The sequence below is a fragment of the Streptomyces sp. NPDC060031 genome, from assembly GCF_042736805.1.
Taxonomy (GTDB): Bacteria; Actinomycetota; Actinomycetes; order Streptomycetales; family Streptomycetaceae; genus Streptomyces.
This window is the reverse complement of record NZ_JBHWVM010000018.1, coordinates 1-55,683: the sequence shown is the minus strand read 5'-3', so window position 1 is coordinate 55,683 and position 55,683 is coordinate 1. Positions and strand designations below refer to the sequence as shown.

Genomic DNA, 55,683 nt, shown 5'->3' with positions numbered 1-55,683 from the left:
CGGCGAGGACGGCTTCTACGTCCTGACCGTGCTGCGTACGGACGAGGGCCGGGCGGTGCCCGTGGTGCGCGGCTGGCTCCCCGGCGAGGCGGGGGCCGTCGCGGTCCCGGCCCCGCCCGGGGGCCGGGTCACCGTGACCGGTGCGCTCCAGGCCCCGGAGCACCAGCGGACCAGGGGGGTCCGGGCGGGCGGTCTTCCGCCGGGGCGGCTCGGCGTCATCAGCGCGGCCGCGCTGGTCAACGTACTCCCGTACGAGCTGTACGACGCCTGGCTCACCGTGCCCGACCCGCCGGCGCCGCTGCGTGCGGTGCCCCCGGTCGTTCCGGCGGGCGCCGGGCTGGACTACAAGGCCTTCCAGAACCTCGGCTACACCGGGGAGTGGTTCGTCTTCGCGGGGTTCGTCGTCTTCATGTGGTCCAAGCTCCGCCGCCGGGAGCGGGAGGGCCCCGCGGCCGTGGCGTCGGTGGTGACCGCGGCCGCGCCCGTCGCGGTGTCCGGCCGCGCCGAGGACGCCCGTAAGGACCGGACGCTGCGGATCGCGGGCGCCGTGCTCGCCGCCGTGTCCGTCGCCTTCCTCGTATGGAGCGGCACCGTGTACGTCACCGGCCGGGACTACAGCGGCGAACTGGTCGGGTTCGAAGTGCTGTCGGCGGACTCGGTGGAGGCGCGGGTCGCGGTGCGCAAGGACGCGGGCACGGTCGTGGTGTGCACCCTGCGGTCGCTGTCGGAGGCGGGCCGCGAAGTGGGCCGCAAGGACGTCGGTTTCCCGGAGCGGGCGGACTCGGTGGACCGGCTCGTCCGGCTGCGTACGACGGGGCGCGCCACCGCGGTGGAGCTGGTCGGCTGCCAGGACGCGGCGGCCGGCTGAGGCCCCGCGGGGTCAGGGGAGGATCAGGCAGCAGGTGGTGGCGACCGGCAGCATCACGCAGGCGACGGCGCCCATCCAGAACAGGCCCTTCAGGGCCGGGTGGCCCGCGCCGCGCCGGTCGAGGATGCGTGCGATGCGGATGGCCACGGAGGGTCCCCCGGCCGCGAAGGCGGACCGGTCCGTCACCCGCGCGGCCGCCATCGAGTAGAGCGCGGTGGCCAGCACGTCACGCGCGCAGTGGCGCAACGCGCGGTCGTCAGCGGCCATTTCGAGCATGAGCGGCACCTGCGAGCCGGCCAGCCGGGCCAGCGGCAGGCCGCGGAAGATCCGGCCGAAGGCCTCGACGGCGCCGATCACCACGTGGTGGCGGCCTGCGATGTGCGCCCGCTCGTGCCGCAGGGCGGCGGCCAGTTGCGCCGCGCTGAGGATGTCCATGGCGCCGGTGGTCACGACGATCTGCGCCGACCGTCCGGGCAGGCAGTACACGGCCGGCTCGCCGTGCGGGACCACGGTGGCCCGCAGCCCGGTGTCGGTCCTGCCGATGAGCCGGAGCCCGTGCGCGTGCCGGGCGCGCCGCCGCCGGGCGCTCAGGAGTTCACGGCAGAAGGCGGCGACGGGCAGCGCGAGTACGGCGGCGGCCGCCGCCAGCGCCCACCGGTCCACGGCGGCGGCCGCCATCGAGCAGTCCTGCCCGTCACGGGGCAGGCAGGCCGCCGCGTGGTGGGCCATCCCGTGGGCGTGCTCGTACGGCAGGACCAGCAGCATCACGCCGAACGCGACCGCGGCGGTGAAGGCGGCCGCGAGCACGCCCCAGGCGGCGACGGCCAGTCGGGGCGCCTGCCCGACCCACCGCGCCCGGGCCAGCAGGCCCGGACACAGCAGGCCGGTACACACCGCCGTGATCAGCGGCGGGAGGACGTGATGGTTCACCCTCGGACGCCGTCCCCCGGAGCAGCGCCCTCGTCCGTCGCGGCCTGACGCCCGAGGGAACGCAGCGCCGCGTCCAGCGACCCCACGTCCTCCGGCGACATGTGCTCGACGAAGCGCATCAGCGCCGCCGGACGGTCCGACGCGCAGCCCAGGGCATCGCGCATCAGGCCGGCCGTGTAGTCCGCGCGGCTGCGCACCGGTTCGTACGTCCACGCCCGGCCGCTCTTGCCGCGCCTGAGCCAGCCCTTGCGGTAGAGCACGTCGGCCACGGTCAGTACCGTGGTGTAGGCCAGCGGCCTGGTCCTGTTGATGTCGTCGACGATCTCCCGGACCGTGACCGCCCGCTCCCACCGCCACAGCCGGTCCATGATCTCGGCCTCCAGCTCGCCCAGCCGTCTCATGAGCGCCTCCCCCCTCGTCTGACCCGCGAAGTGGTCGTCTGCTCCCCCGTCCGCCACATCGTAGACAGTCGGCTCGTCGAGCAGCAGCTTCGCGGAGGGTCCTCGATGCCGAGTGCGCGGGCACGCCGGCTGGCGAAGTCGGCCTGCTTCGCCGAGGGGGTGACGCCCCCGGCCTTGCATCCGGACCGCTGGTGGGCCATGACCATCGAGCCGCCGCGGCCGCAGCCGGCGTCCACGAGGGTGTCGGCGCGCCCGATGGGGCCGAGGTGGTCCAGCCGTCTGGGCCCAGACCGCCTCGGCGAGGTACCCCATGGCGTAGCGGTAGGCGCGCCGGGGCGCGTCCGGGGCGTCGGGGTGGCAGGCGACCATGCAGCGCCCGACGTGGAAGCCGTCGAACTGGTCCTCCCCGTCCTCGGCGTACAACTCCCCGATGCAGTGATCTTGCCCGGCAGGGGGTTCGCCCGGACGACCGGCGAAATCCGGCCTGTTCGAAAGCCCGCCGAGCGCGCGGCCCGCGAGGCCGCCCCGTCTCGCCTCACGCCGTGTGCGGCAAGGGAGTGCGCAGAGCGGAGCGCCCGTTCTCCCAGGCCTCGCGAATGTGGTCGGCCAGCCGGTCCTCCAGCAGGACCGTCGCGGCGCAGCCGAAGGCGATGTCCGGCTCGAGCCCCGGCTCGTCGGCGAGGAGGCCCCCGATCACTTCACGCCGTACGACCTGTTCGTGCACCGCGTCGGCCTCGACGTGTTCCGTATAGAAGCGCTCGGCCGCGGGGCCCGCTCCGCACCGCCGCATGGCCGCGGCCATGCGGCGCGAACCGGGCGAGGAGGTCACCTCCAGGCAGGCGAAGTGGCCGACGAGCGCGCCCCTCAGGGCCCGGTGCAGGCCGAGCAGGGACATGAGGTTGACGGTGGCGAGCAGGGGGGCGGGCGCGTGGTCGAGGTAGCGGCCGTAGCCGTGGTCCAGGCCGAGGTCGTCCATGAGGTCGGCGAAGAGCTGGGCGTGGATGTCCGCGGCGTGCCCGGCCCCGAACTCGTCCGACTCGATCGCGACCATGCCGGCCTTCGCCCGTCCGGTCAGCCTGGGGATGACCCAGGCGTGCGGGTCGGCCTCCTTGAGGTGGTAGAGGGAGCGCAAGGCCGCGTACTCGCGCAACTGCCAGAGTTCACCGGCGGTTTCCAGGTGGTGGCTGACGCTCCCCGTGAGGTCGGCCGGTTCGAGGAGCAGGGGGGCGAACGCCTCCTCGACCGACCGGGGGGCGGCGGACAGGTCGGTGCGCAGGGCGTGGAGGAATCTCGTCTCCATCGCCTGGCGCAGGCCCAACAGTTCGGGGTCCCATTCGCGTTCGTCGTCGACGTCCTCGAAGCCCCTGTAGTGGAGCTCGTACAGGAGGTAGAGGGCAAGCTGGAGGTCCTCGCCCCAGGGGTCCGCCGAGAGGACGGCGCCCGGCGTGTGCGCGGGCGGGCGCCCGGTGCGCAGCGCGTCCACGACGGCGCCGGACAGCGCGCCCCGACGCCGGGCGAGGCGGGGGCCGGTGCTCGTCGTACTCCCTGTGAGCGAGGTCATCGGGTGCTCCTGTCCTGCCGGTCGGCGGGCGGGGCGGGGCGTTCGTGGCGGCGGTGGCTCGTATCGCACCAGGGGTGGATCCGACTGCGCCGGCAGGTGCACACGGCCACCATGAAGCGGTCGGACCGGGCGACGCTCCCGTCCTCCATGAGGATCTCCACCGGGCCCTCGACGAGGAGCGGACCCTGCGGGTCCAGGGTCATCCGGCACGCCGGCCTGCGTGGCCCGTCGGCGGCCCCGTCCCGGCCCGGGACCTGGTTCTCAGGCGTACTGGGCACGGATGATCACCAGCTCTTCCCACTCCCCGTGTGCGTCGGCCAGACCCTGGCCGACCAGCCAGGCTCGCCGGGACCGCAGCACCGGCCCCCACGGCACCCGGGCACGTTCCGTCACCCGGGCCGTCATGCCGGCCCGCCCCAGGAGCTCGAGGGTGGCCGTGGCTCCGCACATCGCGGAGTGCACCATGAGCAACGTCCCGCCCGGCCGCAACAGCGCCGGTGCGCTCGTACAGATCCTGTCGATGATCGCGCGTCCGTCCGGCCCGGCGTCCCAGGCGCGGGCGGCGCCGCGGGACGGCAGCCGGGCCTGCGGGGACGGCACGTACGGCGGATTGGCGAGTACGAGGTCGAAGCGGCGGCCCCGGGCGCGGGTGGCGAAGTCGCCGTGCAGCACCCGCAGGGGCAGCCGCCGCCGGAGCGCGTTGAGCCGGGCAGCTGCCACCGCGGGCCAGGAAACGTCGACCGCGGTGACCCGCGCCCCGGCGTGCGCCGCGCGCAGTGCGAGGTCACCGGTGCCGGTGCCGATCTCCATGACCTCCGTCGTCGGACCCAGCTCCTCGTGGGAGAGGGCTTCGGCGAGCAGCCGTGTGTCGGCCTGCGGCCGGTACACGCCCGGCAGGGTGACGAGCCCTCCGGGTGCGACACCTCCGGTGATTGCTGTACTTGGCACAGACACACCTCCGGTCGAATGCGATCCGCGCGGGGCGGACGGCAGTGGTTGATCGACAAACGGCGGCTTCCCGAAAGTCCTGGGCCTACCCCCCGGCCACGGAATCTTCAGAGGATCACACGAGGTCAGGACGGTCGACTCCGACTCCGACTCCGAATTCGACTCCGACTCCGACTCCGACGCATATTTCCCGGAGCCCTGGGCAGCCGCCGCCCATCGGAAGGCGCACTGAATGACGACCCGGAGGAGCACTCATGAGCAAGGCCAAGGCGAAGGCCAAGCAGGTCAAGGGAAAGGTCAAGGAGACCGCCGGAGACGCGATGGGCAACAAGCGCATGGAAGCCGAAGGAGCGGCCGAACGCATGACCGGCAAGGCACAGGAATCGACGGAGAAGGCGGCGGACCACCTCAAGAGGTCCAAGCGCTGAACACCCGCAGCACATCCACACCCCGGGGCGATCGCGTACAGCGACCGCCCCGGGGTCCGTGCGTCTCCCGTGATCAGCGACAGCTGGTCACCGGGCGGTGCGCCCGCATCGTCGGGAAGCCGGGTGCTCAGGTCCCCGTCGCCCACGGCTGTGGGGCCTGCCGGCAGCTCTTACCGCATCCGGTCGGAATCGTTCGTGTGGGACCTCACCGAGATCCACCGTGCCGCGGGGTGGGGCCGGCTCGCGCTGCGACGTGTACCGCTCCTCGGCGCCCCACGGGCGGGGCGGAGAGGAGACCTCCAGCCACACGCACTTCCCGCCCTCCACCGCTGTCCAGCCCCAGTCCCGGGCCAGCCGGTCCACGATGCGCAGGCCGTGCCCGCCGGGCCGGGACGGCTCGGCCCGGACGCGCATGGACGGCGTGACGGGACTGTTGTCGGTGACCTCGATCCGCAGCCGGTCACGGGTGCGCAGCAGCAGGAGCGATCTGGGCCCACCGCCGTGGAGGCATGCGTTCGCGACCACCTCGGACACCAGGAGCAGTACGTCGTCGGCGCCGGCCTCCGCGTCGACGTCCTTCGGCACCCCGTACCACTCGCTCAGCGCCTGGCGGGTGAAATCCCGGCAGCGGGCGACGGCACCGATGGCGCCGCCCAGCGCCAATCGTCGGGCTGGTACTGGGGATTCGGGCTCCTGCATGATGGTCCTCCGCTACCCGCCATCCAAACGGCGAGCCTCACATGTGATCGTTCGTGTAGTACTGCTCGGTGAGGCGGACGAACGCCACGTCCTCGTCGGTCTGTCCGCTCTCGTAGTCCGGTGAGTCCTTGATCTCCTCCTTCGTGGCGGAGACGAACACGGTCTCGTTCTCGGTGTCCACCCGCGCCACCAGGCTGGTCGGAACCAGCACGTGCCGACCGAAGATCCACGGGCCGGTGTCCACCACGATGAACGGCTTGCCGACGTACTCCGAGTGCTTGTCGACCGAGCCGATGTGTCCGTCGGACGCTTCGACCCGATACCCGATCAGATCGGCTGGTGAGGTCGCCATGAGGAACTCCTCCCGGTTTCTGTGACCTCCTGCGCCTACCCCGGCCCGGGCGGCTCAAGCCGGTGGTCGGTTCAGGTGGTAGAGGGCGAAGGCGCTTCCGATCACCGGCATGGCGACGTTTCGCACCCTCACCCCGCCCTCCGTCATTCCGTGCTCGGTGCCCAGGTGGGCGTGGCCGTGGATCGCGAGATCCGCTCCCGCCCCGTCGACGGCCTCGGCGAGCAGGTAGCTGCCGAGGAACGGGTAGATCTCCGGTGGTTCGCCCGCCAGGGTGTCGGGGACCGGCGCGTAGTGGGTCAGGGCGATCCGTACCGCGCAGTCCCTGTCCGAGAGTTCCCGCAGCGAGCGGAGGAGCCCGTCCGCACATCTGCGGGTGTACTGGATGAACGCCTTCATCTCGGGTTCGCCGAATTCGCTGGCGCAGCGGCCGGCGAATCCGCCGCCGAAACCCTTGGTCCCGGCCACGCCCACCGTCGTGCCGTCCACGTCGAACTGGACGCAGTCCCCCTCCAGCACTTTGACGTCCGCCTCGGACAGCACCCGGGTGACGGCTTCCTGGCGGTCGCTCTGGTAATCGTGGTTGCCGAGGACGGCGATCACCGGTACCGGCAGCCCCGCGACTTCGCCGGCCACCACCCGGGCCTCCTCCTCCGTCCCGTGACGGGTCAGGTCGCCGGCCAAGAGCAGCAGGTCGGCGCAGGTTCCGAGGGTTTCGAACGCGGGCCGCAGCAGCCCCTCGGCGCCCGGTGCGAGGTGGATGTCACCCACGGCGGCGACGCGGATCACGACAGCTCCTCGGGGCGCTGGTCGGGTGGCTGCACACCGCCGACCTGGAGATCCTGCCGCCAGGGCAGGTCGGCCAGCTCCTGCGCGGCGGTGCGCAGGATCGCGTCCCGGCAGGCCGGGGTGGTGACGGTGCCCCACAGCACGATGCAGCTGCCGTGCATTTCGATCCGTACGCCGAGCTCGGAGATCTCCTCACGCGCCAGACGGTCGCGCAGGTGTTCGATGCGGTAGCGGAGGGGGCCGGCGTGATCGAGGTGCGTCATGGTGTCGACTCCCTGGGCTTGATGACGTCGAGCCGCTCGAGCAGGTAGAGGAAGGCGTCCGCCAGCGGAGTCGCCCCGTGGGCCCGGTGGAGCTGCGGCCAGTCGATGCGCTCGCGCAGCACGCGGGCCATGGGGAGCAGGTCGCCGAAGTCGCAGTAGTGCTCGGTGAGCGCCGCGAGGCGGCTGTCCATGAGGTCGGTGGGCGCCAGGACCGGCATCCACACGGAGTCCACCGACCGCTGTTCAGCACGGTCCAACAGCTCCGTGCTCACCGGGCGCCGGGCGAGCTCGAAGATCAAGTCGATCTCCTCGCCGCCGGCCCGGCCCTTGAGCAGCCAGTCCTCCGAGGCCTCGTGCATTTCGATGCCGCCGCCCTCCAGCGCGTGCACCGCCGTCTCGGCGTCGGCTCTGCGGAGGCAGAAGTCCGTGTCGTGCTGGAAGTGGGCCGGCACTCCGTGCGCGAACGCCGCCACGCTCCCGGCGAGCGCGAAGGGCTTCCCGGTGCCTTTGAGGAGTGCCGCCACCTGTTTGGTGATCTCCAGGATGGCCTGTGTGTGGTCGTGTGGCAGGGAAGCGCCGGCTCCCGCCCGGGACGTGGGGCGATCCCTCACAGCGCGCCTCCTCGTCGGCCCGTTTCAAGGTCGAAAGGCGCCTGCCCGGCCAAGGAAGTACCAAACGGTGCCATCCGCGCGCAAAAGGGTGAATTCCGCGCCCGGCACCCGGCACCACCGGCCGGGTCGACGTGTCCACTGTGACGGGTGGGGTAGGTGGGTCATGCCGCGCACAAGTGGGTATAACACCGTCGAACACCACGACGGTCCCGCCGCGCCGCAAGGGGCGCCGGACCCCTCCGTCGGAGGATCCCCATGCCCACCAGTCACCCGGCAGCAGAAGCCCTCGTCCACGCCATGCCCGCCGATCCGCTCTCGGTCGGCACGGCCGAGGCACGGACCTTGTCCACCGCGCTGTTCAGACGGCTGAACTCGCTCGCCGAGGGCACCCCCGAGTACTCGTACGTGCGCAATACGCTCGTCGAGCTCAACCTCAGCCTCGTGAAGTACGCCGCACACCGGTTCCGCAACCGCAGCGACCCTCTGGAGGACATCGTCCAGGTGGGCACGGTCGGCCTGATCAAGGCCATCAACCGGTACGACGTCGAGCGCGGCGTCGAGTTCACGACCTTCGCCCTGCCCACCATCTCGGGCGAGATCAAGCGGTATTTCCGGGACAGCACCTGGTCGGTGAAGGTACCCCGAAGACTCCAGGAGCTCCGGCTCGACATCGCCAAGGCCCACGACGCCATGGAACAGCAGCTCGGCCGCCGCCCCACCGAACACGAACTCGCCGGGCGGCTGGGCATCAGCGACGGCGCGCTCACGGACGGCCTCATGGCCGCCAACGGATATACCGCGGGCTCCATCGAAACACCGGCCGACGAGGAATCCGCAGGACACTCCCTCAGCCAGACGCTGGGCGTCGAGGAGGACGCGTACGACCGGATCGAATGCCTGGAGGCGCTCAAGCCGCTGCTGGCCGGGCTGTCGGAGCGCGACCGGCTGCTCCTCTCGCTGCGCTTCGGCGAGGAGCTCACGCAGAGGGAGATCGGCGACCGGCTCGGCATCTCCCAGATGCACGTCTCCCGGCTGCTGGGCCACATCATGACCACCCTGCGGACCGGCATGCTGAGCGATGCCACGGCCGACGCGACGGCGGACTCCGGGGACTGACGGCGTGCCGCCGGTCCGGGGCGGGGCCCGGTCAGGCGCGGGTTCCGCCGCCGCAATGGGGTCAGGCGCGGGGTTCCGCCGCCGCGATGGATGCGAGCGGGGATCCCGGGTCCCGTTCGACCTCGAGGTCACCCAGGGTGACGATGCCGACGAGTCCGCCGTCCTCGTTCTCCACGGGCAAGCGCCGCAGCGCGTGCCGGCGCATGAGGTCCACGGCCTCGTCGACGTGGTCGCCCGGCCTGACCGTGACCGGCTCGGCGGTGCAGATCTCCCGTACGGTCGTCTCGGCGGGATCCCGGTCCTCCGCCAGCCCGCGCACGACGATGTCGCGGTCCGTGAGGATCCCGCGGAGCCGGCCCTGGTCCACGACCAGCACGTCCCCGATGCCGGCGTCCCGCATCACCCGCGCGGCCTCCGCCAATGAGGTGAGCTGTTCGACGGTCACCGGATTCCCGGTCATCACCTCGTGCACTCGTCGGGTCATGGATCCTCCCGCTGCTGGAAGCGGTGCTTGCGCGGGGCGCCTACCCTCCCTCGTGCGGGGTAAGCGCGGCCGGGTGATTGGCCTGTGCCATGCGGGGTATGCGCTCCGCGGATGACCCATCGCTCACAGGCTCCCCGGGAGGCGGTTCCATGATCCAGGTCACCATTCCGCTGATCCCGGGGGGTCAGAGCGGGCCTTTGATTCCCGCCGACCAGGTCACCGCCCTGCTGCGCACGATCGCCGTGGACTGGTTGCGCTCGGCGGACGCCGCCGATCCGGCGGTCGACCGGGAGACCGTGGACAGCCTGGCCGGAGTACTGGACGAGCTCGCCGACAGCATCGACGTGGAGTGCATCGCCTTCGCGTCGGCCCCGGAGGGCCAGGCGCCGGACGGGGAGTGAGGCGCAACCGGAGCGACCGCGCCCCTTCAGGCCCGCCCGTTCAGGCCCCGGACCGCCCCCGGTCCGGGGTTCCGTGCGTCAGCCGGGTCCGGACCAGAGCCGCCGCCAGTCGGGGCAGGTCGGCCTCGGGAACGAGCTCGGCCAGCCCTTCGGGTGTCCCCGGGAGGCCCAGGGCGCGAGCCCCCTCCCGGGCCCTGCGGTCGAAGGCGGGCCGAAGCTCCGGCCACAGTCCCTGCACCTCCCGGCGTCCGGCCGACTCCGCCAGCAGGCGGTTCACTTCGACTCGCTGATCCATCGGCCGCACGCGCGGCTCCTACCCGGCGCCGCGCCCCGCATACGCACGTGCTTGCGAGCGCCCCTTACAGTTCCGCCGTGGACGATCACGGGCAGGACTTCCCGGCAGCGGTGCGCGCCGTACTCGCTGAGGCCGGCTTCGGCGAGAGCGCCCTCGGGGCGGAAGGCGTCCACGTGGTCGAACACGCCCGCGGGGTGATGGTCGGCTGGATGCCGCGCGAGCTCCGGGAACTGCCCTCCCGGCGGCGCGGCCCGCGCCGTACCCGCTCCGGCGGGCGCCGGGACCTCCCCGGCCTGCGCCACGCCTTCGGCCTCGCTCTCGCCGCGGCTTTCCGCGCCGCCGGTTTCAGCGTCGAGACCCGCGGGGACGAGTGGCTGCTCGTGGTCCGCCCGGGCTCGGTGTCGAGCCCGGCCCGCCCCACCGCTTAGGCGGCCTTCAGGTGCGCAGGCGGCTGTTGGGGCCGTCCTGGTCACCTGCGCTCTCGTCGTTGAACCAGTAGTCGCCGGCGGCCAGGTAGCGGAACGAGTGAGTGCCCTTGCTGGGGAGTTCCACCGTGACCGCCCGCTTGCCGTCCTTGCGGGGCTCGAGGGTGTGGACCCCGGGCTGCCAGTCGTTGAAGTCGCCCACGACGCTGACCGGCCCGGGCGGGCGGTCGGCGGGGAGGATGAAGGTCACCTCGGTGCGGTCCTTGCGCAGCGTGCGCTCCAGCATGGTGATCGGCTCCTGACGGCGGGGACGGGTGGGGACGGTGCCCATCTTCCGCAGCGGACCGGCGATCCGCATCCCGGCGCGGCGCGGTCCGCCACGACGTCACCTGGGCGGGACCGGCCGCGGCCCTCGGCCACGGGGCTTGCGTCGCGGGACGACGCGGGCCGCCATGTGGGTCTGCCGCATGCCCAGGGCGGCGGCGTCGGGCGGTCCTGCCCCGGGTACGTGCAAGGCGAGGGATCCGGGGTAGGCGCGGGGCATGATCTCTTCTCTCCCGCTCGCGGCTTCCGGTTCGTCGTCCCTCTTCTTGATCGTGGCCGGTGTCGTCGTGGTCGCCCTCCTGCTCGGGGCGTTCTGGTACGGAAGCCGACGCGCCGCAGCCCGCAAGGACCCCGGAGCACGGCCGACGGATCAGAGCCCCCCGGCACGCGCCCGGCAGGACTCCTGGCAGACCCCCGACGACCCCGACCGGCCTTCCCGTCCTTGACGGGCGTGAACACGCTGGCCTTGACGGGCGTGAACGTGCTGGTCAAGCCCTGACGGCACGGTCGGCGGCATCGCGCAGCCGCCGGGACAGGGGCTGGTCGGGGGCGAGCGGGACGGTGTCCATGCCCGCCCCCGACCGCAGCCCGGCGAGGAACTCGCCGACGGCCTCCACGGACGTGTGGAGGGGCTCCCAGGACAGTTCCTCGCGCGCCCGGCTGGAATCCATCAGCGGCAGGCGCAGGACGGCGTCGAACAGGTCCGGCGAGGCGGGGACCAGGTGCAGCCGCCAGGCCGCCGCGAGGGCCGCCCTCACCGGGCCGGAGGGCATCGACAGGCTCCGCGCCTCGAACAGGGAGGCCAGGACGTCGGCGTCCAGGGGCGGTTCGGCCGCCAGATTGAACGCCCCCCGTACCGGAAGCGCCACGGCCGCCAGGTACGCGGTGGCCGCGTCGTCGGTGTGCAGGGCCTGGAAACGCAGCCCCGGCAGGTCGGGAACGGCGGGGACGAGACCGGGGCGCACGAGGCGGCCGGGAAGCAGTCGCCCCGCGAAGATCCGTCGTTGCTCCGAGGCGGACGCTTGTTTGAAGAGGAAGGCCGGCCGCATGCGCACCACGCGAACCTCCGGGTGCTTGCCCTCGTAGGCGTCGAGGACCCGTTCGAGATAGGCCTTCTCCCGGGTGTACGCGGCCTGCGGCCAGCCGTGCGTGGGCCACGTCTCGTCCACCCTGTGGTCCTTGGGGCCGGGCGAGTACGCGCCGACCGAGGAGGCGTGGACGAGTACGGGCACGCCGGCGGCCGCCACCGCCTCGAAGACGCGCAGGCTACCCAGGACGTTGGTGCGCCAGGTCTCGGCGGGGTGGTGGGTGGGCTGGAACTGCCAGGCGAGGTGGACGACGGCGTCCGCGCCGGTGAAGAGCGCCACGAGGTCCGCGCCGCCCGGCGCGATGTCCACGGCCTGCCACTGCGTCTTGGCCGGGCGCCACCCCGGGAGCCGACGGGCCAGGCCCAGCACGGAACCCACCGCGGGGTCTTCCGAGAGGGCCCGCACGACGCTGCTCCCGACGTTTCCGGTGGCCCCCACGACGACGACACGGCTTCCCGCCGCCTTGGCCGCCGAAAGGTCCTGTGTGTGCGTACGACGTGACATCGCGCGGGCTCCTCTCCTGCAGGGGGACGGGACGGGCACCTACCCGTACTCCCCCCTCACATACGTCCCGGTTTCTCCCTGCTGACGGCCCTCCGGGTTTCGTGCGTCCCCGCAGGGGCAGCCGCCACGGAGAGACCCCGCACGACCGAGACAGGACAGAGAACAGGGAGGCAGCCATGGACGAGCAGGGCGGCGCCGGAGGCGTCCCTCCGCATGACGGACACGGCTCACCACGAGCCGGGCAGGGCATCCCGCGCGGCGACGAAGAACGGACGGCCGCCGCCGACACGGACGAGGCGAGCCGCCTTGACCGGCCCGGCGCGGCGCCGGACCCCGGCAAGGGGCGCAGGCGCTGGGTGAGCCCGAAGGAGGGCGGGGCGAGCGAGCAGCGGGGCGGGAGCGATGACATGAAGGACGTGGAGGACATGTAGGTGACGGCTCGTGGCGGACGACCGCCCCGAGCCGTCCCCTACCCGTCCCGTCGCCGGGGCCGTCGATCCTGACCGGCGGCCCCGGCGGCGGCCCGCTCGACACGCTTCGGGTCGGCGGGCGGTGCGCTGGATCCGGTCCCCGTGCGCGACGGCACTCCGGGCGCCCGGCCGTGTTCGTCGACCATGGCACCCTCATCGGGCAGCAACCCGGACGCGAACCGCCTCGTCGGTTCGCGTTCCGATGCCCGTTCGTGGTCGTGCTCGTGCTCGTTGCCGTTCACGGTTCCTCTTCTCCGTGTGCTCACGTGTCCAGGGGTGTGTGTCCGGGCGGCACGGCTTCCTCGGGGGGCCACCGGGCCGGGCGGCAGGCACGACCGACCACCAGCAGGTAACGGCCCGTCTCCACGGGGAAGCCGCCGTCACATGGCTCACGCGCAGCGCCTACCCGGCGCGCACGGAAACAAAAGCGCGCCGGTCAAGCGGGACCTGCCGGAGTGCGCCCCCAAGTGTCCGAGGACGGTGACGGCGAGGTCGAGCCGCGGGCCGGCGTGCACGGCGGGTGCGCCGTGGCCCGTGCCCGGTCCCACGACCAGGAGGACGTCAGCGCCGCGTTCCCGGATCAGCGTGTCGAGGGCAGCCGGGGCTTGATGTGTTCCGGCCGCAACGGCTCTGTCAGCAGGACGTTGTCCTGCGGGTGAATCAGGGCCGCCGCCACGTAGTCGGCCGCACACCGGTTCAAGACCGCCCGTCGGGGAAGGCGCATCGGGTCACCGGGGTGACCTGCACCCCGGCGAAGGGAGTGAGCGCCATGCGCATCGCGTTTCTGACCGCTCCGGAGGGCGTGGAGGAGGTCGAGCTCACCGCGCCCTGGAAGGCCGTCGAGACGGCCGGCTGGAGCGCGCAGCTCGTATCGACGCAGGCCGGACGGGTGCAGGCGTTCCACCATCTCGACAAGGCGGACACCTTCCCCGTCGACCACGTACTGGCCGGCGACACCTCGGACGCCTTCGACGCGCTCGTGCTGCCCGGCGGCGTCGCCAATCCGGACGCCCTGCGCACGGACGGACGGGCCGTCGGCTTCGTCCGGAGCTTCTTCGAGGCGGGCAAACCGGTCGCGGCGATCTGCCACGCGCCCTGGACCCTGGTCGAGGCCGATGTCGTACGCGGCAGGACGCTGACGTCGTGGCCCAGCCTGGCGACCGACATCCGCAACGCGGGGGGCACCTGGGTCGACGAGGAGGTACGGGTGTGCCGCGCGGCCCCCACGACGCTCATCACCAGCCGCAAGCCCGACGATCTCGACGCGTTCTGCGCCACGCTCGTGAAGGAGTTCGACCTCCCTCGATCGTGACGGGCCCCCGGGCCGCGCCCGGACAGGAGGAGCCATGGCAAGATTCGCCGTCGAGGCGAGGTCCGTCCCCGGGGCAACGGTTCTGGCGCTGGCCGGGGAGCTCGACCACGACACCGTGGAACCGTTGCGGCAGGCCATTGACGCCGCCGCATGGCACGGCGGCGGGCGGCTCCTGGTCGACTTGAGCCGCCTGGACTTCTGCGATTCCACGGGATTGAACGTGCTGCTGCACGGCCGCCTCACGGCCGGGGAATCCGATGGCAGCCTCGAGTTGGTCGGCCTGCACCCACCGGTCGAGCGCATGTTCCACGTCACGGGCGCGGACCGCCTCTTCCAGGTGCATGCCGATGTGGAGGCGGCACTGGCGACGGCCCGGCGGAACCCCAGCCCGCTCTAGTTGTATTGACCCGCAGGGTTGTTTACGCGGCTGATGGGTGGGTGTCCGCCGAGTGCGGTGTGGCAGCGGTGGTGGTTGTAGGTGTGGAGGAAGTCTGTCAGGGCTGCTGTCCGTTCGGCGTTTGAGGTGTAGGGCCGCAGGTAGGCCCACTCGTCCAGCAGGGTGCGGTTGAAGCGTTCGACTTTGCCGTTGGTCTGCGGGCGGTAGGCGCGGGTGAGCTTGCCGGCCGCGCCGAGGTCGGCCAGGACGGCTTTCCAGGCCAGGCCCTTGCGGTAGGCCCAGGCGTTGTCGGTCAGGACCCGTTCGATGCGGGTGATGCCCTGGCCGTGGAAGAACGCGGCCGCGCGGGTCAGGAAGGCCGCGCAGGTCGCGACTTTCTCGTCGGGGTGGATCTCGCTGTAGGCGAGGCGGGAGTGGTCGTCGACGGCGGAGTGGACGTAGTCGAAGCCCATGGCGGAGCGGTTGGCGCGGCCGGCCTGGCGGCCCAGGACCTTGTGGCCGCCGCCGTCAGGGATCCGGCCGAGTTTCTTCACGTCGACGTGGATCAGTTCGCCGGGCCGCTCGCGTTCGTAGCGGCGGATCACGGTGCCGGTCGGACGGTCGAGCCAGGCGAGCCGGTTGAGGCCGTGGCGGGTCAGGATCCGGTGGACGGTCGAGGCGGGCAGGCCCAGGATCGGCCCGATCCGGACGGGCCCCAGTTTGCGGGTCCGGCGCAGGTCACAGACCCTCGCCTCGACGTCGGCCGGGGTCCGGTGCGGCGTCGTGCGAGGCCGGCTGGACCGGTCGTGAAGACCCGCCTCGCCCTCGGCCCGCCACCGGCGGACCCATTTGTGGGCGGTGGCCCGCGATATGCCCATCTCGGCCGCGACGTGCGCGACGGGGCGGCCCGAGCGGACACGTTCGACCAGCAGGCGCCTACCGAAGACCGTCAGGCGGGCATTACGGTGGGACACGAAGACCTCCGTGTGGTGAGTTCCTAGACAGCTCCCACCACACCGGAGGTCTTCGCCATGTTCAAGACCTACCGAGTGTCAACAACGCTCGTGATCAATACATCTAGTGCCGGGACCGGACGGGTCACCGGCCCCGGCCCCGGTGCCGACGCGCGCAGCGGTTGCGGGAGCGGTCGAGGGGCGGGCGTCAGCGGCCGGTGTCACGCTGAGTCCCTACTGGGAGACGAAGTCAGTGGTGACGGGCGGCCGTACTGGCACCCGGTCTTCGGCGTCGCCGACTGTGACGCCGCGGTCGCCAGGGTCACCGAGAACGGTGGCAGCGTACAGATGGGGCCGGCGGACGCCGAGGGCGTCGGCCGGCTGGCCTTCTGCCTCGACCCGTCGAACGCGGACTTCGTCGTGCTGGCCCCGGCCCGGAGCTGAGTTCCGCCGGATCCAGCGGCCACCGCGTCACGGCCGCTCGCCGCCACGCCCACCTGCGGGTGAAGTCCCGTCGAAGATCGGCGGGGGTGCCCGGAGGGCCGGGACACTGGGGCCCGGTACGGGCGGCCGTACCCCTGGGTTCGGGGAGCGGAAGAGATGGCGAACGACACGGTCCTGCTGGTGCTGCGGGAGAACCCGATGGGCGGCGGCGTCAGCGCCGAGCAACTGCGGCGCATCGGCAAGGAGTTGGAGAACAAGGGCCTGGAGCTTCGCTGGGCGCCGAGTGCGCGTGACGCGCGGGCCGCTCTGCAGACCGAGGCCGGTGTCGCGGCCGCCGTGGTCGCCTGGGACCTGCCGCTCACGGCGGGGGGCGCGGCCGAGGAGGGCGGCGGCGGGGAGGTCCTGCGCCACATCGGGCGCCGTTTCAAGGACCTGCCGGTCTTCCTGGTGATGACCGACGACGCGGACCAGGACCTGGAGCGGCTGCCGCTGTGGGTCTCGGAGACGGTGATCGGCTACATCTGGCCGCTGGAGGACACGCCGTCGTTCATCGCGGGCCGGGTCGCGACGGCGGCCCACGGATACCACCGGGACCTCCTGCCGCCGTTCTTCAAGGCGCTGCGCAGGTTCGACGACTCCCACGAGTACTCCTGGCACACTCCCGCCCACTCCGGCGGGGTCGCCTTCCTCAAGTCCCCGGCCGGGCGGGCGTTCTTCGACTACTACGGGGAGCGGCTGTTCCGCACCGACCTGTCGATCTCGGTCGGCGAACTCGGGTCGCTCTTCGAGCACAACGGCCCGATCGGCGAGGCCGAGCGCAACGCCGCCCGGGTCTTCGGCTCCGACCGTACCTACTTCGTCCTGCACGGCGACTCCACCGCGGACCGGATGGTCGGCCACTACAGCGTGACGAGCGACGAGATCGCGCTCGTGGACCGCAACTGCCACAAGTCCGTGCTGCACGGGCTCGTGATCTCCGGGGCCCGCCCCGTCTACCTGGTGCCCACCCGCAACGGCTACGGGCTCGCCGGCCCCCTTCCGCCCGCCGTGACCGACCCGGCGGCGGTGGCCGCGACGATCGCCGCGAACCCGCTCACGGCCGGGGCGCTCTCCCCCGCGGCCCAGTACGCGGTCGTCACCAACTCCACCTACGACGGCCTGTGTTACGACACGGTCGCGGCGGCGCGGGCCCTCGCGCCGAGCACGCCGCGCCTGCACTTCGACGAGGCCTGGTTCGCGTACGCCCGCTTCCACCCGCTGTACACGGGCCGCTACGGCATGGCCGTGGGGCCGCACACCTTCCCGGACGACGGCAGTGGGCCGGGCCGGCCGACGGTCTTCGCGACCCAGTCCACGCACAAGCTGCTGGCCGCCCTCTCCCAGTGCGCGATGGTCCACGTCAGGTCGGCGCCACGGGCACCGGTCGAACACGAGCGGTTCAACGAGGCGTTCATGATGCACGGCACCACCTCGCCGCTGTATCCGGCGATCGCCTCCCTGGACGTGGCCACCGCGATGATGGACGGCGCGCAGGGCCAGTGGCTGATCGACGAGGCGGTGACCGAGGCGATCCGGTTCCGCCAGGCCGTGGTCCGCACCGGGCGCCGCATCGCCGCCGCCGGGGACCGGCCGGGCTGGTTCTTCGGCGTGTGGCAGCCGGAGTCGGTCACCGACCCGGCGACCGGGGCCCGCGTCGCGTTCGCGGATGCGGCGCCGTCCCTGCTGAGCCGCGAGCCGTCCTGCTGGCACCTGGAGCCCGGCGCCGACTGGCACGGCTTCGCCGGGCTGAGCGAGGGCTACTGCCTGCTGGACCCGGTCAAGGTCACCCTGACCTGCCCCGGGGTGACGGCCACCGGGGAGACCGGCGACTGGGGCATCCCGGCGCGGATCCTCACCGCCTACCTGGCGGCGCGCGGGATCGTCGTGGAGAAGACCGACAGCTACACCACGCTGATCCTCTTCTCGATGGGCATCACCAAGGGCAAGTGGGGCACCCTGATGGACGCCCTCATGGACTTCAAGGCCCTCCACGACGCGGACGCCCCGCTGGACCGGGTCCTTCCGGGGCTGGTCGAGCAGTTCCCGCGCCGTTACGGCCGTACCACCCTCGGCGCCCTGTGCCGCGAGATGCACGAGCACCTGACGCGCGCCGAGCTGATCACCGCCCTCGACGCGGCCTTCCAGGAGCTGCCGGAGCCGGTGGCCCCGCCGCGCCACTGCTACCAGCTGCTGATCCGCGGCGGTACGGAGCGCGTACGGCTGGCCGAGGCGGCCGGGCGGGTGGCCGCGGCGATGGTGACCGTGACCCCGCCGGGGATCCCCGTACTGATGCCCGGGGAGTCCACCGGCGCTCCGGACGGGCCGCTGCTGCGGTACCTGCGGGCCCTGGAGGCCTTCGACCGGGTCTTCCCGGGCTTCCACAGCGAGGCGCACGGGGTGAGCGTGGATCCCGAGAAGGGCGACTACCTGATCGAATGCGTCCGCACGGCCCACGACGACCGGACGTCGGGCTCAGCCGTTCAGTGACGTCATGAGCTCGGGCGCGTACCGGTCCCCCGCGACCACGCCGTGCGGCGCGACGGCGTCGATGGACGCCAGGTCGGCGTCGGTCAGCGCGACCGCGGTCGCGGCGACGTTCTCCTCCAGGTAGCGGCGGCGCTTGGTCCCGGGGATCGGGACCGCGCCCCTGCGCAGGGTCCAGGCGAGCGCGAGCTGCGAGGGGGTGACCCCCTTCTCCCCGGCGAGGTGGCGGACCCGGTCGACGACGGCCAGGTTGCGCGCGAAGTTCTCGCCCTGGAAGCGGGGGTCGGTGCGGCGGAAGTCGTCGGCGGCGAAGTCGTCCGGGCTGGTCACGGCTCCGGAGAGGAAGCCGCGGCCGAGCGGGGAGTAGGCGACGAGACCGATCCCGAGCTCGCGCAGGGTGTCCAGTACGCCGTCGTGCTCGATCCCGCGCTCGAAGAGGCTGTACTCGGTCTGTACGGCGGCCAGCGGGTGCACGGCGTGGGCTCGGGCGATGGTGGCCGCGGCGGCCTCGCAGATCCCGATGTGGCCGACCTTGCCGGCAGCGACCAGCTCGGCCATGGCGCCGACGCTCTCCTCGATCGGCACGTTCGGGTCGACGCGATGGAGGTAGTACAGGTCGATGTGGTCGGTGCCGAGGTGGCGCAGGGAGCGGTCCGCGGAGCGGCGGATGTACTCGGGGGTGGCGTTGTGCCCGCGGAAGGCTCCCTCGTCGGTGAACTCGACGCCGGTCTTCGTAGCGATGACGGCGGCGTCGCGGCGGCCGGCGAGGGCCTTGCCGAGGAGCTGCTCGTTGAGGAAGGGGCCGTAGCCCTCGGCGGTGTCGAGCAGGGTCACGCCCAGTTCCAGGGCGCGGTCGATGGTGGCGAGGGCCTCGGTCTCGTCGGTGGCCCCGTAGTGGGCGCTCATGCCCATCAGGCCGAGGCCCTCGGCGCCGACCTTCAGTCCCTGGCTGCCCAGTGCGCGCATCTCCATGATGTCCTCCATAAGCAAGTAACTAACTGGATAGTTCGAGTCTGCGGCACGGGCGCGCCAGATGTCAATAACTAGATAGTTACTTGCTAGGCTGCCTGCCATGGCACGGGATTCCAGCGCAACGAAGGCACGGCTCCTCGACGCGGCGTTCTCCGAGTTCGCCGCGTACGGCATCGCCGGGGCGCGGGTCGACCGCATCGCGGAGACCGCCCAGGCGAACAAGCGGCTCATCTACGTCTACTACGGCAACAAGGAGCAGCTCTTCGACGCCGTGCTCCAGCGCGCCCTGGAGACGGGGTCGGAGTCGGTGCCCTTCGACGCCGAGGACCTGCCGGGATACGCGGGGGCGGTCTTCGACCATCTCGTGGCGCGGCCGGACCTGATGCGGTTGGTGCAGTGGAAGCAGCTGGAGCGGCCCGGCACCACCGACGCCGAGGCGGAGTCCTACCGGGGCAAGATCGCGGCGGTGGAGCGGGCGCAGGCGGCGGGACTGATCGACCCCGCACTCGATCCGGCGGACCTGCTCACGCTGGCGATGGCCCTGGCCCAGGCGTGGACGGGCATGGTGGGCGGCGTGGCGGCGGGCGGCCTGGACGCCGCCTGGCCCCCGGAGCGGCTGGCCCGCCACCGCGAGACGGTGGTCGAATCCGTCCGCCGCGTGATCCGGCCCCCACGGCCGGCCCGCTGAGCCGTCGGGCGTGCCGGCGCGAAGGGGCTGCCCGTGCGGCCGGGCCGCGCACCCCGCCGGAAACGGCCCGCCGCCGATGGCGTTCGGATCGTTCCTTCGGGGGAAGTGGAGGGCGGCCGGCCGCTCCTACTCTGGAGTCCGCACACGCCACCGCGACGGAGAGACCTGCATCCATGGCACTCATCAGCACGCGCACGGCCCGGGCCGCCCTCGCGGCAGCGGCCTTGACCCCGATGGTCTTGCTGGGAGCGGGCACCGCCGCCGCGCTCCCCGGCACCGACGCGTCCGGCACGCGGGCCCAGCGGACGGCGCCGTCGGCGGCCCCGGCAGTGCCAGCAGCCCCGGCATCCATACCCCTCACGATCGCCCGCTCGGCCGCCGGCGGTGCGCGGGACGTCGCCATCACCATCGACGACGGCCCGGACCCGGTGTGGACGCCGCAGGTCCTCGACGTGCTCAGGAAGAACGACGTCAAGGCGACCTTCTGCATGATCGGCACCAGCGCCCGGAAGTACCCCGCCCTGGTCAAGGACGTGGTCGCGGCCGGCCATCGGCTGTGCGACCACTCCGTCAGCCACGACACCACGATGGATCACAAGCCGGTCGCCTTCCAGCAGCGGGAGATCCTCGACGGCAAGGCCATGATCGAGCAGGCCGCGCCGGGCGCGACCGTGGACTACTACCGGGCGCCCGGCGGTGCCTTCACCCCCGACAGCCGGCAGATCGCCGCGGCCGGGGGCATGCGCCCGCTGGGCTGGAGCGTGGACCCCAGGGACTGGAGCCGTCCGGGCACCGCGTCCATCGTGTCGACGGTGGAACAGCAGCAGCCCCACCCGACCGTCCTCTTCCACGACGGCGGCGGCGACCGCTCGCAGACCGTGGCCGCCCTGCGCGAGGTCCTGCCCTGGTTCGCCCGGCACGGCTACTCCTTCGCCTTCCCCGTCCGCACCGCCCCCTGACAGCGCGGCGAGCCGGACGGGTCCGGCCGCGTGGGCGAAGGTGGAGCCATGGTGCACGTACTGGGCAGCAGGGTTCTGCTGCGCCCCACTGATCCCGAGCGCTCACGCGTCTTCTACGGGGACGTCCTGGGTCTCGCGGTCTACCGCGAGTTCGCGACCGGCCCCGAGCGCGGCACGGTCTACTTCCTCGGCGGCGGCTTCCTGGAGCTGTCGGGGCGCGCCGAGGCGCCGCCCGCGCCCGGGCTGCGACTGTGGCTCCAGGTCGCCGACGTGCAGGCGGCGTACGAGGAGCTGCGCGCCCGGGGTGCGGAGGTGCTGCGGCCTCCGCTGCGCGAGCCCTGGGGCCTGATCGAGATGTGGATCGCCGACCCGGACGGCGTGCGCATCGCGGTCGTGGAGGTGCCGGCCGATCACCCGTTGCGCTCGCGCCCCTGAGCCGGTCGGCGCCGGGGCAGGCCGGGCTGTGTGACGTGCACGTTGCCGGGGTGCGGAGGGCACCGCCCGCGGCGGCCGGCCCCCACCGGAGTCACTCCTTGCTCAGCCGCACCGTGTCGCCCGCCCCTGCGCCCGCGAGGACGTCGATGCGCACGCCGGTCGTGGGGTCGGTGAAGCTCTGTCCGGGTGCGTACGCGGCCAGGTCCAGCGGGGTGCAGCCGGTGGGCGGGGTCGCGGTCGGATCCGCGTTCATGATGCGCACCGGGCCCTCGCCGGTCCGGGCGGCGGAGTCGACCTTGTAGACGAGGACGCCGGTGGAGCAGGCGGCCGCGTCGTTGCCCTGGGCGAGGCGGGATTCCGCCACGTAGGCCGTCGTCTCGCTGGTCCGCAGTACGGCGATCTTGGTGCCGCCGGGCTGTTCCACCGGGGTCAGCCGTACCGTTCTGCGGCCGGAGGCGGCCAGGCAGGCGACCTGGTCGTCTCGGGTCCACCCGAGCTTCCACGCGTGCCAGCCGAGGTACTGCGGGGCGTGCCCGGCGATGTCACCCATGACGTCCCAGCCGCCCACGTACTGGTGGGTGGCGCCGGTGAACGCGTACAGGTCGGGCAGCCCGAAGGTGTGGGCGGTCTCGTGGACCGCGACTTTGGGGCCCCAGCGCCACATGTCCTGTCCGAAGGTGACGGCCCACTTGAGGCGGGTGCCGTCGGCGGTGATGCCGGGCGCCGCCGGGTCGTACAGGTAGGTCGGCGAGAAGGGGATGGCGGTGGCCGTCCTGGTGGGAACGACGTAGACCATGTCGTAGCGGGAGAAGTCCGCGTAGGGGTCGGCGGCCGTGATCGCGTCGCGGACGTACTTCTCGTGGGCCTCGAAGGTGAGGCCGCGCGCGAAGCCGTACGAGGTGGACTCGGCGGGCATCCGGATCCAGCGGCGCAGTGCGGTGTTGACCAGCCGCAGCCGGCCCTGGCTCGCGCGGCCCATCCAGCCGGCCGCCGGGGCGAGGTGGGCGGCGTACGGCTCGGTGGAGTCGGTGGCCGGGGCGTCGGGGAAGTCCACGTACAGCGTCAGGACGCGGCGGGTCGCGGTGGCGGGCTGGAACTGGGTCCGGTCGGTGTCGTGGCCCTCGTCCGTCCAGCCGGTCCGGCCGGGGAGGGCGCAGCCGGCGGCGGGGGGCGGCGGGCCGGGGGCAGCGGCCGCGGTGGGGGCGGACAGGCAGGAGATGAGGGTGGCGGCCGCGGCGAGCGGCCGCATGCGGTGCAGCGGGGTGGTCATGTCTCTCCCGTCGGAGGCAGGTTGAGGGGGTGCGGGGAGGTGGGGAGGGAAGGAGTTGCGAGGTCCTACGCGCGACCCGCGGCCAGGTCCATCAGGCGGGACAGCACGCGGCCGCCGGAGGCGGTGACGCCGTCGTGCTCCCATTCGTTGGTGACCCACACCCGGGTGGCGCCGACCTCGCGCGCGGTACGCAGGGAGAGCCCGGCGTCCACGTACATGTCGTCGTGGTAGACGAGCGCGGCGAGCGGGACCCGGTTGGCGGCGAGGCGGCGGGGGTCGTACAGCGGGGGCCAGTCGGGGCGTTCGGCGAGCAGATCCGCGGCGTCGGCGAAGGGGCGCAGACCCTTGATCTCGCGGAACATCCAGGGGTAGGTCATTTCTCCGGTGAGCAGGAGGGGGTCGGCGTCCTCGGCGAACTCGGGGAACGCCGCCATGGCCCGGGACGCCGCCCAGCCGGTCGGCCCCGCGCCCTGGCCGTACAGGGACTCCTGCATGACGGCGAAGAGCGGGTTGTCGGTGAAACCGGTCAGTGTCATCACCTGGTGCAGGAAGGTGTCGGTCGGCTCGGCTTCCCCGTCGAGGGATTCGTCGAGCAGCCAGTGGATCCGCTCGAAGCCGTCGCCCATGCCGAGGACGAGGCCGAGCGTGCGCAGGCGGTGGGGGGTGAGCCGGTCTCCGTCGGGCAGGCGCACATCGGTGGCCGCCAGGAGCCGGGCGATCTCACGCAGCCGGGCGGCGTCGTCGGGGTAGCGGGCGTGGAAGTCGAGGACGCGGTCCCGCACCCGGGGGTAGGTGCGGGCGTAGACGTCGTCGGCGGTGGCCGAGAGGCCGGGCAGGCCGCCGGTCACGTAGCAGGCCCGCAGGCCCTCGGGGGCCCGGGAGAGATAGGTGAGGGTGATGAAACCGCCAAAGCTCTGGCCGAGGGTCTCCCAGGGCTCGTCGCCGCACAGCTGCCGGCGGATCAGTTCGGCGTCCGCAACGATCGAGTCGGCGCGGAAGTGGCCGAGGTGGTCGGCCAGCCGGGCGGGCGAGGCGAAGCGAGTGGCCGCCCGGGCGGTGACGGGGGTGGAACGGCCGGTGCCGCGCTGATCGAGGAGGAGGACCCGGTGGGTTTTGAGGGCCTGGGGCAGCCAGCCGGGCGAGCCGGCCGACGGCCTGGGCGACTTGCCGCCGGGTCCGCCCTGCAGATAGAGCAGCCAGGGCAGTGGGCGACCTGCTTGGCGCGTGTCGGTGACCTCCCGGGCGAAGAGCTGGATGGTCGGACCGTGCGGGGCGGCGTGGTCCAGGGGGACGGTGAAGTGGTGGTCGACGGTCGCGTACGCGGGGTTCATGGGTCCCTTTCACGGCCGCATGGCCGCACAGTGACGTGTGACGTTGCGCGACAGCATGGCGCGGCCAACGGTGGCCGTGGAGCCCCCACTTACCCATAACTCCGCGCTATGGAGGCGCGACAATTGTGGGTGCCATTTCACATAACTATGTTATCGGTCACATTCCAGCCTCCTCGGGCTGCCCGACTGTTCACGGAGTGACTACTGATGAACAAGCGCACTCTCCACGCCGTCGCCACCGCCCTGGCGGCGACCGTCGTACTCGGCACGGCCGGCTGTTCCGACGGCAGTCACTCCGGCAGCCACTCCGGCAGCAGTCAGCAGGGCGGGGGCTCGAAGAACCCCGCACTCGCCAACGCGGGGGCCGCGGTCGGCGGAACTCCGCAGAAGGGCGGCACGCTGACCGTCCTGTCCAACCAGGACTTCGGCCACCTCGACCCGGCCCGCAACTGGGTGATCGGCGACATGGACTTCGGCACCCGGCTGCTTTACCGCACGCTGGTGACGTACAAGGCGGAACCGGGCTCGAAGGGCGGAGAACTGGTCCCCGACCTCGCCGAGGACCTCGGCGTCTCCTCCGACGGCGCCAGGACGTGGACCTTCAAGCTCAAGAAGGGCGTCACGTACGAGGACGGCAGCCCGGTCACCGCCCAGGACGTCAAGTACAACGTGGAGCGGTCCTTCTCCCCCGACCTGCCCGGCGGACCGGACTACGCCGCCCGCTACCTGGCCGGCGCCGAGGGCTACCGGGGCCCCGCCCAGGGGCAGCACCTCGACTCCGTCAAGACCCCCGACGACCACACGATCGTCTTCGAACTCCGCAAGCCCTTCGCGGAATTCCCCAACGCCACCGTCCTGCCCACCTTCGCCCCGGTGCCCAGGTCCCAGGACAAGGGTCCCCAGTACGACAGCCGCCCGTTCTCCTCGGGCCCCTACAAGATCGAGTCGTACGACCGGGACAAGCGGCTGGTGCTGGTCCGCAACCCCCACTGGGACCCGGCGACGGACACCGTGCGCAAGGCGTACCCGGACAAGCTGGTCGTGGTGATGGGGCTGAGGGCCAACCAGATCGACGACCGGCTCATCGCCTCGGAGGGCGTGGACGCCTCTGCCGTCTCCTGGGGCAAACTGCGTCCCGAGAGCACCCCCAAGGTGCTCACCAAGGCCGACGTCAGGGCGCGGCTCCTGGCCGAGTCCACCAACTGCACCGAGATGGTGCAGATGCACACCGGCCGCGCCCCCTTCGACAACGTCAAGGTCCGGCAGGCCGTGCAGTACGCCCTGGACCGCGAAGCGGTGCTGACCGCCTCGGGCGGCCCGGCCCTCAACGACCCCGCCACCGCGCTCATGCCCGGCTCGCTCTTCGACGGCAAGCAGCCCGACACGCTGGGGATCCCGGCCACGGGTGACGTGGAGAAGGCGAAACAGCTCCTGAAGGAGGCGGGCGAGCCGGACGGGTTCACGACCACCATCACCGTCTCCAACGGGGACAAGGGGGTCGCCGAGGCGATCCAGCAGTCCCTGGGCCGGGCCGGGATCAAGGTCACGATCGACGCCGTCGACCCGTCGGCCTTCTACGACACCATCGGTGACACCAAGAGCCGCTCCGACCTCGTCTACACCGGCTGGTGCCCCGACTACCCCTCCGGCTCCACCTTCCTGCCCTTCCTCTTCGACGGCCGCTACATCAAGGAGAAGGGGAACTCCGGAAATCACTCGCTCTTCCGCGACGAGGCGACGATGAAGCGGATGGACGAGATCGCCGGCATGACCGACGCCGCCCAGGCCAACACGGCGTGGCGGCAACTGGACGGGGAGATCCTCGCCAAGGCCCCGACGGCGCCCGCCGTCATCGAGCGCATGCCGCTGATGCTCGGCACCAACATCGCCGGCGCCTTCGGCCACACGTCCTTCGGCGGCCAGCTCGACTACGCCACGATCGGGCTCAAGGACCCGGCGAAGAGCGGCAGCTGACCGACCCCGCCCCGCACGGCGCACGGCTCCTTGGCGCGGAGCCGAGGGCACTGCGTATGTGACATAACATGCGCGGCATGGAACTGGAGGTACGGCACCTGCGCGTGGTGTGCGCGATCGCCGAGGCCGGCAGCCTCACCCGGGCCGCCGCCGCGCTGTCCATGACCCAGCCGGGCCTCAGCACGCAGTTGCGCCGTATCGAGTCCATGCTCGGCGGTGTCCTCTTCGACCGGGGCCGGGCCGGAGCCACGCCCACGGCCTTCGGTGAGCTGGTGCTGGCCCGGGCCCACGCCGTCCTGCCGGGCATCGACGTGCTCCTCGCCGACACCGCCCGGGCGGCCCGCCACCTGGCGGCCCCGGACCGTATCCGCGTCGGATCGGTCGGCGCTCCCCTCATCGGCCACCTCGTCCTGGCCATGGGGAGGTTGCTGCCCGCGGCCGAGGTGACGTCCCGGTGCCACTACTCCCCCGTCACCCTCCTGGACGACCTCGCCGCCGGCCGCCTGGAGGCGGCGGTCCTCGGCGACCACCCGGAGCAGGTCCTGCCACAGCGCGACGGGGTGGTCCTCACCCCCCTGGCCACCGAACCCGTCTTCGCCCTGCTGCCCGCGGCCCACCCGCTGGCCGGCCAGGAGGCCGTGTCCCTGACCGAACTCGCCGACCACGACTGGGCGATGCCCCGGCCCGACGGCGACCGCACCCGCGAGTACTGGTCCTCGGTGTGCGCGCTGACCGGCCGCCGCCCCTCCGCCCCGCACGAGGCCGAGGGGCGCCAGCTGGTCGAACTGGTCCGTGCGGGCCTGGCGGTCAGCCTCTGCCAGGCCACCTTCTCGCAAACCCCCGGCGTCGCCGTTCGCCCCCTCGTGGGAAACCCGCTCTGGTACCGCCACGTCCTGGCCTGGCACCGTGACGGCCCGCTGGCCCCGCACGGCGACGAGATCCTGCGCACGGTGAGAGCCGGTTACCTGGACACGTGTGCCGCCAGCCCGGTCTACGCGGACTGGCGCCGCCGGTACCCGGGTGAACAGTTCCCGTGAGTCATCGGAGGTCCCGTGAGCCTGACTGCAAGCACCCCCAGCCGTTCCCGACGGATGTCCGTCGTCACCGGTCACCCCGGTGGCGGCGATGACCGCGATCTGTACGTCCCGTCCGGCAGGGTGCCGGAATTCGGGAAACCCGCAGGCCGAGGCCTTGGATCGCCTCCCCCGAAGGTTCAGCCTGCGGGCCACCCGTCAGGGCAGGAACCCGGGTGTCACAGCTTGCGGCACAACAGGGCGTCCGGCGTCTTGCCCTTGGCCCACGCCCCGGTGAAGGCGATCCCCGCGGCGTATTCGTCCGTTCCGCACTGCCCCTTGTAGTTGCCGTACGCGAAGTCGCCCCCGGGGCCGCCGGCCGGCCGGTTCTCGCCCCGGTCGAACCAGACGGTGCGGCCGTTCGTTCCGAGCGTCCGGCCCGCCTGGGTGCACAGGACCGCAGAGACCGCCTGGCCCCGCAGGCTGTAGCCGGTCATGAACTGGTTGGGCCCGCACTGGTACTTGGTGTAGCCACCGGCCCAGTCGCCCTGCTGTACGTAACGTTCGTCGCTCACCACGGTCGAGACCGGGGCGGCGCCCGCCAGAGCGGCGGCCCCCGCATCGGTGCACAACCCGCGCCCGTCACGGTGCGAGAGGCCGACGAGCCGCTGGCCGTCGGGGCATGCTCCCTTGCGGGCTCCCGAATCCCAGTCCCCGAGCGCCCTCGTACGGGCCGACTGGACCGCATCGGCGTGGTCGAGGTTGAGCATGTCCCAGGTGTCGGATACGGCTACCTGACCGCTCTTCTGCGGTGCGTTGACGAGCCGGTTCCAGTTGGCGGCGCGCCAGTCGCCGCCGTCGAGGATCCCGGAACGGCGGCCCGCGGCGTCGAAGTTGAGGATCGACCAGCTGCCGTGTCCGGCCCAGCCGACCAGGGGCCAGTACGCGAAGTCGGTGTCGTTGGCGATCAGGTAGTCCACGAGGTTGCCGAACCAGGCGCGGGCCTGCGGGTTGGTCTCGTCACTGCCGATGCCGAACTCGCTGATCCACAGGGGTGCGGTGAAGTGGCGGCCGGTCTCGGAGGTGACGTAGAACGCCTGGCGCTGCAGGGTCGCGAACAGGTCTTCGCGGGAGAGTTCCTGGTAGCGCGGGTCGTGGGTCTCGCCCATTCCGGTCGCGCCGGTGTGGTTCGGGCCGGTGTAGCCGTAGAAGTGCGCCGCGTACACCAGCTTGTTCGACGCGACGAGGGTGTGCGAGAGGGTGCGTACCGGTTCGAGGGTGGGACGCCCGTGGGGCAGCCCGTCGGCGGGGATGCCTTGCCAGTTGATGCCTTCGACGATCACCAGCAGGTCGGGATTGGCCTCGGTGAGCAGCCGGTCGCCGAGGCGCTGGGACGCGGCCCACCAGTCGTGGTCGTCGCCCCAGTTCCAGTTGGCGTCGTCGGTGACGGTGCGGCGGACCTCGTTGTAGAGGTCGGCGCCGACGACGCGCTTGTTGTCCTTGTAGCGGCGGGCGAGGCTGATCCAGTCGTTCTCCCACTGCGCGGTGGACTGGCTGGTGTTCCAGCGTTCGTTGCCGTCCAGACCGCAGCAGAAGCGTGAGGTGTTGGTGTGGTTGTTGAGGACCACCGCGAAGCCCTCGGCCGTGGTGGCGGCGATGACGGCGTCGAAGACCTGGAGCGGGGTCTTGCCGCGCAGTTGCGGGTTCGCGGCGATCGAGGCGTCGGAAACCGGGCGCTGGTCGTGCAGCATCTCGTTCGAGAACGGCAGCCGGATGCTGTTGATCCCGAGCTCGTGGAATCCGGCGAGTATCCGTGCGACCGGCGCGCGGTCCAGGCCGAGCGGCATCTCGTCGGCCTTCTCACCGTCGTGGTGGCTGGCCGGGTCGTTGATGTCGCCGGAGCCGTTCCACGATCCCTGAGCCCCGTGCCAGTTCGCGGACTTGAGCTTGAAGCGGTTGCCGTCGGCGTCGACGATGTAGCGGCCCCGGGTGCTCAGGGGCGCACGCCAGGAGTCGGACAGGACGGCCGGTGCGCCGGCGGCCACGGCAGTCGCGGGCGGCGCGGACGCGACGGCCGGGTAGGCACCCAGCGTTCCGAGCATGAGCGCCGCGGCGAGTGCCGCCGACACTAGGGGTCTTCTCACGGTGTCCTCCGAGGGACCTGGGGGGTGGAAGAGAGTACGGCGCTGCCGAGGACGGCGACGCCCCGCGGTTCGAGGGCGATCCTGCGGACGAGAGGCCGGTGATCGTCGAGGAGGTCTCGGCGGTCGTTCGGCAGTGTCACCTCATGGGTGTCTTCGGTGTGGTTGAGCAGGATGAGGACGTCGTGATCCGCGCCGCGGCGGATGGCCGCCTGGACGCCGGTGTGCAGACCGGGCAGCACGGGGGCGACTCCCGCCTCGGCGAGTGAGCGGTCGACGGCGGCCCGCATCGTGAGGGGGTCGGGCCGGGTCGCGATGTAGCGGGCGGTCCCCCGGCCGTGGGTGTGCACCGTGACGGCCGGGCGGTCGTCCCAGTCGGGGCCGGCGAAGAGGAGTTCGGCGCGGGCGCCGGTGAGCTTCACGTCCTCGCGCCACAGCGAAGCCGGCGCGGGCACCGGGGCCTCCGCGTCCGGGGCGCGGAGCGCGACCGCCTCATCGGCGGCGGCGGGCCAGAACTCCTCGACCCGTACGCCCAGTACGTCGTTCAGCGGGGCCGGATGGCCGCCCGTGTGCACGCGGTCGTGCTCGTCGACGATCCCGGTGAAGAACGACGCGAGGAGGGATCCCCCTGCCGCCACGAAGGCGCGGATCCGCCCGGCGTTCTCTGCCGACAGCAGGTAATGGCTGGGCAGCACCAGCAGCTTGTACGGCGAGAGGTCCGCGGAGGGATGGACGACGTCGATGCCGACGCCCGCTTCGAAGAGGGGGGCGTAGTGGTCGAGGACGCGGTCGAGGCAGCGCACGCCGTCCGAGGGGTGCGAGTCGAGTTCGAGCGCCCACCAGTTTTCCCAGTCGAACACGATCGCGACCTCGTTGCGGATCCGTGTGCCGGCCAGCTCGGGCACCAGGGCCAGTTCGCGGCCCAGCTCGCGCACCTCGGCGTGCACCCGGGTCCCGGGCCCCGCGTGCGGGACCATGCCGGAGTGGAACTTCTCCGCGCCGCCGCGGGACTGCCTCCACTGGAAGTACATGACGGCGTCCGCGCCCTGCGCGACGGCCTGCCAGCTCCACAGGCGCATCCGGCCGGGACTCTTGCCCCCGTTGCGGCCCCGCCAGTTCACGGCGGACGGCGCCTGCTCGGTCAGCAGCCACGGCTTCCCCCCGCCCGCGCCGCGCAGGATGTCGTACGACAGTGCCGCGCCAACGTGCGCCGCCTCCCAGTGCGGGTCCGGGTAGCTGTCGAGGGCGAGGACGTCCATCTCGGGTGCCCACGTGTGGACGTCCACCGCCTTGTGCCCGGCGAGGAAGTTCGAGGTCACCGGAATGCCGGGGGTGATGCGGCGCAGCACGTCGCGTTCGAGGGTGAAGCAGGTGCGCAGTGCGTCACTGCTGAACCGTTTGAAGTCGAGCTGCTGGGAGGGGTTGGGGTAGGTGGGTGCGGCGCGCGGGGGCAGGACCTGGTCGAAGGAGGTGTAGCGCTGCGACCAGAAGTCGGTGGACCACGCGTCGTTGAGTGCGTCGACGTCGCCGTAGCGGGCCGTCAGCCAGCGTCGGAAGTCGGCGGCGGAGGTGTCGCAGAAGCATTCGGCGACATGGATCCCGTACTCGTTGCCGACGTGCCACAGGCCCAGCGCCGGGTGATCGCGGTAGTGCGTGGCGACGGCTTCGACCAGGCGGACGGCGCGGTCGCGGAAGACCGGGCTGGACGGGCAGAAGTGCTGGCGGCCCCCTGGGGACAGGATCCCCCCGGAGGCGGTGACCGGAAGGATCTCGGGGTGCTCGACGGCGAGCCACGGGGGTGGCGACGCGGTCATGGTGGCCAGGTCGGCGGTGATGCCGTGGGCGGCCAGGTCGTCCATGACGGTGTCGAAGAAGCTGAAGTCGTAGGCGTCGCGGGCGGGTTCGACCCGGGCCCAGGCGAAGATGGCGAGGTTGACGAGGTTGACGCCCGCCTCGTTCATCAGGCGCAGGTCTTCGGCGCGGGTGGCCTCGTCCCACTGCTCGGGGTTGTAGTCGCCGCCGAATCCGAGGCCGCCCAGTCGCGCGCCAAGGGCTCGGGCACGGTCTTGTGCCGGAGAGTTCATCTTGCTTACCCCTTCAGGTACTTCGGGAGGTAGTAGGTCTCTTGTGCGGCATGCCGGTAGCCATGTTTGCGCCAACATCCGCGGCCAGGCGCAGGCCCCACGGCGTGCCGAGCCGCGCCGGATCGGGTCGGGTCGGGTCGGGCCAGGGGGCGGACCGGACCGGGTGCGGACCGGCTCAGGCCCGCGGCGGCGCCGTGCTGTCGCGCTCCACCAGGGTCGGCATGACCGACACGACGGACGAGTCCGCCGACGGAGCGCCTTCGATCTGGCTCAGGAGCCGGTCCACGCAGGCCCCGCCGACCCGGGAGAGGTCCTGATCGACGGTGGTCAGCGGGGGGAGGAAGTGGGCGGATTCGGCGATGTTGTCGAACCCGATCACGCTCACGTCCTCGGGAACCGAGCGCCCCGCGTCGCGCAGCGCCCGGACCATCCCGAGCGCCATCTGGTCGTTGGCCGCGAACACCGCGGTGACCTCCGGCCGGGCGGCGAGTTCCCGGCCCGCCCGGTAGCCGCTGTCGGCGCTCCAGTCTCCGTGGACGACCGGCGGGACCGGAGCACCCGCCACAAGGAGCGCCCGCTGCCAAGCCTCTGCGCGGCGGCGCGCGGGATGGGAGTCCTGCGGGCCGGCCAGGTGCCACACCGTGGGGTGGCCGAGGCCGAGCAGGTGGTTCACGGCGATCTCCGCACCGGCCGCGTGGTCGGTGTGGACGCCGGGGTAGCGGTGGTCGTCACCGCCGTCGACGACCACGACCGGAAGCCCGAAGGGAAGCATCAGCGAACCGGTCAGGATCTGCGCCTCGTTCACGATGACCCCGTCGACCGCATGACCGCTCAGCCGCCGGAACGCTTCCAGTACCGCCTCCTGGGTCTGCGCCTGCGGTACGACGACGTTGACCGAGTACTCGGTGGACTGCACGGCGGAGACGATCGACTCCAGCGTGCGGGCGTTCCCGTGTGCCGTGAGGTCGAAGCTGATGACGCCGATCATCCGGAACTTGCCGGTGGCCAGCGCCCGGGCAGCGGTGTTGGGGCGGTACCCGAGCATGCGTACGGCTCGGACGACGCGGTCGCGGGTGGCCTCGTCGACCCGGGCGGTCGCGTTGACCACCCGCGAGACGGTCTGCGCCGAGACCCCCGCCATGGCCGCGACGTCCGCCATCGACGGGGGCCTGGGGCGATCCGCGGCCGGGGAACGGGGCTTGCGCGGCCGCTGCCCATCCTTCGCCATGGTGCAGCTCCTCTCGCACGGTGATGCCCAGGCATTCTCCTGGCCCTCATCATGTTTGCGCGAACATGCCGCATTGGTCAACAGGCTAACGAGCACCTTCGGGTGGACGAGTCGCCCTGTCATCACATTTTCAACACGTGAGAACCCTTGCGTTCCACGGGAATTGATGAGGCGACAGAAGACTCGGTCAAAACTCTTGACAGTCACTGACAGCTCTCGACACACTTCCGAACCGCGCCACCGTGTTGGCGCTAACATGCATCGGAGGTCATACCCGTGAGAGTCGACCAAGCCCCGGTCGGCGATGAACACATCGCCGACCGCCGCCGTCGGGGACTGCGGTGAAACGCGGCGCTGTTCGGCGCAACCTCACCGCCCATGCGTTCCTGCTGCCGTTCCTCTGCGTCTTCACCATCGGAGTCGTCGCCCCGCTGATCTACTCGGTCAACCTGAGCCTCTATCAGGAACGCATGATCGGCGGGATGGTCTTCACCGGGCTGGACAACTACACCAAGGCCTTCAAGGACAACCTGTTCCATGCCGGCCTCGGCCGCGTCGCGCTCTTCTTCGCGATCCAGGTACCGCTCATGCTCGGCCTCGCCCTCGTGGCCGCACTCGCGATCGACAGCGGGCGGCTGCGCGCCCCGGGGCTGTTCCGCATCGGCATCTTCGTGCCCTACGCCGTCCCCGGTGTGGTCGCGGCACTGATGTGGGGCTACCTGTACGGCGACCGCTTCGGGCTGGCCGGCGAGATCGGCGACCTCTTGCACACCGAGTTGCCCGACCTGCTCTCCCAGAGCTGGATGCTCGCGTCGATCGGCAACATCGTCACGTGGTCGTACGTCGGCTACAACATGCTGATCTTCTACGCCGCCCTGCGGTCCATCCCCGAGGAGCTGTACGAGGCGGCCGAGGTCGACGGCGCCGGTGCCTTCCGCAAGGCGTTCAGCATCAAACTGCCGGCCCTGCGCCCGGCCCTGCTGATGGCCACGACGTTCTCGGTGATCGGCAGCTTCCAGCTCTTCAACGAGCCGAGCGTGCTCCAGTCCCTGGCGCCGGCCGCCATCACCACGAACTACACGCCCAACATGTACGCCTTCAGCCTCGCCTTCGACGGGCGCCAGTTCAACTACTCGGCCGCCGTCGCCGTGCTGCTCGGCCTGGTGACCGTGATCGTCGCGTACGCGGTCCAACGTGCGACCGCCCGAAGGGAGCGCATGCTGTGAGCGCCACCGCGCCCGAGACCGTCAGCGGGTCCGCCGAGGCGCTCACCGGGAAAGCACCTGGCCGGACCCGGCCCCGGACCCCGACCCGACGCCGGGGCCCCCGAGGCCGCGCCCACCGGCGCCGTCCGGGCAGGTCCACCGCGTTGACCGTGGCGATGGGCCTGATGCTCGCGTACACGCTGATCCCCTTGCTCTGGCTCGCCATCAGCGCGACGAAGTCCAACCAGACCCTGTTCGACTCGCCCGGCCTGTGGTTCGGGGACGGCTTCCACCTGTTCGACAACGTCCGGGACGTCTTCACCTACGACCACGGGATCTACCTGCGCTGGTTCGGCAACACCCTGCTCTACTCGGTGGTCGGCGCGGGCGGAGCCTCGGTCTTCGCGACGATGGGCGGATACGCCCTGGCCAAGTTCGAGTTCGCGGGCCGACGGGTGCTCTCCGCCCTGGTCATCGGGGCGATCTCGATCCCGGCGTCCGCACTCGCGGTCCCGACGTACCTGCTCTTCAGCGACATGGGCATCGTCAACACGCCGTGGGCGGTCCTCCTGCCCTCCCTCGCCAGCCCCTTCGGCCTCTATCTGATGCGGGTGTACGCGACCGAGGCCCTTCCGGACGCGATGCTGGAGGCCGCCCGCATCGACGGCGCCGGAGAACTGCGGATCTTCCTCACCATCGCGATGCGCCTGCTGGCTCCCGGTTTCGTCACCGTGCTGCTGTTCACCCTCGTCGCCACCTGGAACAACTACTTCCTGCCGCTGATCGTGCTCAACGACCCGGACCTGTTCCCCCTCACGGTGGGGCTGCGGCAGTGGGACTCGCTCGCGCAGGGCGGCGCCGGCGCCGGTGCCATCCCGATCCTCCCCCTCGTGATCACCGGCAGCCTGCTGGCGATCATCCCGCTGATCGTCGCGTTCCTCTTCCTCCAGCGGTTCTGGCAGTCGGGGCTGGCCGCCGGCGGCGTCAAGCAGTAGTCCCCCCCTCTCCACGTCCCCATCGAAAGGATTCGACATGAGCAGATCCCTGCGGCTGCCGGCCCTCACCCGCACCCTCACCACGGCCACCGTCGCGACCCTCGCCCTCTCCCTCACCGCGTGCGGCGGCGGCTCCGGCACCTCCGACGGCGCCCAGAAGGCCGATGCCGCCACCGTGCAGGCCGCACTGGACAAGCCCGCCGAGATCACCTTCTGGTCCTGGGTCCCGAACATCGACAAGACGGTCGCACTGTTCGAGAAGAAGTACCCGAAGGTCAAGGTCAACCTCGTCAACGCGGGCCGCTCCAAGGACGAGTACACCAAGCTGACCACCACGCTCAAGGCGGGCACGGGCGCCCCCGACGTCGCGCAGATCGAGTACTTCGCACTCCCCCAGTTCGCGATTTCGAAGTCGCTGGTCAACCTCGCCGACTACGGCGCGGCCGACCTGAAGGACAAGTTCGCCGACTCGGCCTGGTCCCAGGTCAGCGTCGCGGGTGGGATCTACGGCATACCCCAGGACACCGGCCCGATGGCGATGTTCTACCGCAAGGACATCCTCGACCGGTTCGGTGCGACGCCGCCGCGCACGTGGGAGGAGTACGGCGCCCTGGCCAAGAAGATCCACGACACCGATCCGAACGTCCAGCTCACCTACGTCGACCCGGGCGACGCGGGCACGTCCAACAGCCTGATCTGGGACTTCGGGGGCAAGCCGTACACCGTCAACGGCACCACGGACGTCGCCGTCGACCTCAAGGACGACCCCGGCGCCAAGGCCTACGCCGACACCTGGGGCCCGCTGATCGAGAACAAGCTGGTCGACTCCACCGCGAGCTGGAACGACGAGTGGTGGAAGTCGATGGCCGCCGGAAAGTACGCGACCTGGCTGGCCGGCGCCTGGGCGCCCGCGGTGCTGGAGCAGAACATCCCGCAGAGCAAGGGCCAGTGGTCGGTCGCCCCCATGCCGGGCGGTGTCAGCGCGGAGAACGGCGGCTCGTCGGTCGCGGTCACCACGCAGGCGAAGAACAAGGCGGCCTCCGTCGCCTTCGCACAGTGGCTCAACTCCGACCCCGAGGCCGTCAAGTCGCTGAACTCCGAAGTCGGCCTGTTCCCCGCGACCAAGGCGCTGCTCGAGAACCCCGGCTTCCGCGGCGCCGAGGTGCCGTTCTTCCCCGGCAGCAAGCCGAACGAGGTCTTCGCCGACATGTCGAAGGCAGTGCGGCCCGGCTGGCAGTACCTGCCGTTCCAGGTGTACGCGAACAGCGTCTTCAAGGACTCCGTCGGCCAGGCCCTGCAGCCCGGCGGCAACCTGCCCGGCGCACTGGCCACCTGGCAGGAGCGCCTGAAGGTCTACGGCAAGGAACAGGGTTTCACCATCAAGTAGCCCGTGGCGGTCCCGCCTTCCTTCGGCAGGCGGGCCGCCGGGACCCGGGTCCCCGCGGCCCGCTCGTCCACCACACCGATTTCATTCACCAGGCGCGCTCACGAGGAGAAGCCCACCAGTATGACGACACTCGAACTCCCCCTCCTCGACGGCGAACGCTGGTGGGGCGGGGCGGTCGCCGAAGGGCGGCACATGCCCTACCCCGACGGCTACACCTTCGACCTGCGGGACGTACTGGCCAACCAGGGCATGCCGATCCTGCTCTCCGACCGCGGTCGCTGGGTGCACAGCGAGCGCACGTTCAGCTTCACGATCTCCGACGGCCGGCTGACCGCGCACACCCACGAACCGGACGCGGTCCTCGAACACGGCGACGGGCACGGCGATCTGCGCGAGGCCTACCGCCATGCGGTCACCCGCCACTACCCGCCGTCCGGCACGATGCCGGACCCGCTGCTCTTCGGCGCACCGCAGTACAACCTGTGGATCGAGACGGTGTTCGAGCCGACTCAGGCGAAGGTGCTGGCGTATGCGGAGCGGTTGCTCGCGGAAGGCTTCCCGCCGGGCGTACTGATGATCGACGACCGGTGGAGCAACGACTACGGGGACTGGACCTTCCATCCCGGCCGCTTCCCCGATCCGGCGGGCATGGTCTCCCGGCTCCACCAGCTGGGCTTCAAGGTGATGCTGTGGCTCGTGCCCTACGTGACCCCGGACTCCCCCACCGCGCGACAGCTTGGCGACCTGGGCCTGCTGGTCCGCGACACCGCTGCCGGCGCGGACGGACGGGCCAAGGTCGCTTCGTGGTGGAACGGCTGGAGCGCCGGCCTCGATCTGCTCGACCCGCGGGCACGGGCGTGGCTCTCCAGCCGCCTGGAAGCCCTGCGGGACGACATCGACATCGACGGGTTCAAGTTCGACGGCGGCGACGCGCCCTGGTGGCGCTCGCTCGGATGCGCGGACCCGGAGGCGTACACCCACGCGTGGAACCGCTTCGGCATCGACTGGCCGCTCAACGAGTTCCGTGACGCGTGGCGGTCGGCAGGCCTGCCCCTGGCACAGCGCCAGCAGGACAAGTACCACCTGTGGGAGGGCCGCTTCGGGCTGTCCAGCCTGATCCCCAACGCCCTGGCCCAGGCCCTGACCGGCCATGCGTTCACCTGCCCCGACATGATCGGCGGCGGTGAGTTCCGCTTCGTCCCGGGCGAGGGCGGCGAGGGTTTCGACGAGGAACTGTTCGTCCGCTACGCCCAGATCGCCGCGCTGTTCCCCATGATGCAGTTCTCCATGGCCCCGTGGCGGGTGCTCTCCCCCGACAACCTCGCCATCGTCCGCGCGGCCGCCGCCCTGCACACGGAACTCGCCCCGGAGATACTCGCCCTCGCCGCGCACGCCGCGGCCACGGGCGAACCGATCCAGCGCCCTCTGGAATGGGCCTTCCCCCACCAGGGCTACGCGACGGTCACCGACCAGTTCATGCTGGGCGACACCCTGATGGTGGCTCCGGTGGTGACCAAGGGCGCGGACGGGCGCGAGGTCCTCATCCCGCCGGGCACGTGGCTGGCCGACGACGGCCTGTCCTACGAGGGCCCGGCGACGGTGTGGATCGACGCACCGCTGGCCCGGCTGCCGTACCTGCGGCGCGCCGCCGCGCCGAAGGGGTGAAGCGCTGCCGGGCGCGGTCGGTGCGCAGGCGCCGAACCGTGCCCGGGGGCCGGCCCGTCAGGCAGAGGACCGTTGCCGTGCCACTTCCACTCGCACTTCCACTCCACCGTCGGCCGTCAATGCCGTGAGCGCGCCGAGCTGGGACCTCGCGCTCGTGACCGCCTCCTTGAAGCCCTGCCGTACGGCGTCCGCCAGGGCGCGGCGGACGACGGCCTCGGCCGCTTCCCGTTCGCCCAGGGCGCTGAGCGCCTCGCCCCGGCCGAGCCGCAGCAGTGTGTGCCTCAGCGCGATCAGACCCGTCGGTGCTCCCGCGCCGCCCAAGGTCAGCGCGTACGCCGTGCACCGCTCCGCCTCCGCCGCGTCACCCCGGACCAGGAGCTGGCGGGTGCGATGGTGGAGCGCGAGGAGCTCGGTGAAGACGTCCTGGGCCTCACGGGCCAGTTCGACCGCGCGGCTCACGTGCCGCAGGGACACGTCGGTGACCCCGTTGCGGTCGAGCGCCACGGCCAGGTTGACCAGGGCGGTCGCCTCGCTCGACGGATCTTGCGCACGGGCGGCGAGGGCGGGCGCGAGCTCCAGCTCGACGAGCGCCTCCGACAGCCGTCCCTCCCGGGTCAGCACCCAGCCGAGGAGCGCCCGGACCCGGGACTCCGCGTCGGGCTCGTCCAGCCGCCTGGTCGCTTCCAGGGCCTGTTCGAGCATCGGCACCCAGCCGTCGCGGACGTGCCACACGACGTGCGGCCATTGCAGGACGGCCAGCCGCCAGGCCCGGTCGTCGTGGCCCGCGGCCCTGGCCGCCGCCACCGCCGCGGCCAGGTTGTCGTGCTGGGCCGCATACCACTCGAAGGCGGCCTCGCGGCTGTCGAAATTCCGTACCGAGGTGGGAGCGTGGCAGTCCGCGGGCAGTACGCAGCAGGGCTTGTCGTCGGGCTCGGCGGCCGCGGACGCCGCGAGCGCGGTGACCGTGTAGGAATCGAGGAGCCGCAGCAGCGCGCCTTCGTCGGCGCGGAGCCCCCGCGCGTAGAGCCGGACCAGGTCGTGCAGGGAGTAGCGGCCGGGGGCGTACTCGGTGATCAGGTGCGCGCCCGCGAGCCGGTCGAGCGCCTCCGCGGCCACGGCGGGGCTCCGGTCGAGGAGCGCGGCGGCGGCGCCCCGGTCCAGGTCGGGCCCCGGCAGCACCCCGAGCTGGGCGAAGAGCCGCAGCGCGTCGGGGGGCAGACCCTGCACCGTGAGCCGCAGCGCCGCGGCAACGCCCGCGTCCTCGAAATCGTCGAGGGAGAGCAGGGCGAGCCGGCGTTGCTCATCGGCGAGTTCGGCCGCCAGGTCCGCGAGCCGCCAGCGCGGCCGGGCCGCCAACTGGGCTGCCGTGATGCGCAGCGCCAGCGGCAGCCCGTCGCACAGCCGCGCGAGTTCGGCCGCGGCGGCGGGTTCGGCCGCCACCCGGCCGCCACCGACCGCGACGGCGAGCAGCGCGGTGGCGGGCTCCGGCCCGAGCACGTCGACCTGCACGGGCCGGGCCAGCTCTTCGACGATCAGCCCGCCCAGGCGCAGCCGTGAGGTGACGAGGACGGCCGAGCCCGGCCCGGCGGGCAACAGGGAGCGGACCTGGTCCGCCTGGCGGGCGTTGTCGAGGACGACGAGGAGCTCGCGTTCCTCGGTGAGCGTGCGGTACAGGGCGAAGGCGGCGGCCGCGGACTCGGGCATCCGGCGCGCGGGCACCCCGAGGGCGAGCAGGAACTCCCGCACGATCTCCACCGGTTCGGCCTGGGCGCCGCCGAAGCCGCGCAGATCGGCGAACAGCGTTCCGTCCTGGTAGCGCGCCTGCCCGCTGTGCGCCCATTGGAGCGCGAGTGCGGTCTTGCCGACCCCGGCAGGGCCGATCACGAGCGCGATGGCCCCGTCCCGTACGCTCCGGTCGATCTCCAGCAGTTCCGTCTCCCTCCCCAGGAAGCCCCGCACCCCGCGCGGCAGCAGGCGCGGAACGGGGCCGTCCGTCACCGGGCGCGGCCCGGTGGACACCTGGGCGCCTTCCGACGCCGCCCGGTCCGCCGTGGCCTGCGGCGCCGGCGCCGGCGCCGGGTCCGCGCGTACGAGGACCGTCCCGGCCCGGTCCGTCCGGACGAGGGTGCCGGTGCCGGGCGCCGACGGCTGGATCGAGGGCTGGATCGAGGGCTCCCCTCGCAGGATCGCCTCGTAGGCGCCGCGCAGTGCCGGGCCCGGGTCGATGCCCAGTTCGTCGGCGAGCAGACCTCGGGTGCGGTGGTACCAGTCGAGCGCGTCGGACTGGCGGCCCGCTTGGTACAGCGCGAGCATCAGGGACGCCGCCAGGGATTCGCGCAGCGGGTGCGCCACCGCCTCGGCCTGCAGCACGGCAGCGGCTCCGGCGCGGTCGCCGAGCCGCCCGTAGGCGTCGGCCAGGTCCTCGACGACGAGCAGCCGGGATTCCTCCAACGCGTGCGCGGCGGCGAGCAGTGAGGCGCTGCGGACCGTGCCGGTCAGTGCCGGCCCGCGCCACAGCGCGAGCGCTTCGCGCAGCGCGGCGACCGCCTCGGCGGGCCGCTTCCGGTGCTTTGCGAGCCGGGCCAGTTCCTCGAAGCGGTGGGCGTCCAGCAGTTCCTTCGGCATCTCGAAGACGTACGAGGGGCCCTGCGTGACCAGGCGCACGCCGGAGTCACCGGCTCCGGCTCCGGCGAGCAGTGCCCGGAGCCGTGAAACGTGCCCCTGGATGACGGTCCGGGCATGCGCGGGCGGCTCCTCGTCCCAGAGCGCGTCGATCAGCTGCTCGATCGGGACGGCCGCGTTGGCCTTCAGGAGCAGCACGGCGAGCACGCTGCGCCGCTTGGCGGGCCCGAGCGGCAGTTCACCCGGCCCGGCGACCGCGCACACCCCGCCCAGCAATCGGAACTCCAACGCCAGACTCCCCTTGTCTCGCAAACGCCGAGCGCCGGGGGTGCGGCCGAGTCGGCCAGGCCCGGAATATCGCACTCTAGAACGGGAATCCTACGAGGCCGGTGGAGTGCCCCGGTCCTCTGGCACCACGCTCAACGGGAGGCTCCTCACTTCCGGAGGGCCGTGCGGTCCGTCCCTCCGGGGAACGTGCCCGGCACGGGCCGCGGTTCAGTCGCCGACGGCGCTCGGCCGCCGGCCGCGGCGATCTGTAAGGTGCGCGGAGGTGCGTCCAGACGACAGGGAGAGCCCGGTGGATCCGGTGAGCGGGAACAAGGACACCGAAGAGGTCGGTCGGACCCTGCGCGGCTGGCTGGCGGCGACCGCGCCGGCGCACTCCGTCGAGCCCGGGGACGCCTCCGGGCGCACCGGCCTCGACGTGCCCCCGGGCGACGCGGCGACGGTGACCAGGGCGGTGCGCGGGCTGCTCGGCCTCCCTTCCGCCCGGGGCGGTCTCTCCGCCCTCCTGGGCCGGTCCTCCCTGTCCGCTGCGGGTTTCGCCGAACTGCGGCTGCTGGCCCGGGCCCTGGTGGTCGACGAGCATCCCTCCGCCGGGAGTTGGACGGCCGCGGAGCGGCTGGACGTGGCGTCCTGGGTGACGCTCCTGCTCGACCGGTACGCCGAGGACGGGGTGCGGTGGCTGGTGGCCGCCCTGCGCGGGGAGGACTGACCCCGGGCGGCCCGCTCCGCTCCGACCCGCGGCCGACCGGCCGGCGCGCCCGGTGAACCCGGCGCCCCGTCCCGGCCGTTCTCGCCGATGACGGTATTGCGGCACGCTGACGTGCCGGCGGCGAAGGGCGGGCGGTGAGCGGTGGCGCGGTGGCAGGGCTTTGCCGATTGAGGTTCCACGGACCGCTGAAGGTGGTCGAGCTGTCCGTGCCCTCCGATGTGCCCTTGGCCGACCTGCTGGCGACCGTCATCGGGTTCTCCGGCGACGAACTGGCCGAGGAGGCCGTCGAGGCGGGCGGCTGGGTGCTCCAGCGACTGGGGGCCGAGGCGCTCGGGCTCAAGGACGGGGAGGACCTCCACCTGCGCCACCGCCGCGACACGATGCCGCTCGTCCACTTCGACGACCTCGTGGACGGGATCTCCACCGGTCCCCGTGACCGCGGCGACTCCTGGCGGCCCGCGCTGACCCACCACCTGGCGCTCGCCCTCGCCCTCCTCTCAGCGTGCCGCAGCGCCTGGCGCTGCTGCTGCCCGGCGTCTGCGGTCTCGCGCTGCTGACGGCCGGCTTCGCCGCGGACCTCGCTCCCGAGGAGCGGCCCCTGCTGCTCTGCGGGCTGGTGACGGTGGCGCGCTCTCCGCGCTGGGCTACGGCGCCGCCACGCCGTTCACCGTCGCCGCGTCCTTCCTCAACACCCTGCCGGCCGGGCCCGATCTGGCGGCGGCCGACGTACCCGGGCGCGGCGGCACCGGACCCGTACTCGCCGGGCACCCGACGACCACCGGGCAGCTGTTCACCGGCCCCGGCGGCGAGTACTACGTACTGGCGCGGGAGGGCCTCAGGCCGCTCACCCGGACGGAGTTCGAGCTGCTGCGGGGCGATCCGCGCACCCAGCGGGAGGCCTACGCGGGCGCTCCGGCGGCCGCCACCCCGGTGGGGGCCGCGGACCTCGCCGCCCACCCGGCCCCGGCCACGGCCACGCCCACGGGCCCCGGTGCGGGTACGGGTACGGCCCTGCCGGCCGAACCTCCCCGGCTCCACCCCGGCCCGGCACCAGAGCGTCTGCGCGGGGCTGCGGCCCGGGCCTTGGGGCCGGCGACCCTGGTGACGCTGGCGGACACCGCGGCCGTGGCGGGAGCGCCGCCGGCGGTGCAGCCCGGGGTCGACCCGACCTGCGCGGACGCCGACCGGATCATGGTCAGGCCCGGCGGCGGAGCGCTCGTCACGGCCCTGTCCGGGGCCGGTACGGGTGGCACCGCCTACCTGGTGACGGACGGCGGGGTGAAGTACCCGCTGCCGTCCGCGGACGCCGCGAAGCGGCTCGGCTACGGCGCCGCCCGCACGGTGGGCGTGCCCGCGGGCCTGCTGAAGCTGCTCCCCACGGGCCCGAGCCTGGACCCGGAGGCACTGACCGCGGGCGGCGTGGTGAGCGCCGCTCCGGCCCCGCCCTGCTCGACACGGAAGCCGGGATGAACCCTGGGCGGGGGGAGCCCCGTTACATCCGGCAGAGGACCCGCACCACCTCGTCGGCCGCCCCCGAAACGACCCAGGAGAGCACGTGCCAGCCAGCCCCGAAGAGCAGTTGGCGATTCGACCCAGGGTGCCCAGAAGCGCCGCCCTGTTCCCCGGCGGCCGTACCTGACCCGGCGGGCGACCTGGCTGATACGGCGGACGCCCGCCCCATAGACCGGCACGACCGGAGGTTCCCCCCTTCCGGAAGTGCCGACGCGGACCCGGCCTCGCTTCCCCCAAGCAGGCCGGGTCCGCGCTTTCGCTCCGTGTTCCTGAACCCCCCTGCGAGGGCGGCCCGTTCCCCTTGGTGGCGGCGAGCGCACGACCGGACCCATGAGCCGCGGCCCGCACCCCGACGAAGGAGCACCCATGGTGAAGGAACCGAAGCCCGACGGTGACGAGGGATCGAGCGACGGCGACGACCTCAAGATCACCGACAAGTACCTCCTCGACTTCGCCGAGAGATCCTCCGCCCGGGGCGGCCCGGGTTCGCCCGGCGGCGCCGGCTCGAACGGCTCCGGCGGCGGTGGCGGCACCGGCGGTGGCAGCGGTACGAGCGGTGGCGCCGGAAACGGCGCGAGCGGGGACGGCCGGCCTCCCGCGGCCGATCCCGCGCCGCCCGCCGCTACCAAGACGTACCAGGCCGTCGCGGGCGCCGGGTGCCAGGGCAGCGGCGCCGGGTGCCAGGGCAGCGGCACCGAATACAGCCAAAGCGGCTGGTACGACGACGGGCAGGCCGGCTGGAAGACCTACGGCTCGGGCGGCTGGAGCGGCGACGGCTGCAACCCGGCCTACTACACGGTGCAGAACTCGCTCTCCCCGGGCAGCGGAACGATCGACTCCTTCATCATCAACCAGCCCTCCAAACACGGCAGTTGGGCCAGCGGCGGCACCTACGACGTGCGCAACGGCCAGCTCGCGGTGAAGCTGCACGACCGGGGCCAGGACTGGGTCGGCAACACCAAGACGTACGCCCACAACGCGGCGTCCGCGGTACGCGTCTCCTGCACCGCGTAACCCCCTCTCCCCTCCCCGCCCTTCTCCTCCCCCGCCTTCCCCCGCCCCCCCGAAGGGACCCTCCAGACATGTCGCGCCCTGTGCTGACCGTGTGCGCGCAGTCACGAAGTGGCTCGTACCGCACGATCGGCGAAGCCCTCCACGTGGCGCGCAGCGGCGCGGTGATCTCCGTACGCCCGGGTCTCTACGAAGAGAACCTGGTGATCGACAAGATGGTCACCATCACCGCGAAGGACGCCCGGGGCAGTGTCAAGGTCGCGCCCCGCAGCGGCGCGGTCGTCCAGGTCGTCGCCGAGGCCGTGCAGCTGACCGGACTGGTGCTGCAGGGTCACGATGACGAACTGCCCGCCGTGGACGTACCTCGCGGCCAGGCAGCGCTGCAGGACTGCGAGGTCGTGGGCAGCTCCTGGACGGCTCTGCTCACCCGCCAGCAGGGCACTCTCGCGATGCGCGGCTGCCGGGTGGTCAACCCGTCGGGCGCCGGGATCGTGGAGACGTCGACCGGGGCCAGTGTCATCGAAGACTGCGTCATCGAGCACCTAGGCACCTCGGCGGTGGTCATCGGGGAACGCGCCAACCCCACCATCCGCAACTGCGTGCTGCGCGATGCGCGCGGCAACGGCGTGTGCGTCAACGGGGAGGGCCGGGGCTCCGTCGAGGACTGCGAGATCTCCTCGACCGACAAGCCCGCCGTCGCACTTGAGGAGAACAGCGCTACCCGGGTCCTGCGCACGACGGTACGGGACTGCGTGCTGGGCGTGTACATCAACTCGGCCTCGCGGGTCCTGTTGGAGGACTGCACGGTCACGAACACCACCGGCCACGGGATCGCGCTCGCGGGCGGCACCGATCCGGTGCTGCGGCGCTGCCGTACGTCCCGGACGAAGGGGGACGGCATCCACGTCACCGGCCGCTCCCGGGGCGCCTTCGAGGAGTGCGAGGTCGGCGGCGCGCAGGGCGCCGGGATACGGGTCGACGAGTCGTCGAGCCCCTCGTTCGCCCGGGTCGCCGTACGCGACTGCGGGGCGGCCGGCGTGTGGCTGAGCGGGGACAGCGCACCCGACTTCGACAGGCTGGAGGTCCGCGACGGGGTCGGCGCCGGCGTCCTGGTCACCGACGGGGCCAATCCGATGCTGCGCCGCCTGAAGATCCTGGACGTCCGCGGTCACGGCGTGGAGGTGACGCGGGGCGGCCGCGGCCGGGTGGAGGGTTCGGAGATCGGGTCCACCGGGCAGTCCGGGATACGGATCTCCGAGGGCGGTCACGCCTACGTCGATGACACCTCGGTACGGGGCACCGGTGCGGCCGGGGTGTCGGTGGGCGGCGGGGGCGTCGCTGCGCTGCGCGACTGCGATCTGGCCGAGTCGGTGGAGGACGGAGCCGTGGTGGAGGACGGCGGCGAGCTGACCGCCACGCGCACCCGGGCCCGCGCCAACCGCCGCCACGGCATCACCGTGGCCCCCGGCGGCCGCGCCACGCTCACGGCGTGCGAGGCGGCCGAGAACTCCCACGACGGCATCCGGGTCGACTCGACGGAAGCGGTACGGGTGCACGACTGCGCCGTCATCGACAACCGGGGGTCGGGACTGCGCCAGACCAAGCCGGGCACGCGCCTCGCGGTGGAGAACCTGACCAGCCGGGGCAACGCGATGCCGGACGCGCACGGTTCGGCGACCGCCCCGGCGGGCGGCGGGTCCGCCGAGGAGCGGGCGGGCGAACCGGCCGGGCCCGCGGGGCCGGCGCAGCCGGTGACACCCGACGGCCCGCGGGCGGTCCTCGACGCCCTGGTCGGACTGGCCGGCGTCAAGGAGCAGGTGGAGACGCTGGTCAACCTGAACAAGCTGGCCAAGCGGCGGGAACTGGCCGGGATGCCCGCGCTCCCCATGAGCAGGCACCTGATCTTCGCGGGGCCCCCCGGCACCGGCAAGACGACCGTGGCCCGGCTGTACGGGACGATCCTGGCGGAGCTGGGGGCATTGCGCAGCGGGCACCTGGTGGAGGTGGCCCGCGCGGGCCTGGTCGCTTCGATCATCGGCGGTACGGCGATCAAGACCACCGAGGTGTTCAAGGGAGCCCTGGGCGGGGTGCTGTTCCTGGACGAGGCGTACACGCTGTCGCAGGGCGGCGGCGGCACCGGTCCCGACTTCGGCCGGGAGGCGATCGACACGCTGGTGAAGCTGATGGAGGACCACCGCGACGACATCGTGGTGATCGTCGCCGGGTACTCCGAGGAGATGCGCGGGTTCCTGGACTCCAACCCGGGCCTCGCCTCGCGCTTCAGCCGTACGGTCGGCTTCGAGAACTACTCGGACGCCGAGCTGACCACCATCGTGGAACTGTCGGCCCACGATCACGGCTACGAGCTGGCCGAGGGCACCCACGAGGCCCTGGCCCGGCACTTCGCATCGATGACCAAGGGCGCGGACTTCGGCAACGGCCGGGCCGCCCGCAAGGTGTTCGAGGAGATGGTCGACCGGCAGGCCTCCCGGCTGGCCTCTCTCGCGGAGTTCGGCAACGCGGACCTGGCGCTGCTGCTGCCCGAGGACGTGGCGGCCCCGGCGCCGGACGCGGCGGCGGAGGGCGCGCCCCGCGCCGAACTCCTCGACCAGCTCGGGGCGATGACCGGGCTGTCGGCCGCGAAGGAACAGGTCCAGGACCTGGTCAATCTGATCAAGCAGGTGAACCGGCGGCGGGAGGCGGGGCTGGCTACCGCGACCATCAGCCACCACCTGGTCTTCGCGGGGGCGCCCGGTACCGGCAAGACCACGGTGGCGCGGCTGTACGGAAGGCTCCTCGCGGAGTTGGGCGTGCTGCCCGGCGGGCAGCTGGTGGAGGTGGCGCGGGCCGACCTGGTGGGCCGGTTCGTGGGCCACACGGCGCAGCTCACGAAGGAGGCCTTCGACCGGGCCCGGGGCGGTGTGCTGTTCATCGACGAGGCGTACACGCTGACCCCGCGCGGCGGCAGCGGCAACGACTTCGGCCAGGAGGCCGTGGACACGCTGATGAAGCTGATGGAGGACCACCGCGACGAGGTGGCGGTGATCGTCGCCGGCTACTCCGACGAGATGGAGGGCTTCCTCTCGTCCAACCCGGGTCTCGCCTCCCGGTTCTCCCGGCAGGTGCTGTTCGAGCACTATTCGGACGACGAGCTGGTGGAGATCGTGATCAAGCAGGCAGAGGCCGCGGGTTACGTGCTGGCGCCGGACACCGCCGCCGCGCTGCACGAGCTGTTCGCCGCGGCGCCGCGCGACCGCACCTTCGGCAACGGCAGGTTCGCCCGGCAGACCCTGGAGTCGATGATCACCCGTCAGGCGGGGCGGCTGAGCCGGCTGGAGGTCGACGACCTGTCGGAGATCAGCCTCCTGCTGCCGTCGGACCTGCCCGTTTCCGCGCGGACGGGAAGCGCCGCGTGAGGGCGGGGGCGGTACGCCGCACCCTCACCGCCGCAGCCGTGTGCGGGGTCTTCGCGGTGTGCGGTGCGTCCGGGGTGTCCGGGCTGCTCGCGGCGGCCGCGCCCGCGCGGGCGGATACGGTACGGGCGCTCGCCGACGGGGAGCCGGACTCGCTGCCGGGCATGACGCAGACCCTGCCCGACGTCCGGCAGAGCGGCTGCCGCAAGGGTTCGGACCGGGTCAGCGGCCGGGTGCCGTGGGCGCAGGCGTACCTGCGTGCCGACGCGGTGTGGCCGCTGACCGAAGGGGAGGGCGTACTGGTCGCCGTCGTGGGTTCGGGCGTGGACGACGCGGCCGGGGTCCTCGGCGAGCGGATGCTGGCCGGACCCAGGTTCCACGATGCCGGACAGGGAGCGGACTGCGTGGGACACGGCACCTTCGTCGCCGGACTGATCGCGGCGAAGCGGGGGCCTGGCACCGGGTTCGCCGGGATGGCACCCCGGGCGCGGATCCTCGCCGTCACCGTCACCGACGCGGCCGGCAACACCGATGCCGAGCTGCTGGCCAAGGGCATCCGGGCGGCGGCCGACGGGGGCGCCCGCGTCATCGACGTGGCCGCCGTCAGCCCCGCTGCCGGCGACTCCCTCGCGGAGGCCGTCACGTACGCCACCGCCAAGGGCGCGCTGATCGTCGCCCCGGCCGCCGCCGACACTCCGGGGAACAGGGCGCCCGTGTACCCGGCCGCCTACCCCGAGGTGCTCGCGGTGGCCGACAGCGGGCCCGGCGGAGCACCGGCCCGGCCGGCCCCCGCGGGCCGGGTGGATCTGGTGGCGCCCGGGGACTCGGTGCTGAGCACGGGCCCTTCGGGCCCGGGACACTTCACCGCGTCGGGACCGAGCTTCGCGGCCGCCGAGGTCGCCGGGGCCGCGGCGCTGGTGCTCGGCTACCGGCCGGGCCTGAGCGTCGGCCAGCTGGTCCACCGGCTGAAGACCACGGCGTACCACCCGGGTACGGCCCTGCCCGACGCCCACCTGGGCTACGGCTCCCTCGACCCGGTCGCCGCCACGACCACCGTCCTGCCGGAGGAGGGGGAGCTGAGGGAACGGGTGGTGGTCCTGCAGCGGTTGGCCATGCCCGCCGAGCCCGGCGACGGGGGCGCCCGTACGGCTTACGCGGTCACGGGCGCGGCCTGCGTCACCGTGCTCGCGGCGGCCGGCCTCGCGTGCGTGGTGCCCCGCGGTCTGCGTCGCGGCTGGCGGCCGGGCCGCTACGAGGGGAGCGACACAGGGCACGACGCGGGAACCCGCTGGGACCGCTAACGCGGCGTGCGGGGCGGCGTTAGGCCTTGCTTAGCGGGGCGTTTGCGGGCGCTGACAGGCTGCGTCGCAGTCCCGTCCCCACCCCTGCCCGGGAGCAAAGCAGTGACGACACCCGCATTCGATTCCGCCGACGCGCACACGGCGCCGACCACGACGCTGGACCAGGACACCCTGGCGGAGCTGTACCGGCTCCACGCCCCCTATTTGCTGCGGGCACTGCTCCGGATGGCGAACGGGGACCGTGGCAAGGCCGAGGACATCCTCCAGGAGACCTTCCTGCGTGCCTGGCAGAATCCGCGGGCGCTGGTCCGGGGGCCCGAGCACGGCCGTCCCTGGCTGTTCACCGTGGCCCGGCGCATCGCGATCGACCACTTCCGGATGGCGGCGGCACGCGTGAAAGAGGTGGGCGGCGAGGCGCAGGAGGAGCGGGCGGGCGCGCAGGACCCGTACGACGAGGTCCTCGCCGCCCATGACGTGGGCCGCGCACTGGGCGAACTGCCGCCGCACCAGCGGGAGGTGCTGGTGCACCTGCACTTCAACGACCACACCGCCGCCAGGACCGGTCGCGCCCTCGGCGTGCCCACGGGCACGGTCAAGTCCCGCAATTTCTATGCCGTCCGCGCCCTTGCGCCCCTTTTGGAGGAGCGCGGTCTGGCCCCCGTCAATCACGGATCGACCCGCTCCCGGTAGCGAAGGCGGAGCGGAAGCGAAGGAGAGTCATGGCCTGATATCAGGGACCCTGCCGCATCACGGTGATCGGTGTGGACGCCGACTGGCCCCAGCGGGCGGTGGTGACCGTGCACGGCAGCCGCGCCCGGCTGGTCGTACCGGGCACCGTGGGGGCAACGCAGTTGGTCGACGCGCAGAGCTGGGATCTGGCTCTGGAGCACCGGTACGACAACGAATGGCGCCCCAATGTCCGTGCGGTGATGAGCCGTTGGGAAACAGCGGACGGGGTGGAGAGCCAGGTGGTGCGCAGCAAGGACCACGACTGGCCCGGCCGTACGCAGGAGCGCAACCTGGTCCTGCGCATCGACCGCATCGGCGCCGACACCGGCCGGGAACTCCACCACACGCTCGTGGACGCCGTTTCGAAGGGAGCCGCCCGCCTGGTCCCCGGTGTCACCGTCGGCGGAGCCCTCGCCCCGCAGCGGGCCGGCGCCGCCCGGCCGGCCTCGTCGAGCGCCGGGATCCCGGCCTCCGACGGGATCCCGGCGCGCCCCGCCACGACGGGCGGCACGGCCGCTCCCTCCGGCCGGGACTACCCGACCACTTCCTCGGGCTGACCCCGGCAGGGCCTGCAGCGGACTCTCGCCGACGGCGTCGCCTGAGGGGCAGCGGCGCAAGCCGCCGTTACCCGACCGCCGTCGACCCCGACGCCCGCGCCAGAAGACGGTCGCCCCGGCCGGCCGCCTGCGTCACGAATGCGCGGGTGTCGCTCCGGGCGGTGATGTGCTCGGGCGGTTCGACGCCGTCCGCGAGGAGGGGGTCGGCTTCCGGTTCGCCCCAGGTGGCGATCAAGGGGAGGACTCCGGCCCAGATTCCGAGAGCGGCGTCGGGCCCGTCGCCGTCCTCCGGGCCGCCGGTGCTCGTCTTGACCGACGCCTCCTCGAGCGACATGCAGAGCAGCGCGGTCGCCGCCATCTCCTTGGCGTTCGGCTGTCGTGCGTAGTCCCACTGCCCGGGTGTGGCCTGTTCGGTCAGGCAGCGCAGCCCTTCCAGCTTCTCCTCCGTGTCCGTGACCAGACGCGGGACGCCGTAGATCATCGCGCTGCGGTAGTTGACGCCGTGCTCGAACACCGACCGCGCGAGGACGAGGCCGTCCACGTGCGTCACGGTCACGCACACCGTCGCCCCGGGTGAGGCGACCAGGCTCCGGCTGGCCACGGACCCGTGGAAGTAGAGGTTGCGGCCGTCGCTCCCGTAGACGGTGGGGACGACCATGGGGTGCCCGTCGACGACCACCCCGAAGTGGCACATGAAGCCCGCGTCCAGGATCGCGTCGAGTTCGGCACGGTCGAGACTTCCCTGAGCGCGCAGGCGGCGGTGACGGGTGCGGTCTGTCTCCGGCAGCGTGGACGGGAGTTGACTGTGGTTCACGTACTTCTCTTTCACAAGTGCCGGGATTCCAGAGGACTTCACGAGGTGGCAGGCGGGGCCCGAGTGTATGGCTGGGACCCGCGGAGCCCGTCGGTGTGACGCACCCCACGCTATCGATATCGCCATTCGCGCGCCAGCATTCAACGAAATCAGTTCAATGAAGCTCACAACGCAACGGAAACCCTCGCCCAGCCGGTCAGCCCACGAGGCCCGCGACCGCGGACGGCCCCACGGGTGCACGACGCCGCCCATCTGCGGTTACTCAAAAGTAATATGACGCCCCTTCAATCGAGCAGTGCTTCGCTGCCAGACTCCTGCTCTCAGCACGCAAGGAGCCCTCTTCAGTGACCGACGCCGCCAGCACCGCCCTGCAGCATTTGCGTGACGTTGACGCCTTCCAGTGGTACGTCATACCGCTGTTCCTGATCGTTCTGTACGTCTACGCCACCGAGGTGGAGCGGCGTAACTGGAACGTCTTCTTCGCCGGCCTGGCCTTCTGGGGCATGGACTGGTTCAACGAGATCTGGAACGCCCTGGTCTTCCACTTCACCGGGCGGGCCCCGGTGTGGGGCGCGCCGGGCGGTGATTCGGCTTACCTGATCCTGATCGGCCTGAACATCGAGATCTGCTTCATGTTCGCGGTGTTCGGCGTCGTCGCGGCCAAGCTGCTGCCGGCCGACAAGTCGTTGCGCGTGCTCGGCCTGCCCAACCGTTGGGTACTGGCGGGCGCCGGAGCGGCCGCCGCGGTGGGCGTGGAGGTCGCCCTCAACCAGATGGGCGCGCTCACCTGGGAGTGGTCCTGGTGGCGAGCCGGCATGCCCCTCCTGATCTGGCTGATCGGTTACCTGCCCTTCTTCCTCGTCAGCTACTGGGTCCACGACCTGCCGAAGGTCAAGTCCAAGGCGCTCGCGGTGGGTTCACTGCTCGCCCTGGACGCCGTCGCACTGGTCGTCTTCATCTCCCTCGAATGGATCTGACATGCTCCGCTCCTTCCTGGCCGCCTCCCTGCTCACGGTGGCGGCCCTCGCCCCCGCCACCCCGGCAGCGGCCACCACCGGCCCGTGCCAACTGGCCGGAACCGCAGGCCTGGCCGACCTCATACCGGGCAACAGCACCCTGGGGCTCTCCGCACTGCAGCCGGCGGCCGTCGACCTGCCGCCGCAGATCCACCTGCGGGGAACCACGGGCACCTTCAACCGACGGTGGTCCTTCGCCCTGCGTGAGGGCCGGATGTACGTCAAGGAAGCCGCCGCGAGCGGCGGTTGGCGCACCATGTCGCTGCCCGCATGCCTGGCCGGGCACGTCACCGGGATCTCCGTGGACGACGACGAGCTGGTGGCGCTCGACGAAGGCGGCAACATCTACACGATGGACCACGCCCTCAACGCGCCCTGGACATGGAACTGGACGCACCGCTACGGGGCCCCGCTGTGGCTGGGTGGCGGCAACACCGTCCCCTACCGTTCGGCCCGCTGGACCTGGTCCGTCCTGTCTCCCGGCGAGGACAAGGTGTGGCGCGACACCGCGGGCAACGATCACCCGGCGGGCGGCGCCAAGGTCTCCCACGTGTTCGCGCTCAGCGAGGACGGCAGCCGCATCACCTATGTCGACCCCTGGCTCCCCGCCGACCACAGCTACGAGATGTCCACCCCGCTGCGCGGACGCTTCCAGGCCCAGGCGCTGTCCACCGCCGCCTCCACCTCGTTCGTCATCAACCGCTACGGCGACATGTACACGCGCCTGTACGACTTCGACATCGCCGGCTCCGACAGGATCTTCTTCAGCTACTCCTACGAGGACCAGCGCGGCGCGACCTTCCCGAAGATCCAGCTGCCCGCCCCGGACTGGATGCGCCAGCCCAAGATCCCCGGACAGGTCACCGACCGGATCTCGATCCACAAGACCGGCGTCGGATCGGACGCCCGCGAACTCCGCGTCGAGGGCAGCGACCAGGGACGCGCCGGCTACTGGAGCAAAACCCTCACCGCGTCCCAGTGGACCTTCATCCCCACCGACGAACCCCTCGAAGGCAACGCCCTTCAGAACACGCCCGCCGACCGCTCCACGGACACCCTCGCGGCGCCCTCCCCGTACCACTACACCGGCACGCTCGGCCAAGTGACCGTCGGCATCAGCGAGTTCGCCGTCGCCGTCGAGGGCACCCCCCTGATCCTGCAGGCGGGAGGCCAGGAGCTCCAGCTCACGCTCCACACGGTCGACGGTCTGCGCCAGACCCCCCAGACCCCGGGGCTCACCTCCCAGCCGAGAAGCTTCAACGGCACCATCGAGGTTCCGCAGGCCGTCCTCGACAACCTCGACTCCTACCACCCCGCCCTGCGCGCGCTCGTCCGCGACCGGCTCCAGTCCGCCCGGTTCACCGACACCGACGTCGCGGTCACCGACCAGACGATGACCATCGCCCACCTCGGCCTGCCCCTGAACCGCGCCTGACGAGGGGAAGCGCCGCCGATTCCCGACCGGGTGGACGTCGAGGCGCCGTATGGCGCGTCGACGCCACCGGGCCGGGGTCGGCGCCGCGCATCCCACAGCAGGGACTTTCGTCCCTTGCCCCCTTACGCCCCGTCAGTAATGTTTGAGCTAAAGATCATCAATGTGGTGAATGCGACCCTATGGGTGCATCCCACCGGCATGCTCAAGGGCCTTGGGGAGCGGTATGAAGAAGCTGAGGACAGCGTTCGTCGCACCTGACGGCGGAAGACCTGCCTGCAGCGGCCGCTTCGCAGGAGTCCGCCCAGCCCGACGGCGCGGGTCGGCCGAGCCGCAGACCTTGAACCAGGCGATCCCGGCCGCCCCTGCGTTCCGGGCGCTGACCACCGACGCCCCGCAGGCCGCGAAGGCTCGGGGGCGCTCCTGCGAGGAACACCGCCGCGCCCTCCTGCATCCTGCGTGTCGCAGGCTGACGCACCTCTGATCCTGCTCGCCGACCGCGCACACAACCGTCGCCGCGTGGCTCCGCCGCGGGCAGCAAGCATCCCGGCCCCGTCCATGAGCCAGAGACAAGGAGACCGCACTCTCATGACGCCCCGCCCGGAGGCCCCCAAGCGGAGCGCGTGGTCGCCGCGCCGCACCACCGGCGACGCCGAACTGGCCGTACAGGTGAAGCGGGCCGCCGGCGCCCCCGGCAACCACCACAGCCCCGCAGTAGTCGTCAGCCGCGCAGGTCAGCGCCCCCGCCGGCACCGGCCTGTGGACCACCGCCCAAGACCTCGCGCCTACTCACGGCCGTCCTCGAAACCGGGCCCCCGGGCAGAGCGCCGCCCGGCCCGAGCTCGCCGCCGGAGAACCCAACCGGACCGGATTCGGCTGGTTCACCCTGACCCGCGACGGCCGAGAGACCACCTGGCACGACGGTGCCACCGCCGGCACCTGTCCCGTAAACGATCGGAGAAGCTGCATGCGTACCTTCCCCCGCACATTTCCTGCTGGGGTCCTCTGCGGAGACAACGGGAAGGATGTTGCGAAGTGACGTCCTGCGCACCCGTCTTCGACGAGATCCGAGCCCCCGCAGAATGTCATTGCGGTGGCTGCGTCCATGAAGCCCGCGCCGCCCGCCGCTCAGGTCTCCATGGCCCGAAGGGCGCCAAAGCTGCCCTCGTGGCCACTCTGGCAGGCAGCGCCACACTCGTGACCGGTGCCGGTACGGCGTTCGCGGCGAATCCGGCACCGGGCGAAGCCACGCCACAGCGCTCCGCCGTCTCTTCCACGGCCGACACCGTGGCGGCAACGGGAAACGCGCAGGGCAAGCCAGGACCGCTGTTCGGAACGCCGACCCGGCGGGCCTCACAGGACATGCGGCTGACCCGGGAGCAGATCATCGCCCGGGCCCAGGCCTGGGTGAATGCCAAGGTGCCGTATTCCATGAGCCGCTACTGGTCAGACGGATACCGCATGGACTGTTCAGGGTTCGTTTCCCAGGCCTGGGGGCTGCGCGACAACCAGTGGACCGGCAGTCTGGCCTCATACGGCACCCGGATTTCCAAGGGTGAACTCAAGCCCGGTGACATGCTGCTGTTCCACAACTCGGCGAATCCGGTGGCCGGTTCACACGTGGTCATCTTCGGTGGCTGGGCCAACTCGGCAAAAACCCAGTACATCGCCTACGACCAGACCCGACCGCACACCCTCAAGCGCACGACGCCCTACGCGTACTGGAACAACTCCTCGCGCTACGTGGCGTACCGGTACAACAACCTGAAATCGGACGGTGGTGGTGAGAGCGGCACCGCCTTCCCCGGCGCGGGCAAGTTCGGCCCCGGAGCCAACAACAACCACGTCACGAAGCTGGGCCAGATGCTGGTCAACCGTGGCGGCGGCTCCCACTACACCTCAGGCCCCGGCCCCCGCTGGTCCGAAGCCGACCGCAAAGCCACGCAGGCATTCCAACGAGCCCAAGGCTGGACCGGCAGCAACGCCGACGGCATACCCGGCAAGACCACCTGGGACTACCTGGTCAACGGCAAGGGCAAGAACATCGGCACCGGGGGCGGCGAGGGCGAAAGCGGCACCGCCTTCCCCGGCGCGTCTCATTTCCGTCCGGGCGCCGTCAATGCGCACGTCAACGCCCTCGGTGTGCAGTTGGTGAAGAAGGGCTTCGGAAAGCACTACACCCAAGGGCCCGGGAAACGGTGGACCGAAAGCGACCGGCGCAACGTCGAGGCCTTCCAACGCGCCCAAGGCTGGACAGGATCGTCAGCGGACGGCTATCCCGGGCCGGAGACCTGGCGCCGACTTTTCGCATAGCCCCGTCGGCCGTTGGCCGGCGTTGAAGGAGATGCGCGAGAGGCGGGCCCCCGTCGGGGG

General features: G+C 72.0%; 54 protein-coding genes and 1 pseudogene (1 of these 55 only partly in view). 31 read left to right on the top strand and 24 right to left on the bottom strand.

Annotated features, from left to right (window positions below; all coding sequences use genetic code 11):
* Nucleotides 1-868: the 3' portion of an SURF1 family cytochrome oxidase biogenesis protein gene (locus tag ACFWB8_RS10970; RefSeq protein WP_385224481.1), read on the top strand. It extends 284 nt beyond the left edge of the window; 868 of the gene's 1,152 nt are visible here — the last part of the coding sequence; its start codon lies beyond the left edge, outside the window; it ends in the stop codon at nt 866-868.
* 12 nt (nt 869-880) lie between these two features.
* On the opposite strand, the gene ACFWB8_RS10965 is transcribed toward ACFWB8_RS10970, so the two are convergent.
* From ACFWB8_RS10965 to ACFWB8_RS10940, 6 genes and pseudogenes are all read right to left on the bottom strand, one after another.
* Nucleotides 881-1,798: a M56 family metallopeptidase gene (locus ACFWB8_RS10965; RefSeq protein ID WP_385224479.1), complete on the bottom strand. Its 918-nt coding sequence runs from the start codon at nt 1,796-1,798 to the stop codon at nt 881-883.
* Complete coding sequence (locus ACFWB8_RS10960; protein ID WP_385224537.1) at nt 1,795-2,199, bottom strand: BlaI/MecI/CopY family transcriptional regulator; 405 nt, start codon at nt 2,197-2,199, stop codon at nt 1,795-1,797. The genes ACFWB8_RS10965 and ACFWB8_RS10960 overlap by 4 nt, the downstream gene beginning before the upstream one ends.
* 44 nt (nt 2,200-2,243) lie before the next feature.
* A pseudogene (locus ACFWB8_RS10955) lies at nt 2,244-2,474 on the bottom strand (SAM-dependent methyltransferase); the annotation flags it as partial.
* 260 nt (nt 2,475-2,734) lie between these two features.
* Complete coding sequence (locus tag ACFWB8_RS10950; RefSeq protein ID WP_385224477.1) at nt 2,735-3,760, bottom strand: iron-containing redox enzyme family protein; 1,026 nt, start codon at nt 3,758-3,760, stop codon at nt 2,735-2,737.
* A complete protein-coding gene (locus tag ACFWB8_RS10945) occupies nt 3,757-4,038 on the bottom strand; it encodes a CDGSH iron-sulfur domain-containing protein (RefSeq protein ID WP_385224475.1) in 282 nt (93 codons plus the stop codon). Before ACFWB8_RS10945 ends, ACFWB8_RS10950 begins: the two co-directional genes overlap by 4 nt.
* On the bottom strand, nt 4,022-4,708 hold the full coding sequence (locus ACFWB8_RS10940; protein WP_385224473.1) for a HemK2/MTQ2 family protein methyltransferase: 687 nt from the start codon (nt 4,706-4,708) through the stop codon (nt 4,022-4,024). The genes ACFWB8_RS10945 and ACFWB8_RS10940 overlap by 17 nt, the downstream gene beginning before the upstream one ends.
* A gap of 254 nt (nt 4,709-4,962) precedes the next feature.
* Here ACFWB8_RS10940 and ACFWB8_RS10935 point away from each other — a divergent pair, with 254 nt between their 5' ends.
* Nucleotides 4,963-5,136: a CsbD family protein gene (locus ACFWB8_RS10935; RefSeq protein WP_385224471.1), complete on the top strand. Its 174-nt coding sequence runs from the start codon at nt 4,963-4,965 to the stop codon at nt 5,134-5,136.
* An 87-nt stretch (nt 5,137-5,223) separates the two neighbouring features.
* Here the strand turns inward: ACFWB8_RS10935 and ACFWB8_RS10930 are convergent, their stop codons facing one another.
* Genes ACFWB8_RS10930 through ACFWB8_RS10910 form a run of 5 tightly spaced genes read right to left on the bottom strand, consistent with a single transcriptional unit; the run spans nt 5,224 to nt 7,847 of the window.
* Complete coding sequence (locus tag ACFWB8_RS10930; protein ID WP_385224469.1) at nt 5,224-5,835, bottom strand: ATP-binding protein; 612 nt, start codon at nt 5,833-5,835, stop codon at nt 5,224-5,226.
* A 37-nt stretch (nt 5,836-5,872) separates the two neighbouring features.
* The gene (locus tag ACFWB8_RS10925) at nt 5,873-6,187 is read right to left on the bottom strand and encodes a PRC-barrel domain containing protein (RefSeq protein ID WP_385224467.1); all 315 of its coding nucleotides are present in this window, start codon (nt 6,185-6,187) and stop codon (nt 5,873-5,875) included.
* Nucleotides 6,188-6,241: 54 nt separating this feature from the next.
* A complete protein-coding gene (locus ACFWB8_RS10920; RefSeq protein WP_385224465.1) occupies nt 6,242-6,973 on the bottom strand; it encodes a metallophosphoesterase in 732 nt (243 codons plus the stop codon).
* Nucleotides 6,970-7,236, bottom strand: coding sequence for a hypothetical protein (locus tag ACFWB8_RS10915; RefSeq protein WP_385224463.1), 267 nt, complete (start codon nt 7,234-7,236; stop codon nt 6,970-6,972). The genes ACFWB8_RS10920 and ACFWB8_RS10915 overlap by 4 nt, the downstream gene beginning before the upstream one ends.
* Nucleotides 7,233-7,847, bottom strand: a complete 615-nt coding sequence (locus tag ACFWB8_RS10910) for a hypothetical protein (protein WP_385224461.1) — start codon at nt 7,845-7,847, stop codon at nt 7,233-7,235. The genes ACFWB8_RS10915 and ACFWB8_RS10910 overlap by 4 nt, the downstream gene beginning before the upstream one ends.
* Nucleotides 7,848-8,102: 255 nt before the next feature.
* Between ACFWB8_RS10910 and ACFWB8_RS10905 the strand changes: the two genes are divergently transcribed.
* Complete coding sequence (locus ACFWB8_RS10905; RefSeq protein ID WP_385224459.1) at nt 8,103-8,963, top strand: SigB/SigF/SigG family RNA polymerase sigma factor; 861 nt, start codon at nt 8,103-8,105, stop codon at nt 8,961-8,963.
* A gap of 61 nt (nt 8,964-9,024) precedes the next feature.
* On the opposite strand, the gene ACFWB8_RS10900 is transcribed toward ACFWB8_RS10905, so the two are convergent.
* Entirely contained in the window at nt 9,025-9,447 is a 423-nt protein-coding gene (locus tag ACFWB8_RS10900; RefSeq protein WP_385224457.1) for a CBS domain-containing protein, read from the bottom strand.
* A gap of 149 nt (nt 9,448-9,596) precedes the next feature.
* Between ACFWB8_RS10900 and ACFWB8_RS10895 the strand changes: the two genes are divergently transcribed.
* On the top strand, nt 9,597-9,848 hold the full coding sequence (locus tag ACFWB8_RS10895) for a DUF6213 family protein (RefSeq protein ID WP_385224454.1): 252 nt from the start codon (nt 9,597-9,599) through the stop codon (nt 9,846-9,848).
* A 40-nt stretch (nt 9,849-9,888) separates the two neighbouring features.
* Here the strand turns inward: ACFWB8_RS10895 and ACFWB8_RS10890 are convergent, their stop codons facing one another.
* The gene (locus tag ACFWB8_RS10890; protein WP_385224452.1) at nt 9,889-10,152 is read right to left on the bottom strand and encodes a hypothetical protein; all 264 of its coding nucleotides are present in this window, start codon (nt 10,150-10,152) and stop codon (nt 9,889-9,891) included.
* Between the two features lie 68 nt (nt 10,153-10,220).
* Here ACFWB8_RS10890 and ACFWB8_RS10885 point away from each other — a divergent pair, with 68 nt between their 5' ends.
* Nucleotides 10,221-10,571, top strand: a complete 351-nt coding sequence (locus ACFWB8_RS10885; protein WP_385224450.1) for a hypothetical protein — start codon at nt 10,221-10,223, stop codon at nt 10,569-10,571.
* A gap of 7 nt (nt 10,572-10,578) precedes the next feature.
* Here ACFWB8_RS10885 and ACFWB8_RS10880 read toward each other — a convergent pair whose 3' ends face one another.
* Nucleotides 10,579-10,854 carry an isoamylase early set domain-containing protein gene (locus ACFWB8_RS10880; RefSeq protein ID WP_385224535.1) on the bottom strand — a complete coding sequence of 92 codons (276 nt, stop codon included), beginning with the start codon at nt 10,852-10,854 and terminating at the stop codon, nt 10,579-10,581.
* A gap of 256 nt (nt 10,855-11,110) precedes the next feature.
* Between ACFWB8_RS10880 and ACFWB8_RS10875 the strand changes: the two genes are divergently transcribed.
* Nucleotides 11,111-11,338, top strand: a complete 228-nt coding sequence (locus tag ACFWB8_RS10875; protein WP_385224448.1) for a DUF6479 family protein — start codon at nt 11,111-11,113, stop codon at nt 11,336-11,338.
* 42 nt (nt 11,339-11,380) lie between these two features.
* Here ACFWB8_RS10875 and ACFWB8_RS10870 read toward each other — a convergent pair whose 3' ends face one another.
* Nucleotides 11,381-12,484: an NAD-dependent epimerase/dehydratase family protein gene (locus ACFWB8_RS10870; RefSeq protein WP_385224446.1), complete on the bottom strand. Its 1,104-nt coding sequence runs from the start codon at nt 12,482-12,484 to the stop codon at nt 11,381-11,383.
* Between the two features lie 176 nt (nt 12,485-12,660).
* Between ACFWB8_RS10870 and ACFWB8_RS10865 the strand changes: the two genes are divergently transcribed.
* The 3 genes from ACFWB8_RS10865 (at nt 12,661) to ACFWB8_RS10855 (ending at nt 14,663) form a co-directional block, all read left to right on the top strand.
* Entirely contained in the window at nt 12,661-12,915 is a 255-nt protein-coding gene (locus tag ACFWB8_RS10865) for a hypothetical protein (protein ID WP_385224444.1), read from the top strand.
* Nucleotides 12,916-13,723: 808 nt separating this feature from the next.
* The gene (locus ACFWB8_RS10860; RefSeq protein ID WP_385224442.1) at nt 13,724-14,266 is read left to right on the top strand and encodes a type 1 glutamine amidotransferase domain-containing protein; all 543 of its coding nucleotides are present in this window, start codon (nt 13,724-13,726) and stop codon (nt 14,264-14,266) included.
* Between the two features lie 34 nt (nt 14,267-14,300).
* Nucleotides 14,301-14,663, top strand: coding sequence for an STAS domain-containing protein (locus ACFWB8_RS10855; protein WP_385224440.1), 363 nt, complete (start codon nt 14,301-14,303; stop codon nt 14,661-14,663).
* Here ACFWB8_RS10855 and ACFWB8_RS10850 read toward each other — a convergent pair.
* Nucleotides 14,660-15,616: an IS481 family transposase gene (locus tag ACFWB8_RS10850; protein WP_385224438.1), complete on the bottom strand. Its 957-nt coding sequence runs from the start codon at nt 15,614-15,616 to the stop codon at nt 14,660-14,662. The genes ACFWB8_RS10855 and ACFWB8_RS10850 overlap by 4 nt on opposite strands.
* A 57-nt stretch (nt 15,617-15,673) precedes the next feature.
* On the opposite strand from ACFWB8_RS10850, the gene ACFWB8_RS10845 reads away from it, so the two are divergent.
* Both ACFWB8_RS10845 and ACFWB8_RS10840 read left to right on the top strand, forming a co-directional pair.
* The gene (locus ACFWB8_RS10845; protein WP_385224435.1) at nt 15,674-16,039 is read left to right on the top strand and encodes a VOC family protein; all 366 of its coding nucleotides are present in this window, start codon (nt 15,674-15,676) and stop codon (nt 16,037-16,039) included.
* A gap of 156 nt (nt 16,040-16,195) precedes the next feature.
* Nucleotides 16,196-18,565 (top strand): Orn/Lys/Arg decarboxylase N-terminal domain-containing protein, encoded by a 2,370-nt coding sequence (locus tag ACFWB8_RS10840; protein ID WP_385224433.1) that lies wholly within the window; start codon nt 16,196-16,198, stop codon nt 18,563-18,565.
* Here the strand turns inward: ACFWB8_RS10840 and ACFWB8_RS10835 are convergent.
* On the bottom strand, nt 18,551-19,534 hold the full coding sequence (locus ACFWB8_RS10835) for an aldo/keto reductase (RefSeq protein ID WP_385224431.1): 984 nt from the start codon (nt 19,532-19,534) through the stop codon (nt 18,551-18,553). The genes ACFWB8_RS10840 and ACFWB8_RS10835 overlap by 15 nt on opposite strands.
* 100 nt (nt 19,535-19,634) lie before the next feature.
* Between ACFWB8_RS10835 and ACFWB8_RS10830 the strand changes: the two genes are divergently transcribed.
* The 3 genes from ACFWB8_RS10830 (at nt 19,635) to ACFWB8_RS10820 (ending at nt 21,616) form a co-directional block, all read left to right on the top strand.
* Entirely contained in the window at nt 19,635-20,222 is a 588-nt protein-coding gene (locus ACFWB8_RS10830) for a TetR family transcriptional regulator (protein ID WP_385224429.1), read from the top strand.
* A gap of 173 nt (nt 20,223-20,395) precedes the next feature.
* Nucleotides 20,396-21,181, top strand: a complete 786-nt coding sequence (locus ACFWB8_RS10825) for a polysaccharide deacetylase family protein (RefSeq protein ID WP_385224427.1) — start codon at nt 20,396-20,398, stop codon at nt 21,179-21,181.
* Nucleotides 21,182-21,229: 48 nt separating this feature from the next.
* The gene (locus ACFWB8_RS10820; RefSeq protein ID WP_385224425.1) at nt 21,230-21,616 is read left to right on the top strand and encodes a VOC family protein; all 387 of its coding nucleotides are present in this window, start codon (nt 21,230-21,232) and stop codon (nt 21,614-21,616) included.
* 91 nt (nt 21,617-21,707) lie between these two features.
* Here the strand turns inward: ACFWB8_RS10820 and ACFWB8_RS10815 are convergent, their stop codons facing one another.
* Complete coding sequence (locus ACFWB8_RS10815; protein ID WP_385224423.1) at nt 21,708-22,886, bottom strand: M6 family metalloprotease domain-containing protein; 1,179 nt, start codon at nt 22,884-22,886, stop codon at nt 21,708-21,710.
* 65 nt (nt 22,887-22,951) lie between these two features.
* A complete protein-coding gene (locus ACFWB8_RS10810) occupies nt 22,952-24,217 on the bottom strand; it encodes an alpha/beta fold hydrolase (protein ID WP_385224421.1) in 1,266 nt (421 codons plus the stop codon).
* Between the two features lie 207 nt (nt 24,218-24,424).
* Here ACFWB8_RS10810 and ACFWB8_RS10805 point away from each other — a divergent pair, with 207 nt between their 5' ends.
* Nucleotides 24,425-26,191 carry an ABC transporter substrate-binding protein gene (locus tag ACFWB8_RS10805; RefSeq protein WP_385224419.1) on the top strand — a complete coding sequence of 589 codons (1,767 nt, stop codon included), beginning with the start codon at nt 24,425-24,427 and terminating at the stop codon, nt 26,189-26,191.
* Nucleotides 26,192-26,268: 77 nt separating this feature from the next.
* Nucleotides 26,269-27,228, top strand: coding sequence for a LysR family transcriptional regulator (locus tag ACFWB8_RS10800; RefSeq protein WP_385224417.1), 960 nt, complete (start codon nt 26,269-26,271; stop codon nt 27,226-27,228).
* Between the two features lie 215 nt (nt 27,229-27,443).
* Here ACFWB8_RS10800 and ACFWB8_RS10795 read toward each other — a convergent pair whose 3' ends face one another.
* The 3 genes from ACFWB8_RS10795 to ACFWB8_RS10785 form a co-directional block, all read right to left on the bottom strand.
* Nucleotides 27,444-29,306 carry a glycoside hydrolase family 5 protein gene (locus tag ACFWB8_RS10795; RefSeq protein ID WP_385224533.1) on the bottom strand — a complete coding sequence of 621 codons (1,863 nt, stop codon included), beginning with the start codon at nt 29,304-29,306 and terminating at the stop codon, nt 27,444-27,446.
* 38 nt (nt 29,307-29,344) lie between these two features.
* Nucleotides 29,345-31,429, bottom strand: coding sequence for a beta-galactosidase (locus ACFWB8_RS10790; RefSeq protein WP_385224415.1), 2,085 nt, complete (start codon nt 31,427-31,429; stop codon nt 29,345-29,347).
* A gap of 175 nt (nt 31,430-31,604) precedes the next feature.
* On the bottom strand, nt 31,605-32,588 hold the full coding sequence (locus tag ACFWB8_RS10785; protein ID WP_385224531.1) for a LacI family DNA-binding transcriptional regulator: 984 nt from the start codon (nt 32,586-32,588) through the stop codon (nt 31,605-31,607).
* Nucleotides 32,589-32,998: 410 nt separating this feature from the next.
* On the opposite strand from ACFWB8_RS10785, the gene ACFWB8_RS10780 reads away from it, so the two are divergent.
* The 4 genes from ACFWB8_RS10780 (at nt 32,999) to ACFWB8_RS10765 (ending at nt 37,909) form a co-directional block, all read left to right on the top strand.
* On the top strand, nt 32,999-33,883 hold the full coding sequence (locus tag ACFWB8_RS10780) for a carbohydrate ABC transporter permease (protein WP_385224413.1): 885 nt from the start codon (nt 32,999-33,001) through the stop codon (nt 33,881-33,883).
* Complete coding sequence (locus ACFWB8_RS10775; protein WP_385224411.1) at nt 33,880-34,857, top strand: carbohydrate ABC transporter permease; 978 nt, start codon at nt 33,880-33,882, stop codon at nt 34,855-34,857. The genes ACFWB8_RS10780 and ACFWB8_RS10775 overlap by 4 nt, the downstream gene beginning before the upstream one ends.
* Nucleotides 34,858-34,894: 37 nt before the next feature.
* The gene (locus ACFWB8_RS10770) at nt 34,895-36,244 is read left to right on the top strand and encodes an ABC transporter substrate-binding protein (protein WP_385224409.1); all 1,350 of its coding nucleotides are present in this window, start codon (nt 34,895-34,897) and stop codon (nt 36,242-36,244) included.
* Between the two features lie 120 nt (nt 36,245-36,364).
* Nucleotides 36,365-37,909, top strand: coding sequence for a glycoside hydrolase family 31 protein (locus tag ACFWB8_RS10765; RefSeq protein ID WP_385224407.1), 1,545 nt, complete (start codon nt 36,365-36,367; stop codon nt 37,907-37,909).
* A gap of 57 nt (nt 37,910-37,966) precedes the next feature.
* Here the strand turns inward: ACFWB8_RS10765 and ACFWB8_RS10760 are convergent, their stop codons facing one another.
* Complete coding sequence (locus tag ACFWB8_RS10760; protein ID WP_385224405.1) at nt 37,967-40,819, bottom strand: BTAD domain-containing putative transcriptional regulator; 2,853 nt, start codon at nt 40,817-40,819, stop codon at nt 37,967-37,969.
* A 262-nt stretch (nt 40,820-41,081) separates the two neighbouring features.
* On the opposite strand from ACFWB8_RS10760, the gene ACFWB8_RS10755 reads away from it, so the two are divergent.
* The 8 genes from ACFWB8_RS10755 (at nt 41,082) to ACFWB8_RS10720 (ending at nt 50,048) form a co-directional block, all read left to right on the top strand.
* Entirely contained in the window at nt 41,082-41,525 is a 444-nt protein-coding gene (locus ACFWB8_RS10755; RefSeq protein ID WP_385224403.1) for a hypothetical protein, read from the top strand.
* Nucleotides 41,526-41,692: 167 nt separating this feature from the next.
* Nucleotides 41,693-42,082 (top strand): EsaB/YukD family protein, encoded by a 390-nt coding sequence (locus ACFWB8_RS10750; protein WP_385224401.1) that lies wholly within the window; start codon nt 41,693-41,695, stop codon nt 42,080-42,082.
* Nucleotides 42,063-42,995, top strand: coding sequence for a type VII secretion protein EccB (locus tag ACFWB8_RS10745; RefSeq protein WP_385224529.1), 933 nt, complete (start codon nt 42,063-42,065; stop codon nt 42,993-42,995). Before ACFWB8_RS10750 ends, ACFWB8_RS10745 begins: the two co-directional genes overlap by 20 nt.
* 408 nt (nt 42,996-43,403) lie before the next feature.
* Complete coding sequence (locus ACFWB8_RS10740) at nt 43,404-44,051, top strand: hypothetical protein (RefSeq protein ID WP_385224399.1); 648 nt, start codon at nt 43,404-43,406, stop codon at nt 44,049-44,051.
* A gap of 68 nt (nt 44,052-44,119) precedes the next feature.
* Nucleotides 44,120-47,464 carry a right-handed parallel beta-helix repeat-containing protein gene (locus tag ACFWB8_RS10735; protein WP_385224397.1) on the top strand — a complete coding sequence of 1,115 codons (3,345 nt, stop codon included), beginning with the start codon at nt 44,120-44,122 and terminating at the stop codon, nt 47,462-47,464.
* A complete protein-coding gene (locus ACFWB8_RS10730) occupies nt 47,461-48,762 on the top strand; it encodes a S8 family serine peptidase (RefSeq protein ID WP_385224395.1) in 1,302 nt (433 codons plus the stop codon). Before ACFWB8_RS10735 ends, ACFWB8_RS10730 begins: the two co-directional genes overlap by 4 nt.
* A gap of 102 nt (nt 48,763-48,864) precedes the next feature.
* Nucleotides 48,865-49,452, top strand: coding sequence for a sigma-70 family RNA polymerase sigma factor (locus tag ACFWB8_RS10725; RefSeq protein WP_385224393.1), 588 nt, complete (start codon nt 48,865-48,867; stop codon nt 49,450-49,452).
* 71 nt (nt 49,453-49,523) lie between these two features.
* Nucleotides 49,524-50,048, top strand: a complete 525-nt coding sequence (locus tag ACFWB8_RS10720) for a hypothetical protein (protein ID WP_385224391.1) — start codon at nt 49,524-49,526, stop codon at nt 50,046-50,048.
* A gap of 67 nt (nt 50,049-50,115) precedes the next feature.
* Here ACFWB8_RS10720 and ACFWB8_RS10715 read toward each other — a convergent pair whose 3' ends face one another.
* Nucleotides 50,116-50,862 carry a pyridoxamine 5'-phosphate oxidase family protein gene (locus ACFWB8_RS10715; protein WP_385224389.1) on the bottom strand — a complete coding sequence of 249 codons (747 nt, stop codon included), beginning with the start codon at nt 50,860-50,862 and terminating at the stop codon, nt 50,116-50,118.
* A gap of 344 nt (nt 50,863-51,206) precedes the next feature.
* On the opposite strand from ACFWB8_RS10715, the gene ACFWB8_RS10710 reads away from it, so the two are divergent.
* The 3 genes from ACFWB8_RS10710 (at nt 51,207) to ACFWB8_RS10700 (ending at nt 55,623) form a co-directional block, all read left to right on the top strand.
* Complete coding sequence (locus ACFWB8_RS10710) at nt 51,207-51,839, top strand: hypothetical protein (RefSeq protein WP_385224387.1); 633 nt, start codon at nt 51,207-51,209, stop codon at nt 51,837-51,839.
* A 1-nt stretch (nt 51,840) separates the two neighbouring features.
* Nucleotides 51,841-53,313 carry a hypothetical protein gene (locus ACFWB8_RS10705; RefSeq protein WP_385224385.1) on the top strand — a complete coding sequence of 491 codons (1,473 nt, stop codon included), beginning with the start codon at nt 51,841-51,843 and terminating at the stop codon, nt 53,311-53,313.
* A 1,032-nt stretch (nt 53,314-54,345) separates the two neighbouring features.
* Nucleotides 54,346-55,623, top strand: a complete 1,278-nt coding sequence (locus ACFWB8_RS10700) for a peptidoglycan-binding protein (RefSeq protein WP_385224383.1) — start codon at nt 54,346-54,348, stop codon at nt 55,621-55,623.
* The last annotated feature ends 60 nt before the right edge of the window (nt 55,624-55,683 follow it).

Coding starts and splice junctions, on each gene's coding strand:
- ACFWB8_RS10960 (WP_385224537.1), bottom strand. CDS start 2,199: ATGAGACGGCTGGGCGAGCTGGAGGCCGAGATCATGGACCGGCTGTGG.
- ACFWB8_RS10950 (WP_385224477.1), bottom strand. CDS start 3,760: ATGACCTCGCTCACAGGGAGTACGACGAGCACCGGCCCCCGCCTCGCC.
- ACFWB8_RS10935 (WP_385224471.1), top strand. CDS start 4,963: ATGAGCAAGGCCAAGGCGAAGGCCAAGCAGGTCAAGGGAAAGGTCAAG.
- ACFWB8_RS10930 (WP_385224469.1), bottom strand. CDS start 5,835: ATGCAGGAGCCCGAATCCCCAGTACCAGCCCGACGATTGGCGCTGGGC.
- ACFWB8_RS10925 (WP_385224467.1), bottom strand. CDS start 6,187: ATGGCGACCTCACCAGCCGATCTGATCGGGTATCGGGTCGAAGCGTCC.
- ACFWB8_RS10915 (WP_385224463.1), bottom strand. CDS start 7,236: ATGACGCACCTCGATCACGCCGGCCCCCTCCGCTACCGCATCGAACAC.
- ACFWB8_RS10905 (WP_385224459.1), top strand. CDS start 8,103: ATGCCCACCAGTCACCCGGCAGCAGAAGCCCTCGTCCACGCCATGCCC.
- ACFWB8_RS10900 (WP_385224457.1), bottom strand. CDS start 9,447: ATGACCCGACGAGTGCACGAGGTGATGACCGGGAATCCGGTGACCGTC.
- ACFWB8_RS10895 (WP_385224454.1), top strand. CDS start 9,597: ATGATCCAGGTCACCATTCCGCTGATCCCGGGGGGTCAGAGCGGGCCT.
- ACFWB8_RS10880 (WP_385224535.1), bottom strand. CDS start 10,854: ATGCTGGAGCGCACGCTGCGCAAGGACCGCACCGAGGTGACCTTCATC.
- ACFWB8_RS10875 (WP_385224448.1), top strand. CDS start 11,111: ATGATCTCTTCTCTCCCGCTCGCGGCTTCCGGTTCGTCGTCCCTCTTC.
- ACFWB8_RS10870 (WP_385224446.1), bottom strand. CDS start 12,484: ATGTCACGTCGTACGCACACACAGGACCTTTCGGCGGCCAAGGCGGCG.
- ACFWB8_RS10865 (WP_385224444.1), top strand. CDS start 12,661: ATGGACGAGCAGGGCGGCGCCGGAGGCGTCCCTCCGCATGACGGACAC.
- ACFWB8_RS10860 (WP_385224442.1), top strand. CDS start 13,724: ATGCGCATCGCGTTTCTGACCGCTCCGGAGGGCGTGGAGGAGGTCGAG.
- ACFWB8_RS10855 (WP_385224440.1), top strand. CDS start 14,301: ATGGCAAGATTCGCCGTCGAGGCGAGGTCCGTCCCCGGGGCAACGGTT.
- ACFWB8_RS10845 (WP_385224435.1), top strand. CDS start 15,674: ATGTTCAAGACCTACCGAGTGTCAACAACGCTCGTGATCAATACATCT.
- ACFWB8_RS10840 (WP_385224433.1), top strand. CDS start 16,196: ATGGCGAACGACACGGTCCTGCTGGTGCTGCGGGAGAACCCGATGGGC.
- ACFWB8_RS10835 (WP_385224431.1), bottom strand. CDS start 19,534: ATGGAGATGCGCGCACTGGGCAGCCAGGGACTGAAGGTCGGCGCCGAG.
- ACFWB8_RS10830 (WP_385224429.1), top strand. CDS start 19,635: ATGGCACGGGATTCCAGCGCAACGAAGGCACGGCTCCTCGACGCGGCG.
- ACFWB8_RS10825 (WP_385224427.1), top strand. CDS start 20,396: ATGGCACTCATCAGCACGCGCACGGCCCGGGCCGCCCTCGCGGCAGCG.
- ACFWB8_RS10820 (WP_385224425.1), top strand. CDS start 21,230: ATGGTGCACGTACTGGGCAGCAGGGTTCTGCTGCGCCCCACTGATCCC.
- ACFWB8_RS10815 (WP_385224423.1), bottom strand. CDS start 22,886: ATGACCACCCCGCTGCACCGCATGCGGCCGCTCGCCGCGGCCGCCACC.
- ACFWB8_RS10810 (WP_385224421.1), bottom strand. CDS start 24,217: ATGAACCCCGCGTACGCGACCGTCGACCACCACTTCACCGTCCCCCTG.
- ACFWB8_RS10805 (WP_385224419.1), top strand. CDS start 24,425: ATGAACAAGCGCACTCTCCACGCCGTCGCCACCGCCCTGGCGGCGACC.
- ACFWB8_RS10800 (WP_385224417.1), top strand. CDS start 26,269: ATGGAACTGGAGGTACGGCACCTGCGCGTGGTGTGCGCGATCGCCGAG.
- ACFWB8_RS10795 (WP_385224533.1), bottom strand. CDS start 29,306: ATGCTCGGAACGCTGGGTGCCTACCCGGCCGTCGCGTCCGCGCCGCCC.
- ACFWB8_RS10790 (WP_385224415.1), bottom strand. CDS start 31,429: ATGAACTCTCCGGCACAAGACCGTGCCCGAGCCCTTGGCGCGCGACTG.
- ACFWB8_RS10785 (WP_385224531.1), bottom strand. CDS start 32,588: ATGGCGGACGTCGCGGCCATGGCGGGGGTCTCGGCGCAGACCGTCTCG.
- ACFWB8_RS10770 (WP_385224409.1), top strand. CDS start 34,895: ATGAGCAGATCCCTGCGGCTGCCGGCCCTCACCCGCACCCTCACCACG.
- ACFWB8_RS10765 (WP_385224407.1), top strand. CDS start 36,365: ATGACGACACTCGAACTCCCCCTCCTCGACGGCGAACGCTGGTGGGGC.
- ACFWB8_RS10740 (WP_385224399.1), top strand. CDS start 43,404: ATGGTGAAGGAACCGAAGCCCGACGGTGACGAGGGATCGAGCGACGGC.
- ACFWB8_RS10735 (WP_385224397.1), top strand. CDS start 44,120: ATGTCGCGCCCTGTGCTGACCGTGTGCGCGCAGTCACGAAGTGGCTCG.
- ACFWB8_RS10705 (WP_385224385.1), top strand. CDS start 51,841: ATGCTCCGCTCCTTCCTGGCCGCCTCCCTGCTCACGGTGGCGGCCCTC.